Here is a 57,671-nt window from a genome sequence, read left to right as displayed (position 1 = left end):
GGTTCCAGTTCCATGGCGGCCCGCCGGGCGATGATTTTGCGTTCGTTCAATGAAAGCGGGGGCACCTCGCTCAGGGGGACTTTTATGCTGCCTGAAAAAGCCGGGTTGTAATACAGGCCTTCGGTCTGCCAGTGGTGTTCTGCTTTGGCGGCTATCACCACATAATCTACCAGTATGCCCGGCACCCTTACTTCTTTGGGGTGCAATGAGCCGGCTTGGGCTAAATATTCAGCCTGAGCGATCACAATCCCGCCGCTGTTTCTGGTGGCCTGGGCCAGATGCAGAGCGCCGTTTAGCTGTCCCTCTTTGGTTGCTGTCAGGTTCCCTTTCTCATCAGCTACTGTACCTCGAATCAAGGCCATATCAATGGGCAAGCTCTTGAAGAAAAGATATTCCTCGCCTTCGAATTCGATTAATTTGACTATGTCCTCTTGCGTAAGGGAGTTCAGTTTAGCGCCTTCCACTCTTGGATCAACAAAAGTCCCCAATCCCACTTTGGTTATCAGTCCCGGTCTTTTGGCGGCAATCTCGCGCCATAGTTGACATATCACACCCTGGGGCAAGTTGTAGCCTTCTATTTTATTTTCCGCTACCAGCTTGGACATGGTGGGATTTGAACCGATATGAGCACCTATCCATCTTTTTACCAAGCCGACATGGCCAAAGTGAGTGGGGCCTCTATTAATTGTCCAATCACCCATACCACCGTTCTGAAAGAAGGTTATATTCCGGGGATGGCCAGTCTCCAGGAAACGTTTCTCGATGGCCAAAGCCATTTCCTCATTCCACCCTGCCAGTCCCATTCCGCAAACTGCGACGGTGGCGCCGTCTGCAACCAGAAAGGCGAGTTCATCAGCAGTTTTTACCTTGGACACACCAAACAACTCCTTCCAGTGCCATAACATGAGAAAGGCTCATATACAAACGGACTGATCACGTCTGTCAAGCCATGCCGCCCATACCATGGGCGTTTAAGCAATTGCTCAGCAATGGTTTGGGTCATGAATACCGAAGTTCAAGATTGATCAGCGCACATAGTTCACGATGTTCTCTTTTCTTGGCGCGGGTTTAACCGCAGTGCGGGAAGAATTATAGCCCAGTGAAACCGCATGGAAAGGTTTATAGCCTTCCGGAATCCCTAAGGCCTTTTTGATCTCTTCCTTAACCAGGATCAATTCTGCCGAACCTATCCAGCACGAGCTTAATTCCAGCGATTCGGCGGCAATGATCATGTTTTCTGTGGCCGCCGCGCAGTCCATTTCAATTCCCTTGGCATTTTCCACCCCTGAGACTACAATGACCGTGGGCGCATGATAGAAGGTATGATAATTGGGATCGGCAGCCTTCTGCTGATATCTGGCCAGGGCTGAGTTGCTCATAATATCTATCATGCCTTTGACCATCTGCTCTATCATGTGCTGATTTTGCACCACAGTGAAATGCCATAATTGACGGCCTCCGCCATTGGGTGCATATTGGGCGGCATCCAGAATAATCCGCAGTTTCTCCTCTTCTATCTGTTCAGGTTTAAAGGTTCTGATACTTCTTCGGCCCATGATAAGGCTTATGGTTTCATTTACCACCAGGAATCCCTCCTTTTGTCCGCTTGGTTCAACACGCATTGAAAACAGCTAAGCAGTCCGTTTCGGGGAGGTTAATTTGTTGTTATTGATTCGCCGCAATAATCTCCCGCAACCCGCCCCATTTCTCCCGAAAGATCTCTACCGGCATGGTTTTCAGGTTAGAAGATACTCTGGGCCTGAATGCCATCTGCTGCATAACATCTTGTTCCACATCTACTCCGGGGGCTATCTCGACCAAGGTAAGCAAGCCATCCGCTATGGTAAAAACCGCCCGCTCGGTGACATATACCACGGCCTGCCGAACTTGGCCCGCGAATTGACCGCTAAAAGAAATATGCTCCACATTCTTGATGAATTTCTTATAACCACCCTCTTGAACAATTCGCAATTGTCCCTCCTCAGCCTTGACTCTCAGCCCCCCGGCGGTGAGAGATCCACAGAAAACCACCTTTTTGGAGTTTTGGCTGACATTGATAAAACCGCCGCAGCCCATGAGTTTGGCGCCAAATTGAGTGACATTTACGTTTCCGTGTCTGTCGGCCTGCCCCAAGCCGAGAAAAGCTATATCAATGCCACCGCCATCGTAAAAATCAAACTGGGAAGGCATCTCGATCATGGCTTCGGCATTATAGGATTGGCCGAAATGAGGCAGACCGGCGGGAACGCCCCCGATGCCGCCCGCCTCTGTAGTCAGAACTATGCTCTCGCTGGCGCCCTCTTCGGCAGCGATATTGGCCACATCGGTTGGCATGCCCACACCCAGATTTACGACGGCATCCGGCTTTAATTCCATGGCCGCCCGCCGGGCGATGATCTTGCGTTCATCCAGAGGCAAAGGAGGCAGCTCTTTTAAGGGAACCTTAACATTGCCCGAAAATGCCGGGTTATAATAAACCCCTTCGGTTTGGAAGTGATTATCGTTGGATGCCGCCACCACTACATAGTCGACCAGTATGCCGGGTACTTTTACCTCTTTGGGATGCAAGGAGTTGGCTTTTGCTATGTATTCCACCTGGGCGATCACCATGCCGCCGCTGTTTCTGGCCGCTTGCGCCAGGTGTAAGGCGCCGCTCAGCATCCCCTCTTTGGTCATGGTCACATTGCCGTTTTCATCGGCGACCGTACCGCGAATCAGGGCCACATCGATGGGAAAGCCCTGATAGAACAAGTATTCTTCGCCTTCCAGCTCAACTACCTTGACAATATCTTCTTTAGTACGCGTAAGCCGATTCAATTTTCCGCCTTCCAGTCGGGGATCGACATAGGTATGTAAGCCCACTCTGGTTACAATACCGGGCCTTTGCGCAGCCACCTCCCGCCAGAGTTGAGTCAACACCCCCTGCGGCAGGTTGTAAGCCTCTATTTTATTCTCCTCTACCAGCTTGACCAGATTGGGACTGGCACCGATATGCGCCCCGATCCATCTTTTTACCAATCCGGCATGGCCGAAATGAGTCGTGCCCCTCTTGGTGGTCCAATCCCCCAGCGAACAGGCCTGTAATAGGGTAATACCTTGAGGGTGACCGCTTTCCAGGAAACGCTGCTCAATGGCTAGGGCCATTTCCTCGTTCCATCCTGCCAGCCCCATTCCCGAGGCTGCAACAGTCGCACCGTCTTTAATCAACAAAGCGATTTCAGCAGGCGTCTTTACTTTAGACATTAGGCTCACCACCTTCAGCATGGCCCGGTTGAATGATGCTCCCCAGGCATGACAGCCGATAATTCGTCAGATTAAACCACTTGATAAGTCAATCGGGACTTGTCGGGGGACTATAGGTTGACCAGGTATTTATTAATAATGTTGAATGCTTTTCGCGGCTCGCTTTGTGCCAGCAGCCCCACGGCAAACAGTATGTATTTCCCATCCAGCATCATCAGGGGATTTTTAGGCTTGAGCAAGGCCGGGCTCTCCTTATGAAACAGTGCGCCCTGCAGCACCCGTCGCGGGTCGGACGAAAAAGCAACCGGTCCTCCAGCTCCGATCACTAACTTGACTTGAGTGAGATCCTTGCCCCTTTGCACCATATAATCGCCATTATGCGTAACTATGACATCTATTCTCCCCGCATGTCTTTCCACCGCAGTCTTAACCGCCAACCGAGAAAGGGTTACATGACATTCAGCCTCCTCCTCACAGCTGGGAAGTCTGCCCATCTGACGAAATTCAGTTACTTTTTCATCAAAAAAGGGATCATCCAGGGCACCGGCGCATTCCCGCTTAGCGATATCAGCCAATGTGTCGAGATTGTGAAACAAGCCCAAATCACCTTCTACAGTACGCTTGGCGTAAGGCTGAGGAAGCCCCAACATGCTCACCCCAGGCTGAGTGGGGCTGCCCTGGGCTACTGAATAAACATCTGTAGTCGCGCCCCCCACGTCAACCAGGAGCAATTCCCCCCGGCCCGGGCAGCCCGGAACGCCGTCGGCTATTAATTTTGCGGCTTCCATGACCGCTGAAGGAGTGGGCATGATTACATCTTTGACCATGGTTTTTACCCGTGCGATTCCTTTGGCTTCAGTTATTCTATTTATAAACAGTTCCCTGATTTTCTGATTGGTCGAGTCCACATCGATAACACCGATTTCCGACATCACATTTTTGGTAAAAATAATGTTCATATCGGTTTTGCCCAAGATACCGGCAATGTCATCGTAGGCCGACTTATTTCCGGCTACGATGATGTTCTTCACTCCCCGCTTCAAGTTGGCGAGCATGCGAGCATTGTAAATTATTACTTTCTTGTTTCCCCCATCAGTACCTCCGGTAAGCAAAACTATATCAGGAGAAATGGCTTCAATCTCTGCGACCTCCGAATTGGATAATTCATAGGAATAGGTCCCCACGATCTTGGCGCCCGCTCCCAGGGCAGCCATGCGGGCGGCTTCAGTAGTAAAATCAGGCACCAGGCCGCAGCAGACAACCCGCAATCCCCCTGCCGCGCTGCTTGATGCCAGGGCTTCTTTTATCTCCGCTTCACCGAATTCAACCTGTTCAGCGAGCAGGGCCAAAGCCTTTTCCAGGCCGACGGTGACATCCGTGTCTACGGTTGAAGGCGACTGTACCCGCGCTATGAGCTCCTCTTTATCCAGGTCGAAAGCGACCGCTTTGGTAAATGTACTGCCAAAATCTATAAAGATCCTAATGTTATTCATCATTTCGCACTCCACTTTGGGTATTTCAGTTTGATGCCGGGCTGCTCCGGAGTGTATATGCCTTTTACGCATATACACTTCCGGAACCTGCTCTGCATACGGTGGTTCAATCATTACAATCTGAGGTGCTTTCCTTAGTCGGCAACCATGCCTTTGGTTTCCTTGCCCAACCAGGCTATCAACAACACGCTCAATACATTACAGGCCACGATAAGGTAGAAGACTCCGTCATATCCACCGGCACCGACAATATACCCGACGATGATGGCGCCCAGGATACCGCCGAGGCGGCCGCATACCTGAAACCATCCCATTCCGGTGCCGCGGATGCGCGTAGGCAGCAACTCCGGCCAATAGGTAGAGCAGCACATGTTATAACCGTACTGGCAAAACTGATAGATGAACCCGGCGATGATGATCGCAGTGAAGGTGTTCATACTGCCATAGACATATGCGGTTCCTGCCGCCAAAATGGACATAGCACAGCAAGCGAACTTCCTTCCGAATTTGTTTAACAACCACACCATCCCAAAGTAAGCCGGTATGCCGCCCAGGGCGAAGATGGCTATCATTCTGGTGGACTTGACCACTGAGTATCCTTTGGATACCAGCAAGGCGGTCAGCCAGGTGGCCAGGGCGAAATAACCCAGCATCTGCAGAAAAGGCCAGAATGTGCCCAAGAAGGAGTGCTTGATCTGCCCGCTCTTCCACAGGTCGGTCCATTTGGGTTTGTCCATTTCTTTCATCTTTTTTTCCCTGGCCGCCTCGGCTTCATAAAGGCCCTGAATCTCTTCAGCGTTAAACTGATAGATGGGCTTTCCGCTTGATTCGGCCACCCGCGCTTCAACAGCTTCTACAATTTCATCCGCTTCTTTGTAACGGCCTTTGGTTTCCAGCCAACGGGCCGATTCTGGCAGAGCATAATATACCACGATCACCCATAAGGCCAACAAGGAAATGACTACGAACATTACCCGCCAGCTTGAAACCGATAGAATAGCCGTCGCCACTGTGGCCCCAAAGACTACCGCCACAGGGGACGCCAACAGGGAGAGGACCACATACTTGGCCCGGCTTGCCGCAGGAGACATCTCGGCCAGCAGTGCCAAACTAGTCGGGATCTGAGCACCAGCACCAATGCCGAATATTATACGTCCTGCGAACAGTGTCTCAACATTGGGAGCGAAGGCGAAGATCAGACCGCCCAAGCCCCAGGTTACCATGCATATCATAAAGAGTTTTTTACGGCCCCATTTATCTGCCAATAGAGAACAGAAGGCCGCACCGATCATCATTCCAATGTTGCTGGCCGACCCCATATAACCCATGAGCTGCGCGGAAAGCCCAAATTGCTTTTGGACGATAGGTAGAATAAATCCGAAACTATTGATTTCCACCGCTTCGGCAAACATGGCTATAGACACAATTACTGCTTGCCACATCAGAAATTTGCAGTCGTGGAAACGTTCAATCCTAGCTCCTACGGGCACACGAAGTGTTTCACTAATAACACTCATTGATAAGCCTCCTTTGATTTATGTTCCGTCGCCTTTAACCAGGTTCAGGTGAATTCTTGATTATGAATCCACGACTACGAGTCCGACCAGTGCGGTAACGTCCTTAACCATATCAAGCTCTTGGATCAATTTGACCAATTGAGCGGCATTGGCATCAGGGATAGGTTTGACAGAATGCTTGATACAATCGCGGAACTTGATTTCACAATCGGCGAAAGTCAACGGGTTGGTTGGAGTTCCCAGAGGCAGATCAACCTGTTCCGTATAAACACTGCCATCCTTCATAGTGATGCTTACCCGGCCTGGCTCAAGTTCGGCTCCCTCGAAGCTGGGATCGACTTCCACCGGCCCGATCTTGCCGGCCATTTCCAGAAGGTCGCGGCTCTGTATGGCGGCAGGGGTAAATTCATCCAGCCCGGCGCGGCCTCTGGCTATCACTGCAGCTACACCCCAGGGGGCGCTGAATTGACTGTCAACGAAATTGCGCGGCCTGGTTTTAATTTCAATCGGCGCGCAGAGCAGATTTAAGGTGCCCGGTCCGCACCACAGCTTGATTTTATCAACATTTTCAGCGGCGACCCGATGTTCCTTTACTATTTTCAAAGTTGCATCAACGAAGGGATGAATTCCTCTGCAGCATGGATAAGGCTTAATGGTGACATCTTTGCCTTCAAACCTGGTGCCGAGTTCTCCCACCAGTGCCTCCCGGGAATACTTATTGTCATGGTATACTTTGTAGAAACCGGCATCGCCTTCCAGTACGTTCCTGGCCCCGGTGATGCCCTTCTGGGCCATTAAAGCCGAAGTTATCCCGGCCTTTACCGCGAAGCCCGGCCCCAATCTTTTGGTAAGAGCTCCGTCCTTGACGCATTGGGCGTTTCCGGCCGATTGATGATAGGCAATGCCGATGGCATTGACGATTTCTTCTTCGCTTAAGCCCAAGAGCCTCCCCGCCACAGCAGCCGCGGTGATATATCCATAAAGACTGGTCTGATGCCATCCGTAGGGAATAATACTCTCCCCGGGTCTGGTGGCAAGCCCCAACCGGCATATGAAATCAGTTCCCAGGGCTACAGCGGTGATGAACTCTTTGCCGCTGATTCCGCCCAGATACTCGGCCAGGGTAAGGGCGGTGGGAATGGCGACTACGCCGGGGTGCATGATCGCAGTCTCATGCACATCGTCAAAATCCAGGGTGTGCGCGATGGTGGCATTAATTTGAGCCGCATTGGGAACCGGAAGCTTATGGCCATAAACCAGTATATGGCTTTGAGGAGCCCCGCCCCAATCAACTGCCAGCTCCACCAGTTCTTTAACCCCGGCCTGACTGGTTCCGCCCAGCGCAACTGCAAAGTAATCCAAAACCTGCAGTTTGGTTATTTCAACAACATTTGCCGATAGATCTTCAAATTGAATATTTTTGAAGTTTTGGGCAAATAAATAAGTTGCGTCCATTTGATTAACACATCCCTTTTGCTTATTTGACTTCAGTCAACAATCACATCTTGCCTTTGGCTTTTAGATCCGTTTTCAGGTCTTCCAGCGCAGACTCGATATCAGCTTCCGGGGGATATACTCTGTCGAAGCCCAATTTCTTGAACTTCTCTTCGTCCTCTTTCCAGTCGTGTTTCATGACTCCCAAAATGCCCCCGATGTAGAATAGCACATCGTTTAAACCGGCCTCGGTCACTTTTTCCTTGAAGCCCTGCAAATCCATTTCCGCCATGCCGTAGATGGAGCTCATAAAGACGGCGTCAGCATCGGTTTCCTGAGCAACTTTTATGAACTCTTCGGCTGGTGTTTGTGCGCCTAATGCCACTACATTGAATCCCTTTTCACGCAAAAACCGTGATATGATCTTGGTTCCTATAACATGGGAGTCTACTCCCACTGTTCCCGTGATGATGGTTATTTTCTCTTTCATAGGTGTAACGCTCCTTTTATCCAAAATAATCGCTGCCTATTTGGACGGCTTGCCGATAAGTTGTCCTTTGCTAATCGCCCAGAAGTCTTCCAAAGAGACATAATAGTTCATTTCCCGTCTTTCAGCCGCGGCGCGCTGGGCAACCTTGGCCCGATGGAAATCCTTTATATCCTCACTGAAGGGCAGATTACCAAACTCGAGGTAACGGCAGGCTCCGTTCAGATCCCTGATACCGACCACCTCATCTTTGGCATGCATGTTGATTGGGAAAGGAGAATCTATCACACCGGTTTCCATGGCTTTTACCGCCCCGGCACATATGTCGCCATCGCCCATTTCCAATACTTTGTCCAGAATCTGCGATACTTCGTTGAAAGTCAAATTCTCTTCCTGCTGGATAACATCATTGTCAATGGGGAAATTCTGCTGTCTTACTACATTGAAGATCCAATTGGTTGCCTTGTAGGTCTGTTCATGAGCCTCCAGGCTAGGTACCCCCAGCGCTTCATCTATAGTCTTTACAAAGGCGATAGGACATTTGCCGAGGGCAGCCACCATAGCGGTATAACAGCTGTAGCCGAAAGCGCTGCCTACATCCTGCGGATAAGGGAATAGAGGAACCTGGCTGCCTACAATACCGGGAATAATGATGTCGTTATAGCCTAATTTTTCAAGATATTTCTTGAATAGCCTTGGCGCAGCCCGGAGGTCTCCCAGATCCTGAGCCAGACACCCTTGCAGGTTTACCTGGGGCATGACGCATTTGGCGCCCTGAGTGATGACATTCAAGGCACATATGATCTGCGTGGCTATATTGATGCTTCCGGGGTATACACTGTTGGGCAAAAACCCATGGCAGTCGGCGTTGATAATGACTCCGCGTTCGGCATAGTAACCCATCAACCGGCCCATATATTGAGCGGTGGTAAGCAGCTCTGCAACGGTGGCCTTCTTATCGTAGCCGCTGAACCAGGCAAAGAAACTGCATGGCATACCGTTCATTCCGGAGGCAAAAGCCATCTCTGCCACCTGGCTGTTGGCTATGGCGGAGCACCTGGGGTCTAAACAGCCGTCTACCGACTCAACCAGTTTGCGGTTGTTTTTTAAGCCATGGTTGACTATGGGGTATCCGTTCAATTTCGGTTTACCGGTTTTTATGCTCTCTTCCAGGCCCTGTTGGGCCTTTTCAAACATCCCGTTTCTGGTGTAACTGTCTGTGGTGAGAGGTGTACAGGTAACGCCCAGAGCATTGATGCTGCGGACCAACTCGATTTCATCCTCCAATATGGGGGTGCCTGCCCGGGGGAAATTAACCGTTCTATGTTCGGCGCCCATCCTTTGGAGTTCTTTGTAAAAAACCTTGCTGTCCGGCAGGCTTTTTTGATAGGCTACTGCTTCTTCAAGATCGATTTCCTTTAGTGTTGGCCATGCGGCAATTACCTCTTTGCGCATCTCCATAAACTTATCTTCATCGATTTTCTGTTGACTGACTTTAATCATTGTCCTGCTCCCTTCGGAATAGTTTTCGGCAACGTTATTCGTAATGCCGCTATTTTCGAATCTCACAGTCAAAACCGTAAGATTCAAATATATTTTGGGCTCTGTTTAAGCTTTCATCGGAGGGGCGTTCCGTATCTCCCATTTCATAGTCCCGGTCCAAGGTCTTGTACTTGCCCATGCCGTAACGATGATAGGGCAGCAGGTGGATCTGCGCCGTTCTCGCTATTTCGGACATTTTTCCGGCTATGGCTGCCACATCATCGTCCGAGTCATTAATCCCAGGAATAAACGGAATACGAATAACCACCGGGGTTCCACTGTTAACAACCAATTCGAGATTATGCAAAATCAATGCATTGGACTGTCCGGTATACTTGGCATGAACTGCGGGATCAAGGTGTTTTACGTCGTAATACACCAAATCGGTATGCTGGAGTATTTTCTCCAAGCCAAGCGTGTTCCCATATCCGGATGTATCCAGGCAGGTGCCGATGCCCGCTTCATGACACATTGCAAACAAGGCTTCAACAAATTCGGGCTGCATCAAGGCTTCTCCTCCTGAAACAGTCACCCCTCCGCCTGAATTCCGATAATAATGAATGTCTTTCTTGATGACGCGAAAAACCTCATCTACGCTCATTGCCTCACCCTGGAACTGCAATGCGGTCGAGGGACACACTTCAACACATGCGCCACAATCAGTGCATAGCTCCCGATCGATATAAATCCCACTTTCATCAACCGATATAGCCTTTAGTTCACATACTTCCATACAGCTCAGGCATTTTTCACAGAAGGTATCCCTATGTGTTACCTCCGGCCAGGGATGCTGCGACTCCGGATTAGAACACCAGGTGCATCTCAAGGGACAGCCCTTCAAGAAAACCGTGCACCGGGTGCCTGGTCCATCATCAAGGGTATATCGTTGAATGTTAAAAACAATGCCTTTTGGTTCAGTCATAGCTGCGTTCTCACCTCTGCTTTCTTTTCCAGCCGGACGTAACCTAGTCCTCGACAGGTAATTCGTGGTTGGGGAGGAGTTGTCGATATGACAACTCCTCCCCCCAATCAGGCCTTACATGGCATGCATGGTACGTTCTACAATTTCATCCTGCAAATCACGGGGCAGGTCGACAAAATAGGCACTGTAGCCACCGACACGGACCAACAGGTTCTTGTACTTCATTGGGTCTTTCTGAGCTTCCTTCAGTTCTTCCGCAGAATGGATATTGAACTGAATGTGCCATCCGCCTCTCTGGAAATAGATCTTAATCAGATTGGCCAGATTCTTTATTTTTTCAGGGGTATCCAGCAACTGTTTGGAGAATTTCATGTTGTGGGTGAAACCACAGGAAGCACTGGCCAGGCTGAAATCTCTGGTGGCAGAGTTGATCAGAGCCGTGGGTCCGTTGACGTCCATACCCGGCATTGCTGAGGTGGCGGCATCATTTACCGGAGTCCACTGATATCTGCCATTGGGTAGAGCTCCAACCGATTTGCCCTGAGTGGTGTGTCCGCTGGCAGCTCCCTTGAACAGCATGGGTTTTTCTCCAGTGAAGGGATCCGGGCGGCTCTGCATGATTTCCTGGGTTCCTAACATGATTTTGGTGAAGAATTCATCGGGCATATCTTCATCGTTGCCGTACTTGGGAGTATTCAGGCACATCAGGCGCAGCTTTTCATGCCCTTCCCAATTGGCCTTCATAGCTTCTAATAGTTCAGCCATGGCAACTTTCTTGGTATCAAACACCAGGCGCTGAATCGCAGCCAGGCAGTCTGCAATATCGGTGATACCACGGTCGCCTATCCAAGAAGCCCGGCATATGGGATAGCGAGCGCCGCCTTCGCGGGAATTCATGCCGGCCGGGATGCAGTCTTCATAAAGCATGGCGCATCTCAATCCGCTCATAGGGCTGTGCTGCTGTTCAACCGACCACCATATGAAGTAATGTTTGCGCAGTATTTCACAGAAATAATCTTCCTGTTTGAAGAAGGCTTCGATGATCTCATCCACGCTCTTCATTTTGGTGACGTCGCCGGTCTTCAGGCCCAGCTGCTTGCCGGTTCTGTTGTCAAAGCCGTTCCATAAAGTCAACTCGAATATCTTGGCCTGGTTAAGGCTGTAGAACCCGCCCTGATGCTCGGCGATATCCAGGTGATAGCCCAGACAGCCGCTGGCATTCCAATTGACCGCATCCCAAATCGGAACGCCGCGATCCAGGTATCTCTGAGTGCCCAATTTGTCACCCAGGAAAGCCGGGTTGCCGCCGCCGAAGTCTTTATTGCATTCCAATGCAAATACCATAAAATCTTCATCGATATTTTCGTGATAACGGATATAGATGGCAGGTTCGGAGAGCAGGGTCTGGCGCATTACTTCCAAAGTTAACCAGGAGACTTCATTGATCAGGCAATTGCCATTCACATCGGTACCGCCCAGAGTGACGTCCGGCAGCAGGGTTCCCGGAGCCGCACGGTGTTCTCTCTTAACGGTAACCAGGTTCTCGGTCTCTCTAATCTTCAACCATAACGCACCGATCATTTCGGCTGCATCCTGGCGGGTAATGTCGCCCTTGAGCATATCTTTTTCATAATAGGGATACAGAATCTGGTCGATGCGGCCTACGCCGACCTCAGGCCGTTCGGAGCTTTCTATCCAGGGTGCCAGGTGCAGGAAACGCAGGCTCTGCACCGCTTCCCAGAAGTTGCGCGGCGGATTGGCAGGAACATTTTCACAGACTTCAGCTATTTTGAGCAGTTCAGCCTTTCTAGCCATATCGGGGCAAGATACAGCCTGCTCTCTGGCCAAATCGGCATACCGTTTGGCATTAGCGATAACGGCTTTGCAGGAAATAATGCAGGCCTGCAGCAGGTGGTATTTACGCAGGGCATTTTCCGGCAGTCCAGGCTGCTGGAAACCCAGTGCCATACACTTTTCGATTTCATTCTCGGCTAGCTTGATAATGTAATTCAGACCATTGTCGATGGCCGGTTTGGTGGGCATGCAGTTGCCGCCGCCGAATGCACCCCAGTTCTCGAATATGCCTCTGTCCACGACCTCTCTGACCGCTCTGCCCTCGAATACCATACCCCGGTCAAACATGAGATCGAAGTGATCTTCGCCCATCTCAGCCGAAATGGCATCACGCACAAAGTTTCTCTGCGGCATATTTTCTACCCAGTATTTAGCGTCTTCGGTAAGCTTGCGCAGGTCTTCGGGATCGATATAGGTAGCATCGATGTCACTGCTCTTGCGGTCAAAGCGGCCAGTTTCACACATGGCCAGGATTTCCCGGGGCTTCATGGCGCACAGGGTGCCATTGCCGCGGATGAATTTGGTCAGCGAACCGACTATCAGTTCGTCTTCTCTGATGGTAACGGGGCCTTCCAACATTCTCTTTTCAAAGGCTTTTGCCCAGCGCACGTCTAAAGGCAGGCCTTCGGTTTCTTTCCATGATTCGGTAAACAACAGGGTGCCATCAACATATACCTGTGGAGGGGCATCTTCCCATTCTTTTTTAAGCTTCTGCAACCTGGGAGTCATGACGTTTACTTTTCTGATTGCGTCGCCGTCAACTTTTGGCATGTTATAACACCATCCTTTTCTCTAAATCTCCTGACTTGTGATTCATCCTGGCACTGTTTAACTCCATTTATTACCTCCTTTTAGTCTCAACTGCTTAAGTTTTAAGGCTGTGCTTCAGCGCCCGACCTCACATTTCAAACCTGCGAGGTGGTCAGGCGCCTTAATAAACAACACCGTTGCCGCGTTGCGATTACCTGCCACAGCTATTATTAAGGGATATTGCAAACTTCAACATAATAAGGAGCAATTTCTATGCCATTTAAAATGGTTAATAACGAACAATTCCTAAATAAGATAAAGGAGCCCCAACCTACCCGAAATGAGTGAATTGGAGCTCTCATAAATGATCGATTTTGATTATTCTATTTTTTTGGCATCAGTCGCAGCATTACTACATCTGGTTGTAACTGGACAGATACATTGTATCTATTATGCTACCTGGCAATTCTGCAAAGGGGTTTTATCTAAAGTCAGGGTTTACCGAAAAAACATCTCGGCAAACATATATATGTTGGTTTTTTCCAATCAGGCTGTTATTTGAACTGGGCACTTGCAGCCTCTCTTGCAGATGCTTTGATTTCCTCTGCCTGCTGATGTATTTCAAACATCTTGGTGTCTGTAAGGGGGAAAAAGTAAAAGGCGATAATACCCAGAGCCATAATAACAGCAGGCAGTAAAGACATTATTATCCGCAGACCCATCACGATTCCTTCCGTAACACCGGCCTTAGGATCAAAGCCAATTGCTGCTAAGCCTAGGCCCAGGACAAGACCGGAAATGGCGGTACCGATTTTTCCAGGCATAGAACTCAGGGAAAAGAGAAACGCGCTGACATCTTTTCCCTTGGCAACAGTCGTGAATTCTACTACATTACCATATATAGCCATCTCAACCGCCATACAAATACCCATACCTACCTGAGCCGCGGATAAAAGCAAGGCAAACCCTAAGGGGTTCTTTCCGAAAAAGAAGGACAATAGGAGTGCGATACCAAAAACAGCGAGACCAACAATATATGTTTTTTTGCTGCCCAAAAATTTGTTAATAAAAGGAGAGATAAAAGAACCGCCAAAAGTAAATAAGGTACTGAAAGTTAGATAAGTAGCTAACATGCCCTTATCACCAGCGACATAAGCAAAATAATAAGCTGCCAATCCCATAACCGTATACTGGCCTAGTCTTAAACAACTGGCTGCAGCGATTAAAAGCATCATAGGTTTAGTGAAGAAATTCTTAATCATATCCCAAAGGGATGTTTTTTGGACTATGGATTGCCGGCCGGATGGGACATATATTTCCTTGCCCCGCAGCATAGCTATTACATTGAAATAAGCCAGTGTGATAAGAACTGATATCACAACTGCCATCATGGTATATCCTTTGCTATCACTGCCTAACAATGACGCAAAAAATCCAATAATAACTACATTAGTCACACTGAATGCAATTTTACCTAATGAATTACATTGAGAACGTACTGCCGATAGGCTTACTTTTTGGACAGGATCGTTTGAAAGGACGTTTATGGCTCCATTATAAGCTGTAAAACCAATATTATATGTAAATAGAGCCAGAAAATAAAATACTGAGTAGAAAATAAAGGCTGACTTGCCGCGCAACCCTAGATCCGTAAAATGCAAAATATATATGGGCAATGTTATCAATGCGCTAAATATAATCCAAAAAGCAAAACGACCCATCTTAGGATTGCTTTTCTGCATAATTATACCGATAACAAACAATGATAAGAGATCCAAGCTTCTTGCGCTGGTTAAAACGCCTGCTAATGCAATATTGGGAACTCCAATAATGGTGGTCAGGAAGAAGGCAAAATACGTATTCTGCAGATAGGGAGAAAGGTTAGTAAAGAAATTCGTTATTCCGTAGCGAACCGATATTTCATTATAAATCGATGCACCAGCCTTTGTCTCCAATTTGTAAATCCTCCTCTAATTCCAATGAATGATAATTTTCATTTGGATCCCCTTACGGACGTTTGATGCTGAGATTAAAGACTAGGGCAACGATGGAGAATATCAAAAGCATTACAAAGGTCGATACAAAAGAACCGGTTTTAGTTACAAAAGAGCCCGCCAGGGTTGCTACAAAAGAGGTTGGAATCAAGAATGTGTTGGCAATACTGAAATTAAGGGAGAAGTTTTTGGGGCCATAGAACGAACTGATAACCGCTGATGTTATAGTTGGAGCACACCCATAAGAAAGGCCGCACAGACTAAGTCCAACGACACAAAGCGGTATGCTGTTGAAAAGAACAGCCATCAGAGTAACCGCCGGCGCTGCGATCGTGATCGCATTGGCTGTCAACATGGTTACGCGCCGTCCAAATGCGTCAAACAATGCCCCGGATAGAATTCGTCCCAGACCATTGCATATCGAAAGAACTCCCACCAAAGTCGTTGCCAGGGCGGCAGCCGCTCCAACAGAGAGCGATATATCCTTGGCGGCACTTATGACGGTATTGCCTATCGCTGCTGAAAGGATGCAGTAGAGAAAGAATCTCCAGAATGTTGACCGCCTGGTCATCTCTGCGGCAGTATAATCACGCGGTTCAAAATCTTCGCCCCGCTTAGCCTTGGTCTTGGTTGGCCCGGGGAACTGGGCATCCGCAGGCGCCAGCTTGATAATGAGCCCGGTGACCACAAGAATTGCTCCGATAGCTACAGCAAGTACCACATAGGTGTTTCTCCAACCAATAGATTGAATCAGACTGCTGGCCACAGTACCCAGAACCAGCGTACTGGCTCCAAATCCCATCATCAGAGCCCCGGAACAAGTGCCGGCCTTATCCGGGAACCACGACATTGTTCCAGAAATCACGGCATTATAAGCCATTCCTACTCCGCAGCCCGTCAAAACACCATAACTCAAATATAAGACCGTGGTGCTGGCGCCACTCATACGTGAAGTGAGAAAAAAGCCGAGAAATGTCAAGATGCCGCCGGTGATAATCGGGGCCTTGACGCCCATTCCTCTGGTCATAATACCGGATAGGACCCCGCCGACACAGAAGAAACACATCATGATGGTGAAATTAAGCGCCAGAGCAGCCGGAGTCCAGTGGAATTCGGCGGCCAGGGGGGCTTTTAAAATCGACCACGCGTATATGATCCCAGCAAATAGCATACTGATTACACCGACTACTAGATAGGGCCATCTGGTTACCGTTTTGGTTGCATCCATTTTTCTTTCCTCCCGATTTTACATTAAATACAGTTTTACGAAGTGATATAGCGGCGCTTTTTCAGCAAGCCACCCGCAGTTACAAGGCTTGCTTCCGGGAACCTAATGCCTCTGTTGCTCCTTTGAGAAAAAGCGTATTAATCAGGCCACTGCTCCAGCAGCAGGTTTGAATTCCAAAAGGGTTTTAAACATTCGTATAATCACTTCATTATGCCAGAGGCTTTGTTTTTTAATAATCCTATCAACCTCCTTCTGTAACCCGTTTTTATTTGAAGATTGCGGCTGTTCAAATTCTCATAATGCCTAACCGGGCAATAACTGGGCGGCTTAAAATATTTAACGCAAACTTCATGCCAAATGGGTGTGCGACTTATGCAAGAAACACTTGGCTATAAAAATAGGCCCAATTCACTAATTGTGAGTGAATCCGGCCATTTTCTTTTGTCGTACCGGTCAACATTCCGCCAAAAGTCGCAGAGATGCTACAGCAGATGTTGCAAAACCGGTACATTGTATCAATTTTGCAGCCATTTCTGTTCTAGTAATTGATTGGTTTGGTTCCAGGGGCAATTCCCAGGCAGAATATAACCAGGGCAATAAGACAGCAAATCATGGCACCCCAGTAAACCAGATAGTAATTGTAGGCGGCGGCAATTACCCCAAAAATTACCGACCCCAGACCATAACCGATATCGATTGAGGCAAAGAAGGCGGCAGAGGCAGTGCCTCTTCTCTGTGCAGAGCAGCGATTAAACATCATGGTATTGATAAGGGGTCCCACCGCCCCCTGAGCCAAGCCAAAGGGGAAAGCGATTGCAAGCAGATATAGCGGCGCGTTTACTAGCGGTAGCAGGGCAAAACATAGCGCAAGGCTTATTATGCCGGGAATGATAATTATATTGGCACCCCGCTTATCGGCCACCCTCCCCAGGAACAGCCTGGACAAAAATGTGCCTGCAGCGTTAAAGGTAAAAAAGAGACCTATATTGCCGAGACTCCTATCCATGGCAAAAAGAAAAATAAATGAAGTCACACTGCTTAAGGCGACATATAGCAACACAGTCACCAGTGCCGGAAGAAATACGGCGTATTCAAAGCCCAATAAGGTTTTGGGCAGTTTACTCTTCATCGGATCTTCCCCATGGCTTAAATCCTGGGTATCATTCTTATTCTTGTTTTCACAGCTTATAAAGCAGTCGAAAATCATACTCATGAGTGCGACCACTGCGGCCAGGGTAAAGAGCAATCTGAAGTTTGCTGCGGCCCCATCCCCGATTATAGAGAGTGCAATTCCCGGGGCCAGGGCCACCGCAATAGTACTGAAAACCGCGATATAGCTTATTGCTTCAGCCCTGCGGGTTGAGGGAATTATATCAACCGCCAAGGCGCTGCCTAGAGTGGAATGCATCCCAAATCCGATGCCTTGCAGAACCCGCAGCAATGCCAAAACTATAAACACCTCGGCAAAGTTGTACAGCCCACAGGCTATAGTGCATAAGGCCGCCCCCAATATCAATAACTTGGTGCGCCCGATTTTATCGGAAAGAAAACCTGAAAAGGGACGGATGGCAAAGGCGCCAAGAGTATAAATGGTGGTCATGAGTCCGGCATAAGCAACCGTGCCGGTCAGTTTTTGCGCATAGATGGGCAAAGTTGCATAAAAAAAATAATTGCAGAAGTTTATCCCCAGGGTGGCAAATAATATGAGAATATAATCTTTACTCCACAAGTTTTCTGGTTTGTTGGTGATCATTATTGTTCCTCCCCCGCTCGGCGCCAGGTATAAATCTCACCGTTTAATCAATGTTGCAGCCGGTTAATGATGCGGCAGACCATCCGGCCTGCATTTTTTGACAATTCCTGAACAGTAGACTATAAGAGCCGCCACAGAGCAGACCATGGCCCCCCAATAGAGGCAGGAATAACTGTATGCGGCGATTATTCCAAAAATGATAGAACCGATACCCAGTCCGATATCGACTGAAGCAAAGAAAGCTGCGGAGGCAGTGCCTCTTCTCTGCGGTGAACAACGCTCGAACATCATGGTATTCATGACAGGTACTACAGCGCCCTGAGCCAGCCCTGACAAAAATGCGATCAAAAGCAGCTGCGGGGACGTATTTACTAATGGTATCAGGGCAAAGCTGATAGCCAGGCCAAGAATTCCCGGAATCACAATGACGTCGGCCCCTCGCCTATCCGCCACTTTCCCCAGCGACAATCTTGATAAGACGGTACCTATTGCATTGAAGGTAAAGAAGAAACCGACATTGCCTAGACCCCGGTCCAGCGCAAAAAGAAAAATAAACGAAGTCACACTGCTTAAGGCGACATAGAGCAGGATATTTACCAGTACAGGCAGAAATACGGCATACTCAAAACCCAGGAAGGTTTTGGGCAGGTTATTATCACCCTCCGCAGGCTTTTCTGTCCGGGTCATACCCTTGAACCCTTTCTTATTGTGGTTTTTTTCATAGGTAATAAGGCAATCCAGAATCATACTTGCAAAAGAGACTATAACGGCGAGAATAAACAATAATCTGAACCGGTCCAGGGCGCCGTCCCCTATAATGAAAAGCGCGATGCCCGGGGCTATGGCAGCAGCAACCGCACCATAAAGCCCAAAATAACCTATCCCTTCCGCCATTCGGGATTTGGGGATCACATCAGCCGCAACCGCGCCGCCCAGGGTGGAATGCATACCAAAGCCGATGCCATGCAAGACCCGTATCAGCATCAGCACCATTAAGCCATCTGCATAATTGTACAGAAAGCAGGCTGCACAGCATATAGCCGCTCCTAACACCAATAGTCTGGATCGCCCGTATTTATCGGAAAGGATGCCGCTCAAAGGGCGCACCGCCAAAGCGGCATAAACATATATGGTAGTCACAAGGCCGGCATAAACAGTGGTCCCGGTCAGTTTTTGGGCGTAAATCGGCAAGGTGGAAAAGAAAAAATAATTACAGAAACTGATGCCTAGAGAGGCCATCACTACGATAATATAGTCTCTGCTCCAGATTTTTTCAGACTGAGCGGCCATATCTCACTTTTATCCGTCTGTCCTTATTTATAGGCCAGAATCTGCTTTCTAAAGAAATTAGAACGTGATTTAGCTTAGGGGTACTTTACTTTTATAAAGCAAAGTTCATGCCAATCCGTTTAATATAATCAAAAAAGCCGAGGACCCAATCCATCCAGGCGATGAATTGGGTCCTCAGAAGGTCTAGACCAGAATATGAACCATGCAAATAGTAGCAGAGGAAATTATTTATTGATTTTTTCCCTAATCTTGCGGTATAACAGAGTACGGTGAATTCCCAATCTTTTGGCAGCTTCAGATACACGTCCATTGCTTTCCGCCAATACGGTCTCTATATATTCCGCTTCGACTCTATCCATGAAATTTTTCAAAGTCTCCCGGGAGGTTATTTCCGGCAGATACTTAACCGGCTCTGCAACCCTGTCGCCATTCGTGGATAGACCTACTTCGAAATGCAGTTCGTCGTCGACTGATGTTATGGCCAGTCTTTCAATCACATTCCTCAATTCCCGGACATTTCCGGGCCAATCATATTCATAAAATGCTTCTATGGTTTCTCTGGTCAGCTTCTTGCTGAAATTATATTTGGCGTTTATTCCGTTTAAGAACTTTTTGGACAGCGCCAGAATATCTTCCGGCCTCTCTCTGAGCGATGGAACTGTGATAGGTATAACACTGAGACGGTAATATACGTCAGCCCTGAACTGCTTGTTGGCTATCATCTCCCGCAAGTTTTTGTTGGTGGCAGAAATCAATCGCACATCGGTGTGCTTGATGGTCGTGCCGCCTACATGTTTTATCTCGCCGCTCTCCAATACCCTCAAGAGCTTGGACTGCATAGATAAAGGCAAATCCGCAATTTCGTCCAGAAATAAAGTGCCTTTGTCGGCCATTTCAAATAATCCTGGTTTTCCTTTGGGATTCGCACCGGTAAAAGCGCCTTTTTCATAGCCAAAAAACTCGGCCTCCAGTAAGTCATGAGGAATCGCCGCACAATTCACCGGGATGAAGGGCTCATTGGCCCTGCTGCTGTGGCGATGTATATAGCGGGCTAACACCTCTTTGCCTGTCCCGGATTCTCCTGTAATCATAACCGCGCTATCGGTTTTGGCTATGGTGTTGCACATTTTGACTATTTTTTTCATTACCGGGCTTTCCGCAATCGGCACATGAGCGAAAGTATCGCCAGAGCTCAAATATTCCATGGAAGCCTTAAATCTGGCATTAGCAGGTTTCTCCGGCTTAATGCTGGAAAAATATTTGTCAATAAGCTTTTTATCCAAAGCTACGTCAACGACTAAGGCAATCTCGCCATTTTCGTCCATAAGAGGGGTGGCGATAACAGTCTGTTCTTCGCCGTACCGGGATTTAACTGTTCCCACCAATCCTTCCTTAGTTTCAATTACTTTTAAACAGGGGGACCACTGGTATATTCCGCCCACCTCGTTCATTTCCTTGATATTAAAGCCCACAAAATTTCCGACTTCGACTCCCACAAAAGTCATAAGCACATTGCCTTCATTATCCATAATAGAAATGGAATTAGTCTGCTCTTTGACTATCCGTTCTATGTCCGATGCGGCAAGTTCATCCAGCGTCAAATCTTCGTAGCCGTTTTTCTGTGCAGCAACCATCTTTTTACCTCCCACTCTGTTTCACCGAAAGGTTTCGCTTTCATGTTGAAGCACATCGTCACATTAAAACCGCTGGTATTATAAAATTGGGAATTGTGGCATCGCAGCCATTATATTGTGAATACTATTACTATCACCTATATCATTCTATCATGACAAATTCTTTGATAATAAGATTTATTTTTTGGTTTTATTACTATAGATTATCTTTTTATTTCCTTATTTTAGTAATTATTGCGCTAAACATGGCGGCATTATATTGGTACCGCCGGGCTTACAGCGACCAAGCCGCCCCATCCCTGAATAAGATGGGGACGGCTGCAGCCGCCTCTGCCCGCATAACGAAAGGCAGCTATTCAGCGATAATGGTTTTGGCATCCCGCATCTTTTTAATATATTCCTCACCATAGCCCAGTTCTTTAAGGATTGCGGCGGTATCCTGACCCAAGCGGGGGGCTTTGTTGACCGGGGGCAGCCCGGCTTCCTGGAATTGCACAGGTGGTCTGACCAGGGTTCTGGTTCCGCTTTCATATTCCAGTTCCGTGAAGTAATCATTTGCCCATGCCTGAGGATCCTGCAATACTTCACTCCAAACCTGTGCCAGAGCATAGGGCTGGTCGGTTTCAGTCATTATGGCGGCTACTTCAGCAGAGGTCAACTCCGCGAACCGGGCTGCGATGGCATCACACAGCTCCCCCATGTAGGGACCCTTTTTGAGGTTTTCAACATTGCTGAAGCGTTCGTCATTGAGCCACTCGGGATTCATGGCTTTAGCAAACGGGGTCCATTGCAGATCGTAATTGGGCATACTGATCTCTACCCAACGCCCATCTTTGGTCTGGTACGAACCGATCAAAGGATTGGGGTTTTCGCGACGTGAAATCGGGTAAGTGATCAAGCCGTACTGAGCGGTCTGCATCATGGTGGCTTGCAGGAAAATCGCAGCGCCCAAGAGGCTTACGCTTACTTTATCGCCTTTACCGGTTTTAGCCGCACGATATAGAGCAGCCATGACGCCGGCAGCCATGCACATGCCTACCACGCGGTCGCCCATACTGGGGATCAAGTTCATGGGAGATCCATCCTTGTCATACAGACTGCCTAATAATCCGGACCTAGTCCAGAAGGCAGTGAAATCATAGCCGGGAAGATCCTTATCAGGCCCTTTTTCTCCATAACCGGTAGCTGCACCATAAACCAGTTTGGGGAACTTTTCCTTCAGGGTTTCATAATCCAATCCCAGCCTTTTCAGGGCTTGGGGACGCCAATTGGTGATGAAAATATCAGCTTGAGCCAGAAGTTCCATAAGAACGTGATAACAATCCGGATTCTTCAGGTTCATTGACAGGCCTCTTTTGTTGCCGTTTTCAATTTCGAAAGTGAGATTCTCACCGGGCAAATCGGTGGGACGTCCTTCCGTTAAACCTGCTCCCGGAAATCTGGTGCCATCACCACGAAGATCTTCTATCTTTATCACTTCGGCGCCCTGATCCGCCAAAAACCTACCACAGCTGGCAGCCGTGATAAAAATCGCCAGTTCAACCACTTTTACTCCAGCTAATGGTCTGTTATTCTCCATACTCATTCTCCTTTTTCGAATAGTTGATAGAAAACTACTTGCTTCCGTTGAGATTTAACCGGGACGGATAGTGCAAGTTTCCTGGGAACTCCTGACTAAATCCCAACGGAGCAATTATATAGAAAGGGGTTAGATAGCCATGCTATGCCCGGCTCTCCCGTTCCGGCGCATTGGCTCAGGATACATATTTATTGGCTGAACTTATTGCTCCGGCCACTTCCTGCCTCAAGGCTATGGTATTCTTCGGCGTATACTGCAATAAAGTGCCGAGATCGCTGTACAGTTCGGCCAGTCGTTCACCGTCAGCAATCGCAGCCATTATCTCTTTAGCCCGATTAAAAACATCGTTTATATTCGAATAAATAAAGATATTGGCCATGTTTATTTTCAGCTGGGCACTGTCCTGGCAGTCTCGAGCCAACGCCTTCCGGGCGCGCAAGAGGGCGCTTTCCATTACAAATGCGGACATGATGATATCGGCTAGTTTGCCGACAATCTCTTCATGCTGTGCAATTTTCTTACCGTACTTTTCCAGTAGCGCCCCCAGTGTGAATAGGGCTATATCCTTGCAGGCCTGAACTAAATCGCTGGCATCGTTACGGACGGAAATGCCTGCAGCCATTTGAGCCTGCAGATTGGCAATGGCTTCTTTAAGAGGAATCTGCCCGCTTAGGCCCCGGCGTATCAATGTATTGGTGATAACCGTGCGGTTGATTTCATTGGTGCCTTCAAAAATCCGGTATACCCGGCTATCCCGATACAACCTCTCAATTGGATATTCAGAAATATAACCATAACCTCCGTGGATCTGCACGCCTTCATCAGTCACCTGTCCCAGGCATTCGGTCGTAAAGACTTTATTAAGTGAGCATTCCACTGCATACTCATCGAAACATGCGGCAACAACCCGTCCTCCGTCTGGGCCGGAGACATCCATACTCTGCACTTTGTTTTCCAAAAGGCCTGCGGTGCGGTAGACTGTGGATTCCATGGCATAAATCTTGGCAGCCATATCGGCCAGCTTTTCTTTTATCAGACCAAACTCTGCGATGGGCTGGTTAAACTGCCGGCGCTCATTGGCATATTCCACCGAAACATCCAGGGCATATTTGGCAAATCCAATGGTATTGGCAGCCATTTTAAAGCGTCCATTATTAAGGGCGTTAAAAGCCACCAAATGGCCCTTGCCGATTTCGCCCAATACGTTTTCCAGCGGAACCTTTACGTCGTCGAAATATACGGAACGGGTGGATGAGCCTTTTATTCCCATCTTGTGTTCTTCCGGGCTGGTAGAGACCCCCTCGGCATGCGCATCCACAATAAAGGCAGTGAATTTATCTCCATCAATTTTGGCAAAGGTGATAAATACGTCCGCTATACCTGCATTGGTGATAAATTGTTTAGCTCCATTCAAGACATAATGTTTGCCATCCTCACTTAAGACGGCCTTGGTTTTGGCGCTCAATGCATCCGATCCTGCTCCCGGTTCAGTCAACGCATAAGCCGTCACCAGTTCTCCAGTTACGAACTCGGGCAAGTATTGGAGCTTTTGTTCATGGGTTCCGAAAAAGACCAGCGGAACAATGCCAATACTGGTCTGTCCGCCATGGGTCTGGATAAAGGAGCCGCCTTTGCCAATGCACTCGGCAATAATGCATGAGCTGACTTTATCCAAATCATATCCGCCGTATTCTTCCGGAACATCCGCACCCAGGAGTCCCAGCTCTCCCGATGCCAGGAGAAGCTCTTTATTGAGACCTTCTTTTTTGGCTTCCAGGTCGTTCATAACCGGCAACACTTTGTCATTGACAAAACCTATAGCGGTCCGGTAAATCATGTGATGCTCTTGGCTAAAGTCTTCCACGGTAAAGATGCTGCTTGGATCAGTTTGTTCCAGAAGAAAATCTCCACCTTTAGGCAGATTGTTCAATTTATTTCACCTCACATTACTTTTTCGATTGACCAAACCTATTTACCATTAGTGCAAAGCCTTCAACCAGCTTTATCAACCTTGAAAATGTTCAGGCAAGTCAATCTATAAATCCGTTTCCTTGAAAACGATTTCATGTTGCTGCTTAAAAGCCACAGTCCTCCCTTCTCTCGCTCCATCATGGCTTGCATTTATTATTAATAGAGCAAAAAACATGCCAAAGAAGTGGCTCACAAAATTTAAATAATAATAGCCTGTATCGAAACAACATCTATACGATACAGGCTTAAGGCAATACAATCATTTGCATTCTTATATATTTCTACATATTTCTGCAATGTAGCTGGTTCGCTACGCGCTTTGTATCATTAATAGTAACTTGTAGCCGGTTTGCTACATCCCCAATTCCGGGTTTTCGGAATTTAAAGGGGATATGTTTCACGCCGCCGCTATTGGCCTGGTCTTGCACCACCTGGCATATCCCGGGAAAGGTTTGAACGTTTAAGAAAAAACCGGTTCTGATTATCAGAGCCGGCATGGGGAGGGAATAAAGCATTATCTTGAAAAATCGGCCGGTCCCGGGCAGGGGGGTGGGGGGGACCTCTTCCCGGGCCGTGCCTATTAAACGGAATACCGTATATATAATCATAATTGCAATTTCCGTACCAATTTCTTATTCAGTTTCCGAGTGTGAAGATTTGGCCTTATCTCAGGACTGCCGTCTATCTATACCCGATGAATTCACAGTACCATTAAGCAAAATATGAGGGGCGCGCCACGGCAGGGAGAACTTCTGGTTCGCAACGGGGAGGGTCGTGGGTTCCAGAAGCCCTCTCCAGCCGTCTTAATTGCTCTGAAAACATCGCAGCCTTCCAGGATGTCATTAAGGACTTACGGCGGATAGCCGGGAAACGAAGATTTAGGCTATATGGCATTAAATAAACCGTGAATGGAATATCTATATTGAAAGGGGTCTTGTTATAGATAAGTTTTAAGCGGTGGAGGGTTGATATTGGATATCGTATCTGTTTTTCAGTTAGCCGCCGGGGTATTCTGGTCCGCGACTTATGTGCTGATAATCTTCAAGGGATTCCGCGACAAAACCCCGGGTATGCCTATGATAGCGATGTGCGCTAATCTGTGCTGGGAATTCATCTTCTCCTTTATTTATCCCCACGGGGGGCTGCAGGGCAGGTTGGATATGATCTGGCTGGCCCTGGATATGGTGCTACTGATGCAGTATGTCAAGTATGGCCGGGATGAATTCTCCCGATCGCTGCCGGTTGAATATTTCTATCCTACCTTGCTGTTGGCTTTAGCGCTGAGCTTTGCCATAATATCTGCCTCAGTGCCGGAATTAAATGATCCCCTTGGCAAATACGCGGCCTTTGCTCAGAACCTCATGATGTCGATACTGTTCATCTCCATGCTGAGGAGACGCGGCAGCACCAGGGGGCAGTCCGTCTACATCGCCCTGTTTAAAATGATCGGCAGCCTCATTCCCGCGGTCGGCTTCTACCTCTATTTGAGATCGGACCTGGTAACCGCACTTACCGCCGCAACCCTGCTGTTCGATCTGATTTATTTCTGGATGATATTCAAACAACAACGGATGGAGATGCGCCAGCCCAAAAGCGTTACCATATCCGGGTGAGGAAACGAGCCTGGGCGCGATAATAATTCGCATCAGATGCTGCGAAGAGAAAGGTCAGATTGAAGCCCCTGCGCCGGTACAGACGATTAAGGTCCCAAATTGCACTGGTCTGTAGCCACTATCTCGAACAGTTCTTCATCACTGATTACCTTAAAGCTTTCCCGGTTTACGGACTGCTTCGCCGTCACCCTGAGGCTGAGGCCCGGAGTTTCCCATATGCTTTGCGCCAGGTTACCTGACTCCGTAAATCTGAAACGGGCTGGATTGGCCAGACGCGCCCGGCTTAATCCCTGCAGAGTATCGGCCAGGCAAGTCGAACCGCTGACTTGCAGGAACACCTGGGGCAGGGTTATTTGTCCCAGATATTCATCGGCGATCAAAGCCATGCGCACCGCCATGTACAGGTCGTCACACTCCTCCTGATGATGGGTCAGAGCTTGTTTTAAAAATATATCGCGGCGCATCGAGAGCTCATAAGGCCGAATATACGGCGTTGCCGGAGAGAAAACAATGTCCTGTTCGTAATAGGGTTTGATATCCAGAACCGGAGTGCCATCGATAGCATCCAGGTTGGTGACTTTTAACACATTGCCATCAACCGCTTGCAGACGAACCAGACTCAACCCTATGGGGTTGGGTCGATTGGGCGAGCGCAGGCTAAATACCCCGTATTGAGGCAGATAAGGATTGACCCGGGCCGGCACCGAAACCAGACTTTCCCGGTTTGACAGGTGAAACCAGCTTAGAATCCACAGGTGTGAATTGGTTTCTATTCTGCATAGAGCCTGGCTGTACCGGGGGTCCACTACTATCTCGGCCGGCTTGCCCGGTATGGGGACATCACTGGTATCCTTGGTTGGGGAGCGCACGATCCCGATAGGCTGAAGATTTATACCTGTCTCACACACAGCATCCACATCCCTTCCACTTTATAAGTCCGGATATTCATATCTAATCGTTGCCGCGCCGCCGAGTCCCGGGGATCGGTCGTGAAGGGCGCAATAATTCATGGGTTTTAACCTCGAAAATCCCATCCCTGGTGAGACGGATAGCAGGCAGATGGGTGGATGACAGGAACTGCAAAGTATAGAAAAGATCATGATGGGGATAGCCTGCTGCCACTAATACTTTCTCAATCTGTTCGGCGGCCTCGATAACATGACCCATGGGCCTCGAACTCATACTGCCGCCCAGGGGCAGGGCAATTTCGGCGGCAATTCCCCGTGCCTGAACAACCACTATACCGCCACCCAACTCCAGGGCGCGGTGCAAGGCCTGCAACATAGCAGGAGGGTCTTGCCCTAAAACCAGTATATCGAAGGAGGTAGTGTAGGTGGTGGCCATACCATCCAATTTATTTGCAAATCCTTTAACAATACCGTGAGTGACCAGACGATAATCGCGGCTGATCAACGCAGCATAACACAGCCCCCGGCCTTTTTCGATATGCAATTTGTCACCCAACGGTTTTATCTCTTCTCCCAGCACATAGTCACAACGCATGGTTATGACCGGGTCGATTAATTGTATGACGGGAAAAGCGGTCTCACCGTTGAATTTCGGTTGAAATTCGATACTATTTAAATCTACCGAAGGTTCCTCCAGGATCCTGATCCCCAGGCCATTCCAATCCAGTCGTACAGTGTCATGATACCTGATCAATGTTGATCCCTTCCTTTCCACCGCCAGCTTACCATCGGCAAAGACCATGCCGGGAGTAGGATCATCAAGACTTTCCAACACCAGGATATCCGCTATGCGGCCCGGGGCCAGGCCGCCGGTTTCATCATCAAGGCCCAGATATACAGCGGGATTTCTGGTCATCATCTGATAAGCCGTGATTGGGGGCACACCATTTTCTATAGCAATTCTAATCAGGTGATCGTTGAAGCCATGCCTCAGGAAGGTGGTTTTGGGTGCATCCGTAGTCATCATCATTCTTTCCCAGGCCAGGTTTTCGTACTTCAACAGCCCCTTTAATATATCCGGGAGGTCAGGCCGGAGTGAGGAATTTCGCAGCGAGGCATACATTCCCATGCGCAAGCGCAGCATTGCATCCTCTGCGGTTATGGATTCATGGCAAGCGGTTACCCCCGCCGCCGCCAGGGGGTTTAAAGTCCTTTCCGATGCTCCGGGCGCATGGCCTTCAGCCTTTTTCCCCAGTGAAACGGCATCCAGCAGCCACTGCTGCATCTTGTCGCTGCCCCCGATCAAGGCGGGCCAATCGGTTAACTCCCCTACCTGTACGAAGCTCTGGTGTTGAATCAAGCGGCTTACTGCTTCCGGAGTAAATTGCGCCGCTTCCTGTTCATCGAAAGTTTGTGAATCCAGCCGCGCGCTCCACAGCATTTTATGGGGATGCCGACAAATAGCCTCCACCATTTCTATGATATTATCGGAGGATATAAGATTCATAAAAAATAGATTGTCGTTAACCGAACATGTGGTTCCCCAGCAGAGCACTTCATCAGCAAAGGCCACCGGGTGGTGCAATGTAAAAGGATGGGCGTGCGGTTCTATGTAACCCGGCGCCAGCACCCGGCCCTCAAGGTCGATGACAGAGGTGGAATCTCCCCTCATGCAGTCTGAGGAACCCAGGTAAGCGATCCTCTGCCCTTTTACAGCCAGGTTGGCTTCAACCAGCCGGCCATTATATACGTCCAGGATCTGCCCTCCGGCAAATAAATAATCGGCCGGTTCCAGTCCTCTGGAGACCGCAATCAGACTCCTCATTATGTCAAGATTCCAAGGTCTTAGTTTTCCTCTGGTCATTATTATAAGTCTCCGCTGGTATGTCTGGTAGAATTTGTGATTAACTCAGGCTATGAATAATTTTAACATAAACTCTATCGCTCAGGGCCACGGCTGTTATACCATCATGATGGGTTATACTAGGGTCAAGGAAGTGATAATAGTGGCGCAGAGTTTTACCGCAATCGTTAAAAAGCATGAGGGCATTAACGGCGCATACGTGGAAATACCGTTTGATGTGGAAGAAGTGTTTGGAGCCAAAAGGGTAAAAGTTAAAGCCAGATTCGACGGCGTTGAATACAGGGGGTCAATTGTGAGAATGGGAGGCTGCTACTGGATAGGACTGACCCAGGAGCTGCGAAAAACCATCGCCAAAAACCCGGGCGATTCTGTCCAGGTAGAAATCGAAAAAGACGAAGACGAGAGGGTGGTAGAGCTGCCCCCGGATTTTGCGAAGGTTTTAGAAAAAAGCCAGCCAGCCAGGAGTTTCTTTGAGCAGCTTTCCTACACTCACCAGAAAGACTACGTACAGTGGATAAACAGCGCCAAACGGCCTGCAACCAGGACCGCCCGCATTGAAAAAGCCTTGTCTATGCTGCAGGCCGGAAAGAAATCAAGATAGACCATTTAGATTAATAACCGGCTTCTTTTATGCTATTCAAATACACGAGCCTCCACCGCATTGGGGCATTGGTCGGCGGGGTGCAGAATATTAAAAGCCGGTCCTTCAACAACCTCGCCTGTATAATTGAATCTGGAACCGTGACAGGGACAATCCCAGGTCTGTTCAGCATCGTTCCAGTTCAGCTCGCAGCCTAAATGCGTACAGGTGATATCGACAATATGAAGCTCGCCATTATCATCCCGGAAAGCACCATACTTTTCCCCGTCGATTTGAATGGCCCTGCCTTCCCCATTGGAAAGCTCAACCCCTTCAGGGAGCCGGCTTATCTTCCCTGCTGCCAGGTTCTTGCCTATATTAAGGTTCAACCCCACAAAGGTTTTCGCCGCGGTCAGGTTGAACCGGGAGGGATTGTAGACCTGTGCCCAGGGACTGTCCCCTCTCGTAATCAAATCACTTAAAACCATGGCAGATGCGGTACCATTGGAGATGCCCCACTTGCCGAAACCGGTCGCAACGTAAATATGGGGGCTTTTAGAGGTGAGATGGCCCACATAAGGAATGCCGTCCAGGGTTCTATAATCCTGAGTCGACCAGCGGTACAACACTTCCTTGACCTCAAAGTTCCCATGCGCGAAATCCAGCAGATTTTGATAATGAGCGTTCATATTCCGACCCGAGCCGGCTTGATGACTTTCCCCGGCCACCAGGATCAGTTCCCCCTCCTCATAGGGTTGGGACCGAAGTGAACGGGAGGGGCTTTCCGCGTTGATAAACATCCCTTCCGGCAGCTTCTCCTGGGCTTTTATGGCGACTATATAGGCCCGGGTCGGGTTAAGCTTGGTGAAGTACAGGCCCCCTCCATCGAAAAAGGGGAAGTGTGAAGCGATTATAATCTTGGCGGCCGTAACCTTTTGCCCCTGGCGGGTAATTACCGCCAAGGGATTCTCGTCAATACCTACTGCGGTAGTTCTTTCAAAAATGCAACTACCCTGGCCGGGTATCTGCCGGGCCAGGCTTTTCAGATATTTCAGGGGGTGGAATTGGGCCTGATTATCAAACCGCAAAGCTGCCCGGACAGAAAAGGGCAAAGGGCTGTGATCCATACAGCTCGCCTTGATGCCCAGACTGCAGGCTGCCTGAGCCTCATCCTCCAGATCCTTCATATACTTATCGGATTGGGCAAATACATAGGCCGGCCGCCAGGAAAAATCACAATCGATATTGTTTTCGGCAGCAGTGCTGGCGATGAGATGAATAGCGCTCTCATTGGCATCAGCGTATTGCTGCGCCATTTCCTGCCCTATTTGTTGTTTCAGCCTGGCGTATATGAGGGAATGCTGTGAGGTTATCTTGGCGGTGGTATGTCCGGTGGTACCCTGTAAAATCCGATCAGCTTCGATGATCGCCACTTTCATGCCCTGTTTTTTCAACAGATACGCGGTTGTGATACCAACGATGCCGCCGCCGACTATTGCCGTATCCACCTGAAGATCTTGCTGTATTTCCGGATAATCGGTACCTGGAGTTGAAGCCATCCAGAATGAACTGGGGGCATCCTGCATAAATAACACCTCTTGCCTAGTTATTGATGCTATTAGCTTGCTGCAATTAAGGGCATTTATACCAGCAATTTCTTCTGGAAGGATGAGTCACGGGGACGGCAGACTGTGGAGGGAGTCACGGGGACTCCTCCGTGACTCCTTTGAGATTAAAAAGAGGCCATCCCTTAACGGGATGGCCCCCTGGCTCGCTTGAAATTATTCGGCAGTCATTGCGGCCATAACTTCAGCCATAGTCTTGGCCCCGCTCACATCCGGCACCTCAAATTCTACACCATAATCATAAATCTGATAGACGGCCTGTTGTTTCGATTTGATTTGCATCGAAGTGGCCGGAGTGCCGCTTTCTTCATTAGCAGGTATGTCCAAAGTCATGTTCATATCCATATCCATATCCATGGAAACCATGAGATAGGTTTCATAGTCGAAAACCATGTCATAGCTCATATCAGCTTTGAAGTTCTTCAAAACCTGGTCCAGGATTGCCTGAAGCTCGGTGTCATTCGCTTCTGCGTCGCTCGCCTTGAACAACCCGGTTTGCTCGATAACGGAGTTGAGGTATTTACCCAGGGCTTCTTCGCTCATGGCAACATGAATGACTCCATAGTTTTTGCCCTCAACCACCTTATCAGCCTCGTAGTTGACAACCGCGCCGAACTCTTTCATCTGCAGGACTGATTGAACCGGATCCTGGCTGCCGTACTGCTCCATCAGCCGGTTAAGATCCAGACCCTCCATTTCCATCTTGACCCAGCCCTCGTATCCGGGCATGGTCATAAACATACCTTCATCGTTCAGCACCACTTCACTGACCAGTGCTTCCGGGGGAACCGCTTCATCTGTGCCGGTAATATTGTCAACCTTCATACTGGTTGACACATAGCCCAAAAGGGGTTTCTCCTGAACGGAAGCATTGACTTGACCGGACATATCCACGTTTTGAATCTGCCCGTCAGCGGTCATCTCCATCTGCATGGTGGTGTCAGCCTTCATTTTATAGCGGCCTTCACTGGTCATAGCCTGGGTAATTTTGCCCAGCATTTGCTCTGCGGTTAAACCCGCTTTCAGAACTGGCGTGGTGACTGAAATTTCGTTTTTGCCGGCATCCCAGCCGACTTGGGCCCCGAAGCTCTCCAGGACAAAACGCAGGGGCACCATGGTGTCCTGATCAACCAGCTGCGGCGCCAAAGGCATGGCCTTCTCCTGGCCGTTCAATACTGCCGCTTTGCTGCCCAGCTTCATTACCAGCGTTGCATCGTCCAGGCCAATAGTGATGGTCTCGTTTTCAACCGTGGTCTCAACCGGCAGGGCTTCTTCAATAAAAGTCAGCGGCACAGCAGTGCTTCCGTCGTAAACGGTAAATGGACCGTTATAGTCCTGTCCATTCAGTTTAAGCACAAAGCCAGGTTCCGCTGCTGCCGGAACTACCGAAAGCGCGATCAACAACACGGCCATAGCCAGAATTAAGGTTTTACGCATAAAAACACCCTCCTTTAACAAAAAAACACAACTAAAACCCCAGCCAAAAAATAGCCCTATTAATTAGGACGCTAAAAGCCCTGAAAACTTTCCTGATTTACTTGAAAAAGTTCTTTTAGGCTTCGCGAAAAATTGGATCTCCCCGCACAATATTCCATTTGGCCCTCCCCTGTTAGGAAGATTAGACTATAAAGCAGGTTCAGTTACGGATGACACCTGAGATTTGGAGCCTTGATCCATATCATGTTTAAAATAAAAAAAGTCCGGCATGCTGCTGTCCAGTACGGCTAACGCAGCACCTGTACCGCCAATTCAGCAAAATGCGACAGCGGCTCGGGGTAGATGCCGATTAAAAGCGTGCCGGCCAGACAGACCAGAAGGGCCAGCCGTGCCATAACCGGAACCGCCAGGGTTTCGCCGCCGTCATTGCTGCCAATGTACATGACCCGGGATACATTCAAGTAATAATACACTGACACCATGCTCATAATCAGTCCCACAAAAGCCAGCCATATATAACCCGACTGTATTGCACCTGAGAAAAGATAAAATTTACCGGCAAATCCGGCCATCGGGGGGATGCCGGCCAGGGACAGCATGCAAACCGTCATAACAGCGGCCAGCATCGGGGCCCTTTTTGCCAAGCCGCTGAAGGCCTCCATATCCGAACTGCCGCTTTGCGTCTCCACCAGGGTGGTCACGGCGAAAGCCCCTACATTGGAAAACACATAAAGCATGGCATAGAATAAGACCCCTTTGAAGCCATACACATTGGCGGCCGATAGGCCCACCAGGATGTATCCGGCCTGAGCGATACTGGAATAAGCCAAGAGCCGTTTCACATTGCTCTGTGCCAGAGCTATCAGGTTGCCGGCAACTATAGTAACCGCAGCCAGAACAGCCAGGAGCAAGGTCCAGTTAAAATGCTCCACCGGCAAGGCCAGGAGAAGGACGCGCAAGAGGGCGGCAAAAGCTGCTGCCTTGGAGCCGACCGCCAGATAGGCGGTTACCGGAGTGGGTGAGCCCTGATAGATGTCCGGGGCCCACATATGAAAAGGCACCAGGGCGATCTTAAAGCCAAAACCTGCGATCAGCATGATAATTCCAGCAATCAAGACCGGCTGGGTGGTGGGCAGCGGCTGCAAAGCCCTGTAAATCTGGTCGAATACAGTAGAGCCGCTGGAAGCATAAATCAGGCTCATGCCGAAAAGCAGTACCGCTGATGACAGGGCCCCCAGGATCAGGTATTTTAATCCCGCCTCAGCGGAAAGCCCATCGTTCAACAGATAGGCACTCAGAATATAGAAGCTGATGGTCATCAGCTCCAGGCCAACATATAGAGTTATCAGATCCCCGGAGGATGCCATCACCATCATGCCCAGAGTAGCGAAAAGCATAAAGCTGAACCATTCACTCTGCCGCAGGCCGAACAAATCGGTGTATCGGCCCGCCATGGCAAAAATCAGCACAGCCGCACTCAAAAAAAGCACTTTGAAAAAGTTGCTGTAGCTGTCTACCTGATAAACACCCTCAAAAAATACGGCCTCCTGGTTGAACTGCCAGATCACCACTGCCAGTGTTGCCAGGACTCCACAGATGGACAGCAATCCGGCCGCCTTGGGGCCGCGTCCGGGCAGAACCAGACCAGCCATAAGAATCAATATGCCCAGGAGAGCCACCAGGATTTCTGGAGCCAGCAATTGATAAGGCATTATAAGCTCCCTCCCATCTGTGTAAGGTCGATTTGGGCCAGGAGCTGGCCCATGCCGCTGTTAATCAGATCCATGAGCATAAAGGGCAGGATACCCCCCACGATGATGGCTCCACCAAGCACGATTAGAGGCACCATCTCGGTACCTTTCAGATCCTCCAGGTGATCCCACTGCTCTTTGCGGGGGCCGAACAAAACATCCCCCAATGTGCGCAGGATATATACGGCGGTGAGGACGATTCCGGAGACGGCAATTACCGTCAAGATGCGGTACTCTTGAAAGGCGCCTACGAAGATGGTGAACTCCCCGATAAAATTCACCAGCCCGGGGAGTCCCAAGGAGGCCAGCCCGGCCAGCATAAGGCCGGTGGCCAGCCGGGGCATTTGGTGCGCCAACCCGCCGAAATCGGCCACATCCCGGGTATGGCTCTTATGATAGAGGCTGCCGATCATAGCGAAGAACAAGGCCGCCATAACTCCATGAGCGAACATCATCATGACGGCGCCGTTCAAGCTGATCAGGTTGAGGGCGGCAAAGCCGATCAAGACATAACCCATATGGCTTACAGAAGAATAACCCACAATATATTTCAAATCCTTCTGGCTCAGGCAGATAAAGGCGGCATAAACCACATTGCCGATGGCCAGAACCGCTATGATGGGAGCAATAAACTTGGCTCCCAGGGGCAGTATAAAAAGCCCGATGCGGATCAAGCCGTAGCCCCCGATCTTCTTTAAAACCCCGGCATGGATCATGCTGACGGCAGTGGGCGCTCCGGCGTAGCCGTCCGGAGACCAGGCGTGAAACGGGAACATGGACAACAGGGTGCCAAATCCCAACGCCATCAAAGTAAAGGCAAATACCTGGAACCAGACCGGGAAATCCACTGTGGCCAGGGTGCCGATATCCATGGTGGGATAGCCTAGGATGGCCTGGGCTTTAATGAACAAGGCGATCAGGCCCACCAGTAAAAAGGCGCTGCCGATTAAAAGGTATATGGTCAGCTTCATGCCGGCGTATTCCTTGGTGACCCGTTTGGAAGAACCAAACATGATTACCAGAAGATATATAGGTATTACGACCACCTCATAAAAGAGGAAGAAAATGAACAGGTCGGTCGCTATAAAAGTACCCATAACCCCGGTTATAAGCAAAAGCAACAGGGCGAAGAATTCCTTGACCCGCTCCTCCACCTGCCAGCTGGCATAAACCGCACTGAAACCGATCAATGTGGTCAGAAGAAGCATGGGGATGCTGATGCCGTCTACCCCCAGGGCATAAGATACTCCCAGGTCGCGTACCCAGGGAATGCTTTCCACGAACTGCATGCCCGCCTGGCCCCGGTCAAAACCGAAAAACACCATTAGGGAAAGCAAGAGGCTGATAAAGGAACTGGCCGCCGCAATGTACTTAATGCTGGTCTTTCTTTCTGCAGGCATCAGCATAATCCCGACAGCCCCAAATACAGGAATCAAAAGAGCCAGGCTCAATATTGGAAATGAATGCATATCATGCTACCTCCTCAAGCCAGGGCCGTATAGACGGCCAACAGGGCGCTGATTAGAACTACTACCACCCCGGCAAACAGGTAGAGCGCATAGGTTTGCACCTGTCCATCCTCGGTGTAGCGGAGGGTCCTCCCGGTCCACCCGGTCAGGTAGGCCAGGCCGTTAACCGCTCCGTTTACAATTCTTAAGTCCACCCACTCCAGGACCCGGGCGGTGCCGTCGATAAAGACCGCGATCAAGCGGGCATAGAGTTCATCGATATAGTATTTGTGGTATAACAACTGATAGATTCCCGCCCAGCGTTGACGTAAGTTTTCATGGGATATGGCCTGTTTCTGGTAGATCATCCAGGCCAGGGCTATACCGGCTATTGCAAGCAGGGAAGAAATCACCATTATACTGATACTCGGCTCATGATGGGCTACCCCTGGGGCCGTGATAAAGTGGCCGAAAACGTTGCCCATCAAAGGAGAACCGACAAATCCGGCTCCAACTGCCAGCACCGCCAGTATTAGCAGTGGAACCGTCATGACCGGCTTTGATTCGTGGGCATGTTCGCCATGGCTTTCAGAACCGAAGAAAGCCACAAAAATAAGCCTGAACATATAGAAGGCGGTCATAAAGGCTACCAGTGATCCCAGGGCGTAAAGCAGCATGTTTCCGCTGGCATAAGCCCCTAAAAGGATTTCGTCCTTGCTCCAGAAGCCTGACAGCGGGGGAATCCCGGCCAAGGCCAGGGCCCCGATGACAAAGGTCCAGGTGGTTACCGGCATTTTATGGGCCAGCTGCCCCATCTTCCAGATATCCTGTTCGCCGTCAAGGGCATGAATCACGCTGCCCGCTCCCAGGAACAACAGGCTTTTGAAAAAAGCATGCGTCATGAGATGGAACATGCCAGCCGTCATGGCGCCGATACCCATGGCCATGACCATATAGCCCAGCTGGCTCAAGGTAGAATAGGCCAGGATCCGCTTAATGTCGTTTTGCACCAGGGCGATGGTGGCGGCAAATAGGGCGGTGAAACCGCCGACGGCCGCTATCAACAGCATGGCTTGCGGAACGGCGCTGAAGATGAAGAAGGCCCTGGCCAGAAGATATACCCCGGCCGCCACCATCGTTGCGGCGTGAATCAACGCGCTGACCGGGGTGGGGCCTTCCATCGCATCAGGCAGCCACACATGCAGGGGAAACTGGGCCGATTTTCCGACCGGGCCCGCGAACAGCAGAAATGCTATGGGGACTAAAATCGCCAGGTTTTGATAACCTGCCAGCCGGTCCGCCAGGGTTCCATAATCCAGATTGCCAAACAACACCGCCAAAAGCAGAATGCCCAGAAGGAAGCCGAAATCGCCAACCCGGTTGGTAATGAAGGCCTTCTTAGCGGCTTCCTTTGCGCTTTCACGCCCGAACCAGAAGCCGATCAGTAAATAGGAACACAACCCTACCAGCTCCCAGAACACGAAAACCTGTCCGAAGTTGCTGGATAAGACCAGGCCCAGCATAGAACCTGCGAAAATGCTCTGGTAGGCGAAATAGCTGGCCAAACCCGGGTCTCCCTCCATATATCCCAGGGAGTAGATCTGCACCAGGAGGGCTACGATAGTCACCACCAAAAGCATCACCGTACTCAGCGGGTCGATGAGAATGCCCATATCCACACGCAGGCCGGGCATATCAAGCCAGCGCACCGACTCCACAAAAACCTGCCCGGGCGGGCTGCTGAAAACCTCTGCGGCTATCAGTATGGAGTACAGAAGTGCAAGTCCGATAGCCAGTATAGAGGTGGCAGCAGCCACTTTAGGCCAGCGGTGCAACAGCAGGCCGATGATCACAAAAGCGAGAAAGGGCAGGACTGGTATGATCCAGGCTCCCTGAAGTAAATCGTTCATATAATGCGCTCCCTCCTCACCATTTCATCAGATTGAAATCACTCAAGTCGACAGACTTTCTATGCCGGTATATGGATATTATCAAGGCCAACCCCACTGAGACCTCAGCGGCGGCCACCACTATGATAAAAATGGCAAATAGCTGTCCCACCGCCTGATCAGGATTTATAAAATGGTTGACCGCTACAAAATTGATATTTACGGCATTTAACATCAATTCGATGGACATCAAGATAGCCACCGCGCTGCGCTTGGATAATACTCCATAAACCCCGATGCCAAAAAGACAGGTGGACAGGATCAAATAATGGGTGAGTCCGATCACTGTTCCTCAACTCCCCTCGCCAGGATAATAGCCCCCACCACTGCCAGGAGCAGGAGCACTGCCGCTGCCTCAAAGGCTATTACATAATTGCCCAGTAATAATCCGGCCAGAAGGCCTACGGCGTCTTCAACCGTCCGGCCTTTAACCTCGGGCAGCTCGCTGAACCAGATGGCTGCAACCAGGCCTATGGTCATTACCGCAGCAATATATCCCCCCCAGAGGTGGGTTCCCAGGCTGGGATTAAAGCGGTTGGTCTTATGGGCCTCGCCATGCATGACCAGCATTATGGCGAATATGATCAATACCGAGATGGCGCCGGCATATACCAGGATCTGCACCAGGCCTAGAAAAGCCGCTCCCAGATTGAAGAACAGGGCGGCCACCCCGATAAAGGTCAGGATCAAGGCCAGGGCACTGTGGACTATGTTGCGGCTTAACACCATGCCCAAAGCGCTCAGCAATGTAATCGAGGCGATTAAGACAAAGACCAGGTCATTGATAATCATTAGGCTCACTTCTCCTCACCTCCGGCCTGAGTCTTGCGCTCTTTGGCAACAAAAGCCTGCGCTACTTTACGGGCTTTTTCCTTATCATCGACGATCAAGGCCGCCATCTTATCCCGTTTCTTTTCATCAGCCTGGAGCAAATTCGCCAGGACGGCGGCATCTTCTTCTGTGTCCACATATTTGGCCAGAACTTTCTGCCCCCCCTTGGATAAGGCGGTTTTCATAGCCTGAAGCTGCTTGAGCCGTTTGGCTTCGGCCTCCGCCTCCCGGTCCGGCTCAAGGGCGTCCTGAGGTATCAGCTCTGCTTGCCCTCCTCCGGCATCCACCTGTGTAAGGGCGGGAGGGATATAAACCTTTTTAATCTCATCGCGCCGGTAGGTGGACAGCTCGAAATCATGCACAAAAAATAGTGTATTGGTGGGGCAGGCCTCCACACACAGGTTGCAGAACATGCAGTACTGCAAATCTATGGTGTAGCTGACCAGGCGTTTCTTCTTAGAACCCTCAATAGGCGCAGTCTCAAAACTGAGCACATTATTAGGGCAGGCTTTGGTGCACATCCCGCAGACAATGCAGTTCTTATAATCGAACTCCAGACAGCCTCGGAAACGTTCCTGCAAATAAGGGCGCTGTTCCGGATACTGAATGGTCTTGGGTTTTTCCACCCCGTGTTTCAGGGTGATCCCTAAACCCTTCAAGAGTCCTTTACCAATCATTTTTCATCACCATCCCATCCCGCGGAAGAACTCTATCCCCAGTCCGGTGATCAGTATATTGGCCAGACTGACCGGGATAAGCACTTTCCAGCTAAAAGACATCAGGTGATCCATGCGAATACGGGGGAAAGTCCATTTCATCCACATGAATACCAGCATAATCAAATAGGTTTTTATAATTATCCATAACCAGGAAGGCAGCCAGGGCCCCTGACCGCCGCCAAAGAACAACGTAGCCGCCAGGGCCGACACCGCCACCAGGTTGGTATATTCCGCCAGGAAAAACAAGGCCCAGCGCATGCCGGTATACTCGGTATAAGCGCCTGCTGTCAATTCCTGCTCAGCTTCGGGCATATCGAAAGGCCCCCGATTCAATTCAGCGGTGGCAGCAATAAAATAGGTCAGGAAGGCCACCGGCTGCAAGAGAATAAACCAGTACCGGTTTTGCGCAGTCACTATTTCGGAAAGATTCAAGGACCCGGCAAGCATAACCACTCCCAGCAGGGAAAAAGCCAGGGGGATTTCATAACTGATCATCTGCGCCACCGAGCGCATGGCCCCCAGCAGTGACCATTTATTGTTCGAGCCCCAGCCTGCCATCAACAGGCAGATGGTGGAAAGAGAGCCCAGCGAAATAAAGTAGAACAGACCTACATTGAGATCCACCACCTCCATGCCTTGTCCCAGAGGCAAAACCGCATAAAGCATGACGGCTATCACAATGAAAAGCATCGGTGCGGTCATAAAAATCCAGCGGTCCGCCTGTGAGGGAATGATATCCTCCTTGGTCAAAAGCTTCATGGCGTCGGCAATGGTCTGAAAGGCGCCAAAAGGCCCCAAACGGTTGGGTCCCAACCTTTCCTGAATAAAACCTGATATCTTACGCTCCAACCACACCAGGACAATGACGTTCAGGGTGACGATCACTACGATGATTGTCCATTGCCCGATAAGCAATATCAAATCAGCCCAAATCGGTGGCAGCCCCAGGCTCACCATCCAGGAGGTCAGAATTTGTGCAATATTGGTAAACAAATGTTCCATGGTATCCAACTCCCCCTTTAGTTAACGGTCTGACTCACCCAAAACCGGATCAAGTGTGGCGATATTGGTGATGACGTCCTGCAGTTTGCCGCCCCGGCAAATCAGCGGCAGAACCATCAGATTAATGAACGATGGGGCGCGCACATGCACACGGTAAGGCTTGTCACTGCCATCGCTGACCAGGTGGAATCCCAATTCGCCTTTGGAGGATTCCACGCGATGGTAAACCTCCCGGCCTTTCTCGGGTTTCAGGATTCTCGGCACCTTGGCCTGGATTTCTCCAGAGGGCATATCCCGCAGGGCTTGTTTGATAATCCGCCCGGATTGTTCCATTTCCTCAATTCTCACCATGAAGCGGTCCCAGGAGTCCCCGTTCTGTCCGGTGGGAACCCTGAATTCAAAGCGGGGATAGATGCCGTAGGGGTCGTCGCGGCGCAGATCATAATCGACCCCGCTGGCCCGCAAATTGGGACCGGTTACCCCATAGGCGACAGCGTCTTGAGCCGAAAGAATGCCCACATCTTTGCAGCGCTCCTGCAGGATTTCGTTGCCGCTGATCAGCCCGTGATATTCCGCTATCATTCCGGGCAGATCGTTGATAAAGCTTTCCACCGCGGGGTAAAAGCTCTCCGGCAGGTCGGCACTGATTCCGCCGAGGCGCATGTAGGAAGCAATCATGCGCTGTCCGCTGCTCATTTCAAACATATCCATTATACGCTCCCGGTCCCGGAAGCAATAAACCATTCCGGTGGTAGCCCCCAGATCGATGGCCAGACTGCCTACGAAAATCATGTGAGAGGCAATCCTGGACAATTCCGATACTATGACCCGGATATATTCCGCCCTTTCCGGCACGATAATGCCTGCCAGCTTCTCCACCGCCTGGACGTATCCCAGAGTGGGCAGATGAGAAGCCAGATAATCCAGCCGTGAGGCATAAGGAACAAATTGCGCATAGGTGCGGCTTTCGGCAATTTTCTCCACCGAGCGGTGCACATAGCCCACGTGGACGATGGCGTCTTTCACTTCCTCGCCGTCCATTATGGCTTCGACATGGAGACCGCCGTGAGTGCTGGGATGCTGCGGGCCGATATTTATAGTATAGGTTTCCGTTTCGATCATGCCTCAAACCCCCTTCCCGAAGTCTTTGCGCAGGGGATGACCGCTGAAGTCATCAGGAAGCAAAACCCTGACCAGGTTGGGATGATCAGTAAACTTAATCCCCATCAGATCATAAGCCTCCCTTTCCTGCCAGTCAGCGGTAGGATATATGGCGATAAGTGAAGGTACACTAGAATTCTGGCGCGGAACCCTCACCTTGACAGCAATCTTTTTATCATGGGCCGGAATCCCGTAGAGGTGGTATACCACTTCAAATTCTTCCCCATAGTCTACGGCATCCAAGTTGCCCAGGTAGTTCATGCCCCAATCATCATAGAGAGACTGCATAACTGCAGGAAGGGCCCCAGGCTCTATCTTGAGATAGGCGAAATACTGGTCATAGTTCACTTCCAAAGGTTTAAACCGCTCATTAAGAGCAGCGGCCAGCTCTGCCATATGGTTGTCCTTAGCAGTATTAGACTCCTCTGCCATATCAGTAATCACCCCGTTCCACTTTCTTTTTTAATTCCAAGAGCCCGTGAAACAAGGCTTCTGGCCGGGGAGGGCACCCGGGCACAAATATATCCACTTTGAACAGAGTATCGGCTCCGGGGAGAATACTGTAGCCATCCCGAAAAGGTCCCCCGCTGGTGGCGCAATTGCCCATAGCCAACACCCATTTGGGTGAAGGCATCTGCTCATAGACCCTTTTTACCACCGGCGCCATTTTTAACGTGATGGGGCCGGCCACTATGAGCAAGTCAGCCTGCCTGGGCGAAGCCCGAAAAACCTCATAACCATAGCGGGCAATATCAAACCGGGCCGCTCCTGAAGCCATCATTTCAATCGGGCAGCAATTGCAGCCATAGGACAGCGGCCAAAAAGATCGGGCCCGACTCCAATTCCAAATCTTCTCCAGAGTGGTAACGATAATATTGTGCTTCTCCAGCTGTTCCACATCACTGCTGCCATCCCGGGTATCAGCCTCGTTTAATACCATTTCAGCGCACCTTCCTTCCAGGCATACCACAGACCTACCAATAAAATGGCGATAAAGATGATCATCTCAATAAACGCAAATAAGCCCAACTGCTGAAACTTTACCGCCCAGGGAAACAGAAAAATGGTTTCAACATCGAAAGCCAGGAATACCAGGGCATATAAGAAATAGTTGACCCGGTAGCGCATCCAGCTGGGTCCTTTGGTGTCTACGCCGCACTCATAGGGCAGCAGCTTCTCCTGAGATGGCCGGGGCTTGGCCCGAAAAAGCCGGGCGGCGACCATAGCCCCTACCGGGAAAGCCAGGGTTAACAACAGGAAAATACCGAGGGTCGCTTGATCAGACATCTGTTTAGGCCTCCTTCAAACTGATTCTGAACCAGTTTAGAATCAGCATTACCAAAAAGTGATTCAGATTTAGTATTAGCAATATTTTAAAATAGTTCTATTGTTTGTTCAGGCCGTTAGCGATTATGCTAAACATTTCACATGCTTTTTCATAACCAGTATGAATACTATATGTAGAGTTTTCATGAGTAAATAAAAGTATCAATACAATTTTAAGCTTATCAGAAAAGCTATAATTTTGGCAAACTATGCCAATCAGGAATGGTTTTGCCCCCTGGAATTGAAATTCTTTTTACCGGATTTTAAGAATCTGAAATGAGCCCACGTAAAACATTATGCAAGCTTTATGCCAAACCAGGGGATGGTATAAAGCTGATCGAGGAGGAATCCCGCACCACATAGCAGAAATAGCCTGACAAATGAGGATTAGCAAGTTAAATGTCTTTGAGGGCAAAGCTGATTAAAACCTTGCCAAAGATAACTGTTCTGGCGATATCCGCTCCCATCAAGGAATAAATCACGAATAATATTGCAGTTCGAGACATTCCGGAGGCATAAAACCGTTCGAAATCGTGACAGTTCTGCGACATTTTTGTAACAGTGTTGATAAAATCATCGGGGCGTTTCGTTTGCTTATCCCCCCGGATAAACAAACGAAACGCCCCCTAGTCTCAGGTAAACAAACGTCCTCGTATCTCTGAGGGCTGTTTTTAAGCAGCCCCCTGGAGCATATTGGCAAAGAATTGATGAAAGCGCAAATCGCCGGTGAGTTCAGGATGAAAAGCAGTAGCCAGGATGTTTTGCTGTTTTACCGCCACAACATGGCCTTCCAGACGCAGCAGGACTTCGACCTCAGGCCCAACTTGTTCGATATACGGGGCTCTGATAAAAACCAGCGGAAAAGGCTCAGGGGACACTTGGTCCACTACCGCCCGGGTCTCGAAACTGTCCAGCTGGCTGCCATAAGCGTTGCGGCGCACGGCTACATCCAGCACATTCAAATAAGTCCAGTCCTGATTCACAATCTGATTGGCTAAAAGTATCATACCCGCGCAGGTGCCCCACACCGGCATACCCTCTTTGATGCGGTCCTGAAGGGGCTGCTTCAAGTCATACTCCATAAGCAGCTTGCCCATGGTGGTGCTCTCACCGCCCGGCATGATTAAAGCATCTACTCTTTCCAGCTGTGCCCTGGTATTAACCGCCAAACCCCGCACATTGCCGAGGCTGTTCAGGCATTCCAGGTGTTCGGCCACCGCTCCCTGTAACGATAGCACTCCAATAGTGGTCATCTTACCATCCCCGCTGTGCATATTGATCTTGCAGTTTATCAATCTCTAGTCCAGCCATGGCTTCGCCTAAGCCGGCCGATACCTCAGCCAATACCGCCGGATCATTATAGTAGGTGGTGGCTTTAACTATAGCCTGGGCTCTGCGGGCAGGATCCTCGGATTTAAAAATGCCGGAGCCGACAAAAATGCCGTCGCAGCCTAACTGCATCATCAAGGCGGCATCCGCCGGAGTTGCGATTCCGCCTGCCGCAAAATTGACTACCGGCAGTTTCTTACGTTCCGCGACATATTCCACCAGGTCAAAAGGAGCGCCGATCTCTTTGGCAAAGGTCATGCGCTCTTCGCTGGGGAGCATTTGCACCTGCCTGATTTCAGCCATGATCTGGCGCATATGGCGCACCGCTTCAACTACGTTTCCGGTTCCGGCTTCACCTTTGGTACGAATCATAGCGGCGCCTTCGCCAATGCGCCGCAGGGCTTCGCCCAGATTTCTGGCTCCGCACACAAAGGGAATCTTAAAGCTCCGTTTGTCGATATGAAACATATCGTCAGCCGGGGTTAAGACTTCGCTCTCATCTATATAGTCAATGCCGATGGCCTCCAGAATCTGCGCTTCCACAAAGTGGCCGATTCTTACCTTGGCCATCACCGGTATGGTTACGGCTGCTTTTATCTGCTTTATCATGGTAGGATCAGACATGCGGGCAACGCCGCCCTGTTTGCGGATATCGGCCGGCACTCTTTCCAGGGCCATAACCGCGACGGCGCCTGCCTTCTCGGCTATCAGTGCCTGTTCTACATTGGTTACGTCCATGATGACTCCGCCTTTAAGCATTTGAGCCAGGTTCTTGTTGAGGCTGTATCTTTCCTCCATTTTGGTTCCTCCCTTGTATGTCTTATATCATATGTTATACTGTATGTATCGATACAATTATCGATTATAGTTTATAACGAATATATTATTGCACACCGTTAATTCAGTGTCAACGAGGTGATTATCCGTGTTTGACCCCTATGTATCGATACAATTACAGCGCGACCATCCCCTGCCATTGTACCAGCAGCTTTACCTGCAGATTAAAAATACCATATTGTCGGGGCAGCTGGAGAACGGCCAAAAACTGCCCCCTATCCGCAGCCTGGCGTCCCGGCTGGGGGTTAATACGGTAACGGTGGTACAGGCCTTTCGCTGTCTGGAAAGAGAAGGACTGGTAATAGCCCGGGTGGGCAAGGGTACTTTTGTTTCTTATCCCGCAGAGGCCGCCCAGACCATTTCTGCATCCCCTGGCACAGCCGTCCCTCCGGAGTTTACCCCTGACGTCCCCGACAACTGGCAGGTGCCGGTACCGCCGGAGGCCGTCAATTTCGCCACCCTTACCCCGGACGCAGAACTGTTTCCGGTTGATGACTTTCAATCCATAATAAATCAGGTGTTGAACCGGGATCGCGGTGAAGCTTTCGGGTATCAGGAAAGTCAGGGCTACTACCCGCTGCGCTGCAGTGTGGCCGCCTATCTGTCTCAAAGAGGCATAAACTACGATGCCGAAGCTATACAGGTCATATCTGGGGCGCAGCAGGGCATCGACATCATCGCCCGCTCCCTGATCGTTCCGGGGGACCGGATATTCACTGAAAGCCCCACCTATACGGGGGCACTGGCTTCTTTCCGTTCCAGGGGCGCTCAGATTCAGGCCATTCCCCTCCAGGCTGACGGCATCGACCTGGAGGCTTTAGAAAAGCAGCTACGTATACATCACCCCAAGCTGATGTATGTTATGACCAACTTCCAGAATCCAACCGGCATCTGTTACAGCCCTCAAAAGCAGGCAGCCCTGTTAGATATTTGCCGCCGCTGGAATGTGGTTTTGATTGAAGACGATTCTTTTACGGAACTATCCTATGACGGGCGGGAACGACGAGCTCTAAAAGAACAGGATGAAGACGACCGGGTGATTTATATTAAGAGCTTCTCAAAAATACTTATGCCCGGATTGCGCCTGGCTTTTATGCTGGCGCCCCGGCATTTGCTGCCGCAGTTGATGGCGGCCAAGCACATCGCGGATATATCCACTTCCGGTTTGTTGCAGCGGGCCTTTGACCTGTATCTGCGTCAGGGCTTGTGGAAAACTCATTTGGACTATATGAAAAAATGCTACCTGGAGCGTTACCGCCATATTTTAGAGTCCATGCGGCGCAGTTTCCCACCCGGAGTTACCTTTCAGGAGCCTGAAGGCGGTCTTTGCATCTGGGTGCAAGGCCGGCCGGGTCTATCCTCTAATCGGCTCTATGAAGCCTGCCTGGCCAATCAGGCGGTGATCGCCCCGGGGAGCCACTTTTACCCCGACAACAGTGACAGCAGCTTCTTCCGGCTCAGTTTTGCGGCTTTATCGGCACAGGATATAAGCCAGGGCATACCCATTATCGCCCGCCAGTTGAAAATGTCACCCAACCCCGGCATTGACCCGCGTCAACGTTACAGCCCGCTGCTGTGAGGTGTTTGGTGAACTTCACTGGGCATCTGGTGAACATATCTGTCTCTTCAGGAATATAATGGATAGAAATAAAATGAAGGATGATGAAGAGATGAGTAGAAAGGTGTTTGATCATGTCAGCCGCAAGCGCCTGGCAGCTATGAAAGCCATCATGCGCCGGCGCATAAGCGCATATGCCCGGGAAAACGGCTATGAAATCCAAACCTGGCACGTTCCCGAGGCGGCTGATTCAGTCTGGCATGTCGTACTGAGAAGCAAAAAAGGAAAGCCGAAATTGGATTTTATGGCCCGGGTGCAACACGACTCCACAGCCCAGCGGCTGACCATCGCCATGATGCGCAAGCCCTGGTTCGTAACCTATGAAAGCGCTTTAGCCCAGTTGCAAAGCGTTTATAAAGCTACCCGTTCCTGATGTATGATCAGGAAGGCCACTTTTATTGATGGTAGCTGGGGTGCCCTTCTGGGACTATCCCCCAGGAGGTGCCATCCCCGCTGCGGCAGATGACTTTATAAATACCGGCGTTTAAAATAATTCTTTTGCACAAGAAGCAGGGGTCCGCGTCCAAGACTTCCCCGCTTTTCACGTCATATCCGGCCAGATAAAGGGTGGCCCCCATGGTCTTCTCCCTTCCCGCATTGATTATGGCGTTCATTTCCGCATGGACACTGCGGCATAGTTCATAGCGCTCCCCCTGGGGGACATTCCGGGCTTCCCGTTCACAAACCCCCAGGTCACAGCAATTGGGTAAACCCCGCGCTGCTCCGCTATACCCGGTAGAAACGATCGCATCGTCTTTGACTATTACCGCTCCGTAATTCCTGCGTAGGCAGGTGCCCCGGGATGCGACATCGAGAGCGATGTTGAGATAGTAATCGGTCTTACTCGGTCTGGGCTTCATTTCAACCCTCCCCCTAGTCGGCTTTATCATGGCCGCCAACTGCCTCTATTGGTATCTTCATTTAATACTTACGCTTTCCCGGCCCCAGTTAGACCCTTTCAAGAACCCTCCCGGAGCCGGCAGCCTTTCATCAAACCGGACAACAAGAACCGCACTTAAGCGGTCAAAACTTCTACCCCGGTTTCCGTAACCCTTACGGTTTGTTCCCATTGTGCAGACAGGGAACCGTCCGCAGTAACTGCAGTCCATCCGTCATCCAGCACCCGACAGCGGTAGTCCCCGGCATTTATCATGGGTTCGACGGTAAAAACCATGTTGGGCACCAACACCATGCCCCGGTTGCGGCCGCCGTAATGAGGCACAAAAGGATCCTCGTGAAATCCCAATCCGATGCCATGGCCGCCATAATCGCGCACTACCGAATAACCGAATTTCTTGGCGTGTTGTTCGATAGCATACCCAATGTCTCCGGTGCGGTTCCAGGGTTTAACCTGCTCTATACCCAGATTAAGGCATTCCCGGGTTACCTCAACCAGCTGGCGCGCTTGCGGGGAAGGCTCCCCGACAAAGTACATACGGCTGATATCACCATAGAAACCATCCACAATAGTGGTGACATCAACATTTACAATGTCCCCCTCTTTTAAAGCGTAATCTTGCGGAATACCATGGCAGACCACCTCGTTCACTGAAGTGCAGCAGCTTCTGGGAAAACCTTTATAATTCAAAGTCGCCGGTACGCCGCCTGCGGTAATGGTTTGATCATGAACGAACCGATCGATTTCTATAGTCAAGACTCCCGGCTTGATCAGCGGCTCCAGCTGATCAAGAATGGTTTTACTGACCTGGCCGGCCCTGCGAATGCCCTCGATCTGTTCTGGTTTCTTTATGATCTCGGGACCGGGTACCGGGATGCCGCGCAACTTCATTTCATATAATTTTTGTTCTTGTTCCATGTGGCATTTCTTGTACTTTTTGCCACTTCCGCACCAGCAGGGATCATTTCTGTTTATACGTCGGAAAAACATCTTATTACCTCCATTGACGCTATCAAGCCTTCCAGCCTCCGTCCAAAGCCAGAACACTTCCATTGACAAAGGAATTCTGGGGGGACAGTAAAAACAGGCAGGCCCGGGCGATGTCTTCAGGCTGCCCCCATCGCCCCACCGGCAGCAATGAAAGCAGGTCGCCCATCTCCCCTTCATCCATATCCCGGCACAGCATGTCAGTTAAGACCGGTCCTGGCGCAATGGCATTCACGGTAATACCCGAAGGCCCCACCTCGGATGCCAGTGACTTGCTTAAGGCGATCAGCCCGCCTTTGGAAGCAGCGTAGGCAGCCTCACATGATGCGCCGCATACGCCTTGCATGGAGGCAATATTGACAATGCGCCCGAAACGTTTGCTTATCATAGCCGGCAAGGCCCGACGCGAGCATAGAAACGGACCGGTCAGGTTAACGGCCATCAGCCGTGCCCAATCCTCATCTCTGGTATCGGTCAGAAGGCCCTTAAAAGCAATGCCGGCATTGTTGACCAGCAGATCAACCGGTCCCAGTCGATCCTCTACCCGTAAGAACATATCCTCAACCAGTCTGCCATTGCTCACGTCTGCTTTTATGGCCATAGCCTGCGCCCCGCCGGCTATCAGTTCGTCTTCAAGGGTCAGCGCGGCCTGTTCAGACTGATGGTAGTTAACCGCTACCGCAGCCCCGGCGCCGGAAACAGCCCTGGCAATAGCCCTGCCAATGCCCCGGGAGGCCCCCGTAATCAGACACACCAAGCCTTTCAGGGTGGCGCTTGTCGTCATCATCGCTTTTCCCCTGTTTTTTCCTCTTTCTTTAGGTTCAAGTCATTACACCTTATATCTGCATTTCATCCAGCAGTTTCTTAACATGATCGATATCCACCCCTCCAGCCATACGGGGCTGTCCATCAATGGCCGTAATCGGGAAACTGTAACCCATTTGCACTACGTGAGATATCAGCGGGAAGGAACTGAGCGGGGTTTGGGCAGTGTCTATGTAGTCAACCTGCACTCTATCTCCATAGGTTCGCTGCAATTCAGCCTTGAGCTTATCTGCTAATTCCGAAACAGTTGGTCCACAACTGTCCCCGGGCGTACAACCCGAGGAACAGCTTCACCCTCCGGAAGGAGCTATGCCCCCGAATACCTCTATCTTTATAACATCCGCGCTCATTTTATATCCTCCTAAAACTTGAATATAATCCAATATGCACTACCTTATATTATACCGATAGACTCCGCTCTTAACCACTAATATTGAAGCTTGCAGCCAGCTTTATCCCTGCAGCTTCAAGATGCATAAGACTATTCCACAATTTTTGTCCATATTTTTTATCCGGCTCACATATATATAGCAATAAAGCCATGATACAAGTCCTTGGGCGGTATAGTTCTTGACAAAACCCTACATGTCCAATAAAATAAAATCACTTATGTATAGAATTCGCACCCATTGCATACAATTAATAGGTTAATCAAGCATAATCACTGTTTAGTATAGGCGTATTGGTGAGACCCGGTTTAGGGTATATACCGTAGCTAAGCATTATATGTTTTCCTCCAACTAAATCCTCGATTTCAGGAAGGAAAGGCAGAGGAGATCACAGAAAAACCGGAAATGCTGTATTCGTCATAGCCAACACAGCAGGGATCACAGCCGAAATACACTATTAATTGCCCAACCTTGACTACCTTTCATGGACAGTACCTTCACGTGGTGTTCGCAGAGAGACAAATGACACCACATTCATCTACTATTCCCTAACCCGGTGAAACTGTTTTGGGCTTCCGGGAGGAAAACCAGTTGTACTCCTTAAGAGCCCATTGGATTTCTGTAACAAGGAGGTGAATCAGCCTAACGGAATCCTGAAAATTAAGAAGAGGAAAAAAAGGAGGAGTTTAGATGTCAGGTAATTCATCTTGGGCAAATCCTGCCCCTGCAGGGTTGGTAGCACTAGCAGTTGCATGTTTTACGTTTTATGCGGTATTGACCGGCAAAGTGTCCGGAACCGCGGCGCCCTTGTTAGGATGTTGGATTATCGGTGGTTTCGTAGTGCAGTTGGTAGTGGGTTTAATTGAATTGGCCGAGGGCGCAACAACCGGCGGTAATATTTTCCTGTTCTTCTCGGCATTCTTCATGCTGGTCGGCGGATTAGAATTCTTCGTCAAGGTTTATTCAGCCAAGCTGACCGGGATTGCGGTTGATACTAGAATCGACGGATGGGCCTGGATGGCTCTATGGTTCGTTTTATGGCTATGGACCCCGGCCTATTTTAGAGCACCCCTGGTTATGACTATACTAGTCCTGGCATTGGACGTTGCAGTACCTCTGGTAGCATTGACTGACGGCATGTGGCTGCCCAAAGCTCAATATTCTCCCATCGCCGGTATCTTCCTGCTGATCTCTGGTATCTGCGGTATCTACATGAGTGCTGCGATAGTATTAAATACAGAATTTAAGAAAGTCGTACTACCTGTAGGTAGTCCGCTTCTCAAACCTGCGGCAGCCAAAATCGAACAATAATCGGTTCAGGCTGTTTTTTCATCCTGAATAAGGAGAAATTAAGCGAATTATCCCAAGGTCTTATTGATTAGATTATCGGGGTACTCGAGTGAAACGATGGTTTTTAAATAAGTGGGTGTAAAAACCCACTTATTTTTTGCCCTTTTTGGCAGGCAGGATAGCCGGTGTTATGTGCCGAAATGAAATTTACTCGGGAAAGGAGGCGAGCCTAATGCGGGTTCTGGCCATATACAACCCCAAAGGCGGCTGCGGCAAGACAACCTCCGTCTTGAATATCGGTTTTGCTTTACACAGTATGGGATACCGGGTAATGCTGGTGGATGCAGATCCTTTGGGTTCTTTGAGTGCCGCCCTGCAGATCTCCGCCGGTGCAAGCGGGACTTATCGGCTGCTCAAAAAGCAGGCCTCCTGGAGTGATCTCAAAGAGGTGCGCGGGGTGGCCGCGATGCCCTCCAGCCGATCCCTGGCGGCATTGGAGGTGGAGATGGCCGGGGCCATAGGGCGGGAAACCTTATTGAAACAGGCTCTTAAAGAGGCGCCTGATTACGGTTTCGTGCTGATTGACTGTCCGCCGGGTTTGGGCCTGCTCAATATCAATGCCCTGGCCGCAGCCGATGAAGTGTTGGTACCGGTTTTGGCCGAGTACCTGGATCTAAAGATATTGTCTCACCTGGCAGATACCGTCGCTGCGGTGAGGAAATATCTCAACCCCCAGCTTTCTCTTCTGGGTCTTTTCATCAACCGCTTCAGCCGCCGCAAGATCAATAAAGAAACCCTGGCCGGGCTAAACCGGCTCTTCCCGGGATTGGTTTTGCAGACCATGGTGCGGGACAGTGTTTCGATCACCGAATCCCCGGCCCGGGGACTGGATGTATTAGCCTACCGGCCCAACAGCAACGGGGCCGTTGATTACCTGCGCCTCAGCAGGGAAATATCTTCAACTTTTCCCCGCCAATAGCTCAGGTCCGGGCTATGTGCCGCAATGCCTCAATGACTTTTTGAACTTCATCCGTAGTATTGAAAAATCCGGGACTTATTCTGCAGGCTCCCAGCTCGGCTGTACCTATGGTCTGATGAGCCAGCGGAGCGCAGTGCATTCCCGAGCGGGTTATGATACCATAATTCTGGTCCAGCAGCAAACTCACTTCTCCGCAATCGATCCCGGCGATGTTGAATGATATCACCGCGGTCATGAGCCGGCTGTCACCCGGACCGTAAATCTTGAGACCGGGTATGTTCCGCAATTCCCTGATTAAAAGATCGGTGAGTTCTTGTTCATGACGGCGAATATTCTCCATCCCGGTCTTAAAAATAAACTCGAGACCAGCTGCCAGACCGGCAATACCGGGTGTATTAGGGGTGCCGGATTCCAAACGGTCAGGCATGATCGTGGGCTGATCCAGAGATTCGGAAGCAGACCCGGTACCGCCCTCTCTGAGCAGACGCAGCTTCACCCGGGGATGCACGTAAATACCCCCGGTGCCCTGAGGCCCCAACAAGCTTTTATGGCCGGTAAAGGTGAGAATGTCGATGTGACTGGCCTCCACATCTATGGGCAATACCCCCGCCGTCTGAGCGCTGTCAACCATAAAAAGAAGTCCATACTGATGAGCAATTTGGCCTACATCCTTTATCGGAAGTATAGTCCCGGTCAGGTTGGAAGCGTGCAGCATGCAAATCATGCGGGTATTGGCCTTGACAGCCGGCGCAATATGGGCGGGATCCAAAGAGCCATCCGGCCTGCAGGGAACTCTGGTCCATTCCACACCCTCTTGGGAAAGCCCATACAGGGGACGGGCCACGGCGTTATGTTCCATGCTGCTGGTGATGATGTGATCACCCGGCCTCAGTACTCCTTTTAGTCCGATGTTGATGGCATCGGTAATATTAGCGGTGAAGGCAATTTGAGCCGCATCAGCTATATTAAACAAGCGAGCCAGCAATTCACGGCATTCCAGCAAGACGGCTCCCGCTTTCAGTGTGGATTGGTGACTCCCCCGCCCCGGACTGCCTCCGAGGTTGCGATTAAAATAATCGACCGCCCGGTATACCGCCTCCGGCTTAGGAAAGCTGGTGGCGGCATTGTCCATATATATCAATTGGAGGTACTCTCCTTTCTTTTATAGGGTGAGGTTCCGGGATGTACTCGTCAAAATCTCCATGGCGGTATACATGTTGGTGACCGCTCCCACTGCCAGCTGTTCTTTGATATTATAATAGTCCAGACAGGTTCCGCAGCTCAGAATGGATATACCTTTTTCCTCCAGAGCCTGTAAATGATCCAGAAGCGGAGACCCGGCAACTGTCAGTAAAACCCCCCGGTTCATAAATATTATATATTTGATCCCCGCGGTTTCGTTGAGGGTATATAAAAAGCTTTTCATCAGGATCTGCCCCAACTCGGCATCGCCATTCCCAAAAAGGTCGCTTTTCACTAAAACCGAAACCTCTTCGGCCGCAGCGGGCGCATTCTGGGGGGCTGCCTTTTTTTTCAGGGTAATATGGAATTCCCCGCCTTTTTCTTCAACAGCCACATCATATCCCTGGCTGATGCCCATTTTGCTGACATTCTCCCGCGCAGCCTGATTGCTTACCATGATCACAATGTGCTCCTCGCCCAGGTCCACCCCTCTCTTGGTGAGTATCACCGGCTCCGGGCAGTTTAATCCTCTGGCATCTATAGTATATGGCAACGATATCATCCTTTCCGATTAACAGACTGTATATAAAACTACTATATCATATTGGCAATTATACTTTAAATAATAAATAGTTATGTTTAGCGGGGCATATACCCGGGGCTGGGAAGGAATGGGAAACAGATCCGGGATCTGTTCCTTTTCCCGGGCCGAACTGACAATTAACCCCGGCAGGAGTTTGAGCCGGGCCATGCCGAATTATATGGGGGTATGTATGACGGGCATAAGCCAATTGCTCCCGGGCATAAGATATATCAATCGGGCGTTGTACAGACGAGAAGGACCGCAGGATGTCCCCACAGTTCTATTGAAAGGATTTTATCCGCTTCCCGCCGAAATAATGCGGGATCAGGATGGGAAGATTTATGGAATATGGTTATTTGCTCATGGCAGAGACAGTAGCCCTGTGCTACCTTATAGGGAGTATACCCAGCGCTTACCTTCTGGGTAACGCCTGCTTTCACCTGGACATTCGCGAGCACGGCTCAGGCAATATGGGCACCATGAATACACGCCTGATTATGGGCTGGCTGCCAGCCCTGGCAGTGTTTATTGTGGATTGCGGAAAAGGAGCAGCCGCAGCCTGGATTGCAGATTGTTTGGGGGTCGATGCCCTGTTGGGGGTGACAGCGGCGGTAAGCGGCCATATCTGGCCGGTTTGGCTGAAGTTTTCCGGAGGCAAAGGTCTGGCTACCAGTTTAGGCGGTCTTCTATGGTCAATTCAACCTGTGGCAATTGCGGTTTTTATTGTTGCCTGGCTCTTGGTTTATGCCCTGTGGCGTCAAGCCGACCCGGCCGCAATGGGCGGCGGATTCGCCATGGCAGTCTGCGCTCTCAGCACCGGCCCATTGATCTGGCTGGCTGCGCTGGGATTAATCATAGCTTTCAAACATTATTTGAGCTATAGCCGCTCGGCCTGACCTCGAATCGAAATCTCTCCCTGCATTAAACAGACTTATTTTAAAAATAGGGCCGGGCTATAGAAGCCGTTACGGTCACTTGATTTGCAGAAGGTATGTAAGGTGATTTACAAAGACAGTTTCAAGCGCTCTATGCGCCGGCACAACCAGTCCCGTATGGGCCGGTAATCCCTTTCGCCCCCCCTGCCGAGATAGTCGGCTTCCGATAGCAACAACAATTCGTCCACATTGACCCTGCCCAGCAAGCGGCGTATGGCTTTATTACTGACCTTTTCTTTTTGCTTATACAACAAAACCGGCTGCATATGCTCTCTGACCAGCTGCTGTACGGTTCTGACCAGATCTGGCGGAGCCTTGAATTCTGTCAAAAAGCTGGCCGCCATCTTGCTGCCGATTACATCATGTCCATAAGAGGTGACCTTGCCCTTATGGTGGCCAATGGTAACCGGTTTACCGATATCGTGCAAAAGCGCGGCCAGCATCAAGGCCTGGGGATTGCCGGAATCTTTCATACGCAGCCTGCATTGGTCTACAACCAGCATGGTATGTTCAAAAACATCGCCTTCAGGGTGATGGCTCTTTTCCTGCCGGCATCCCACCAGGGCATGGAGCAGCGGATGAAGCTGCTCTAAAATACCGCATTTCAGCATATAACGAAACCCCCGGGATGGCCGGACTGATAAGAACAGCAATTTGCTCAGCTCTGTGAAAACGCGCTGCCGGTCTAAACCGCTGTAATCAATAGACCTGATTAATTCAACAGCATCGCTGTTGATAGGGATATCGAAACGGGCTGCCAACAACACCAGGCGATAAGCTCGCCAGGGGTCAGCTTGAAGCCAGCCCGGATCAGTGTGAATTCTATTTATAAGCCTTGACAATATCATGTTCTCGTTTTTCCCTTGCTTGAAATGGTAATATAAAATTGACTTAACAATTGTTTATGAATTCTTGAATGGCACCAAAATAACGCGGCAGGTCGCGGAATATTATGTCATTGTGGCTGGCCCCGGGCATGGTAAGCATTTGCTTATTAGCTGAGCCCAGGGTGTCATATATCAACTTACCCTCGGACCAGGGTACCAGGGTGTCACGGTCCCCGTGCAAAATCAGGGCTGGCAGCTTGATTTGCCCTATCATCTCCAGGCAAGCCTCTTCAATGCTCTTCAAGCGGGGATTGGGGTCCATAATACCAAAATGGGTGATAAGGCGCGTTACGCTGGCAAAGCCGCTCTCAATGATAAAACCCCTCATCTCTTGCGGGTATCCATAGGCCAGGTGCAGTGCAGCGATGCTGCCCATAGAGCGCCCCATAACCCAGCACTCCGACTGATTATAACGCTCTTTGACCTGTCGTTTGATTTCAGCTAAGACCTGTTCGGCATCACTGATCAAAGCGGTCACCGACGGCCTGCCCTGGCTTAATCCGTAACCGCGATAATCCGCCACCACCAGGTTTACCCTGCAGAGATGATAAAGGGGAGCGATTTGGTCATAATCGCCGGCTACTTCACCGTTGCCATGAAAGTAGAGCATCCAGGGCCAGCCTGGATCGGCCACATAAAAGCGGCAGGCCACCCGGACATTGTCTCCGGCCTCCACAAAATAATCGTAGCTGCCGGGAGGATTTTCACTGGCATCTGACCGCGGATAAAAAAGATATTGCAGCACCTGGGGCTGGTCCACATAACTGTATTCGGGCATATCATTCTCCCTTTCCCCATATTTAATACCAAATAGCAGCCTGCTTAAAAACCTGGCAGTCTACAAACAGCTGGCAATCCTGGGGCAAATCAATGCGCCAGCCCCTCATACCCCGATCCACCGCCGTGATAAACCGGTCTTCTAAATAAAAGCCTCTTGACGGCAGCGCAATAGAGTATAATACTAACTGGAAACATCCCTATACAAAAACATATCAAATGACAAAAGGCGGTTTAAGTGATGAAAATATTAGTATTCGGCCTGGGGGCCCTGGGCTCAGTATACTCGTGCCTTTTAAAGCGGGCCGGCCATCGGGTGTCCGGTATCGACATTCCTGCAGTGGCATCCCGTATCGGCCGGCAAGGGGTTCAGATTCAGGGTATTTGGGGCGAGCATCAGGCCTATTTAGATCAGGTGGCGGCTTCCGTAGACCAGTTAGCCGATCGGGATTTTGATTTGATTATAGTTACCGTGAAGGCTTACCAGACTGCCGCGGTATCTCAAGTCTTAAAGTCTTGTATTAAGGATAACACCTATGTGCTTCTGGCGCAAAATGGCTATGGCAATTATGAAGCCGCCTCCGAATACATTGCCGCCGACCGCCTCATCCTGGGGCGGGTGATTTTCGGTGCGGTAACCCTAGAGCCGGGTATATCCCAGGTGACCGTTATAGCTGATGATGTTCTGTTAGGCCATCCTCATCAACTGATAGATGAAGACCGGCTGCAACAACTGGCCGATGTTTTTTGCGAGGCAGGTATTCCCACCCGGGTGTCACCCAATATTATGGAGTTAATATGGGCAAAAATCATTTATAACTCAGCACTGAACCCTCTCGGTGCTATTCTGGAGGTGCCTTACGGCAAACTCGCCGAGATGGAATGGAGCCGTCAGCTGATGGATCAAATCATAAACGAGATTTTTGCGGTCCTGAAAGCCCTGGAACAGCCCACCCCCTGGAAAGACGGCGAGGCCTATCGGAGTTCGTTTTACCGTCAAATGGTTCCTTCTACCGCGGCTCACCGGGCTTCCATGCTGCAGGATATTCAACGGGGCCGAAAAACCGAAATCGAGGCATTGAACGGTGCGGTAGTCAGGCTGGGGGAACGCCTGGGGGTGGAAACACCTGTTAATCGTGTTATAACCTCTCTTTTACAGTGCAAAGAAACCCTGGGGTCTATCAAAGCCGGCTAATGCTTTGCAAAATCGGCCGATATCCTCTGTTGGTGTCGCGGGGAGGGGGTTGTTG

The 57,671-nt window shown here is 50.0% G+C and carries 51 protein-coding genes (1 of these 51 running past the window's edge); 8 read left to right on the top strand and 43 right to left on the bottom strand.

Going from position 1 to position 57,671, the window contains the following annotated elements; all coding sequences use genetic code 11:
* The 17 genes from B2633_RS13855 to B2633_RS13775 form a co-directional block, all read right to left on the bottom strand.
* Positions 1–875, bottom strand: partial view of an acyl CoA:acetate/3-ketoacid CoA transferase gene (locus tag B2633_RS13855; protein ID WP_483171320.1) — the 5' portion only. 703 nt of this gene lie to the left of the window's left edge; the window shows 875 of its 1,578 coding nt (coding positions 1–875); its start codon is at positions 873–875; its stop codon lies off the left edge, out of view.
* Positions 876–1,025: 150 nt separating this feature from the next.
* Complete coding sequence (locus B2633_RS13850) at positions 1,026–1,583, bottom strand: nitroreductase family protein (protein ID WP_483171319.1); 558 nt, start codon at positions 1,581–1,583, stop codon at positions 1,026–1,028.
* Between the two features lie 82 nt (positions 1,584–1,665).
* Positions 1,666–3,243 (bottom strand): acyl CoA:acetate/3-ketoacid CoA transferase, encoded by a 1,578-nt coding sequence (locus tag B2633_RS13845; protein WP_483171317.1) that lies wholly within the window; start codon positions 3,241–3,243, stop codon positions 1,666–1,668.
* A 110-nt stretch (positions 3,244–3,353) separates the two neighbouring features.
* Complete coding sequence (gene glmL / locus B2633_RS13840) at positions 3,354–4,808, bottom strand: methylaspartate mutase accessory protein GlmL (RefSeq protein WP_483171315.1); 1,455 nt, start codon at positions 4,806–4,808, stop codon at positions 3,354–3,356.
* Between the two features lie 62 nt (positions 4,809–4,870).
* Positions 4,871–6,253, bottom strand: a complete 1,383-nt coding sequence (locus B2633_RS13835) for an MFS transporter (RefSeq protein ID WP_483171313.1) — start codon at positions 6,251–6,253, stop codon at positions 4,871–4,873.
* Positions 6,254–6,313: 60 nt separating this feature from the next.
* Positions 6,314–7,708: an MmgE/PrpD family protein gene (locus B2633_RS13830; protein ID WP_483171312.1), complete on the bottom strand. Its 1,395-nt coding sequence runs from the start codon at positions 7,706–7,708 to the stop codon at positions 6,314–6,316.
* A gap of 43 nt (positions 7,709–7,751) precedes the next feature.
* Positions 7,752–8,177, bottom strand: a complete 426-nt coding sequence (gene glmS / locus B2633_RS13825; protein ID WP_483171311.1) for a methylaspartate mutase subunit S — start codon at positions 8,175–8,177, stop codon at positions 7,752–7,754.
* Between the two features lie 36 nt (positions 8,178–8,213).
* Positions 8,214–9,677 carry a hypothetical protein gene (locus B2633_RS13820; RefSeq protein ID WP_483171310.1) on the bottom strand — a complete coding sequence of 488 codons (1,464 nt, stop codon included), beginning with the start codon at positions 9,675–9,677 and terminating at the stop codon, positions 8,214–8,216.
* Between the two features lie 49 nt (positions 9,678–9,726).
* A complete protein-coding gene (locus tag B2633_RS13815; RefSeq protein WP_483171308.1) occupies positions 9,727–10,638 on the bottom strand; it encodes a glycyl-radical enzyme activating protein in 912 nt (303 codons plus the stop codon).
* A 114-nt stretch (positions 10,639–10,752) separates the two neighbouring features.
* Positions 10,753–13,263 (bottom strand): pyruvate formate lyase family protein, encoded by a 2,511-nt coding sequence (locus B2633_RS13810; protein ID WP_483171306.1) that lies wholly within the window; start codon positions 13,261–13,263, stop codon positions 10,753–10,755.
* Positions 13,264–13,796: 533 nt separating this feature from the next.
* Positions 13,797–15,197: an MFS transporter gene (locus B2633_RS13805; RefSeq protein WP_483171304.1), complete on the bottom strand. Its 1,401-nt coding sequence runs from the start codon at positions 15,195–15,197 to the stop codon at positions 13,797–13,799.
* A 52-nt stretch (positions 15,198–15,249) separates the two neighbouring features.
* Complete coding sequence (locus B2633_RS13800; protein ID WP_483171303.1) at positions 15,250–16,464, bottom strand: MFS transporter; 1,215 nt, start codon at positions 16,462–16,464, stop codon at positions 15,250–15,252.
* Between the two features lie 538 nt (positions 16,465–17,002).
* The gene (locus tag B2633_RS13795) at positions 17,003–18,217 is read right to left on the bottom strand and encodes an MFS transporter (RefSeq protein WP_483171302.1); all 1,215 of its coding nucleotides are present in this window, start codon (positions 18,215–18,217) and stop codon (positions 17,003–17,005) included.
* A 63-nt stretch (positions 18,218–18,280) separates the two neighbouring features.
* Positions 18,281–19,507 (bottom strand): MFS transporter, encoded by a 1,227-nt coding sequence (locus B2633_RS13790; protein WP_483171301.1) that lies wholly within the window; start codon positions 19,505–19,507, stop codon positions 18,281–18,283.
* A gap of 224 nt (positions 19,508–19,731) precedes the next feature.
* A complete protein-coding gene (locus B2633_RS13785) occupies positions 19,732–21,141 on the bottom strand; it encodes a sigma-54 interaction domain-containing protein (RefSeq protein ID WP_483171300.1) in 1,410 nt (469 codons plus the stop codon).
* A 352-nt stretch (positions 21,142–21,493) separates the two neighbouring features.
* Positions 21,494–22,720, bottom strand: a complete 1,227-nt coding sequence (locus B2633_RS13780; RefSeq protein ID WP_483171299.1) for a CaiB/BaiF CoA transferase family protein — start codon at positions 22,718–22,720, stop codon at positions 21,494–21,496.
* A 175-nt stretch (positions 22,721–22,895) separates the two neighbouring features.
* Positions 22,896–24,650 (bottom strand): acyl-CoA dehydrogenase family protein, encoded by a 1,755-nt coding sequence (locus B2633_RS13775; RefSeq protein WP_483171298.1) that lies wholly within the window; start codon positions 24,648–24,650, stop codon positions 22,896–22,898.
* A gap of 1,012 nt (positions 24,651–25,662) precedes the next feature.
* Here B2633_RS13775 and B2633_RS13770 point away from each other — a divergent pair.
* Complete coding sequence (locus B2633_RS13770; protein WP_483171296.1) at positions 25,663–26,304, top strand: transmembrane-type terpene cyclase; 642 nt, start codon at positions 25,663–25,665, stop codon at positions 26,302–26,304.
* 86 nt (positions 26,305–26,390) lie between these two features.
* On the opposite strand, the gene tsaA is transcribed toward B2633_RS13770, so the two are convergent.
* Positions 26,391–27,212, bottom strand: a complete 822-nt coding sequence (gene tsaA / locus B2633_RS13765) for a tRNA (N6-threonylcarbamoyladenosine(37)-N6)-methyltransferase TrmO (protein ID WP_483171294.1) — start codon at positions 27,210–27,212, stop codon at positions 26,391–26,393.
* A gap of 43 nt (positions 27,213–27,255) precedes the next feature.
* On the bottom strand, positions 27,256–29,037 hold the full coding sequence (locus B2633_RS13760) for an adenine deaminase C-terminal domain-containing protein (protein ID WP_483171293.1): 1,782 nt from the start codon (positions 29,035–29,037) through the stop codon (positions 27,256–27,258).
* 91 nt (positions 29,038–29,128) lie between these two features.
* Here B2633_RS13760 and B2633_RS13755 point away from each other — a divergent pair, with 91 nt between their 5' ends.
* Complete coding sequence (locus B2633_RS13755) at positions 29,129–29,677, top strand: DUF1905 domain-containing protein (protein WP_483171292.1); 549 nt, start codon at positions 29,129–29,131, stop codon at positions 29,675–29,677.
* A 32-nt stretch (positions 29,678–29,709) separates the two neighbouring features.
* Here the strand turns inward: B2633_RS13755 and B2633_RS13750 are convergent, their stop codons facing one another.
* The 16 genes from B2633_RS13750 to pdxS all read right to left on the bottom strand — a co-directional run bounded on the left by B2633_RS13750 (position 29,710) and on the right by pdxS (position 45,032).
* A complete protein-coding gene (locus B2633_RS13750) occupies positions 29,710–31,242 on the bottom strand; it encodes an FAD-dependent oxidoreductase (RefSeq protein WP_483171291.1) in 1,533 nt (510 codons plus the stop codon).
* A gap of 195 nt (positions 31,243–31,437) precedes the next feature.
* Positions 31,438–32,718, bottom strand: a complete 1,281-nt coding sequence (locus B2633_RS13745; RefSeq protein WP_483171289.1) for a DUF6612 family protein — start codon at positions 32,716–32,718, stop codon at positions 31,438–31,440.
* Positions 32,719–33,005: 287 nt separating this feature from the next.
* Entirely contained in the window at positions 33,006–34,430 is a 1,425-nt protein-coding gene (locus B2633_RS13740) for an NADH-quinone oxidoreductase subunit N (RefSeq protein WP_481037707.1), read from the bottom strand.
* Positions 34,430–35,938, bottom strand: a complete 1,509-nt coding sequence (locus B2633_RS13735) for a complex I subunit 4 family protein (protein ID WP_483171287.1) — start codon at positions 35,936–35,938, stop codon at positions 34,430–34,432. The genes B2633_RS13740 and B2633_RS13735 overlap by 1 nt, the downstream gene beginning before the upstream one ends.
* A 14-nt stretch (positions 35,939–35,952) precedes the next feature.
* Complete coding sequence (gene nuoL, locus B2633_RS13730) at positions 35,953–37,827, bottom strand: NADH-quinone oxidoreductase subunit L (RefSeq protein WP_483171285.1); 1,875 nt, start codon at positions 37,825–37,827, stop codon at positions 35,953–35,955.
* A 16-nt stretch (positions 37,828–37,843) separates the two neighbouring features.
* Positions 37,844–38,152, bottom strand: a complete 309-nt coding sequence (gene nuoK / locus B2633_RS13725; protein ID WP_481037704.1) for an NADH-quinone oxidoreductase subunit NuoK — start codon at positions 38,150–38,152, stop codon at positions 37,844–37,846.
* Entirely contained in the window at positions 38,149–38,658 is a 510-nt protein-coding gene (locus tag B2633_RS13720; RefSeq protein WP_481037703.1) for an NADH-quinone oxidoreductase subunit J family protein, read from the bottom strand. Before B2633_RS13720 ends, nuoK begins: the two co-directional genes overlap by 4 nt.
* Before the next feature lie 5 nt (positions 38,659–38,663).
* On the bottom strand, positions 38,664–39,374 hold the full coding sequence (locus B2633_RS13715; protein WP_483171283.1) for a 4Fe-4S binding protein: 711 nt from the start codon (positions 39,372–39,374) through the stop codon (positions 38,664–38,666).
* Between the two features lie 6 nt (positions 39,375–39,380).
* Positions 39,381–40,418 (bottom strand): NADH-quinone oxidoreductase subunit NuoH, encoded by a 1,038-nt coding sequence (gene nuoH, locus B2633_RS13710; RefSeq protein ID WP_483171282.1) that lies wholly within the window; start codon positions 40,416–40,418, stop codon positions 39,381–39,383.
* Positions 40,419–40,439: 21 nt separating this feature from the next.
* Positions 40,440–41,540 (bottom strand): NADH-quinone oxidoreductase subunit D, encoded by a 1,101-nt coding sequence (locus B2633_RS13705; protein ID WP_483171281.1) that lies wholly within the window; start codon positions 41,538–41,540, stop codon positions 40,440–40,442.
* A 3-nt stretch (positions 41,541–41,543) separates the two neighbouring features.
* A complete protein-coding gene (locus B2633_RS13700; RefSeq protein WP_483171280.1) occupies positions 41,544–42,011 on the bottom strand; it encodes an NADH-quinone oxidoreductase subunit C in 468 nt (155 codons plus the stop codon).
* A gap of 1 nt (position 42,012) precedes the next feature.
* Entirely contained in the window at positions 42,013–42,519 is a 507-nt protein-coding gene (locus tag B2633_RS13695; RefSeq protein WP_483171279.1) for an NADH-quinone oxidoreductase subunit B, read from the bottom strand.
* Entirely contained in the window at positions 42,510–42,866 is a 357-nt protein-coding gene (locus B2633_RS13690) for an NADH-quinone oxidoreductase subunit A (RefSeq protein WP_483171278.1), read from the bottom strand. Before B2633_RS13690 ends, B2633_RS13695 begins: the two co-directional genes overlap by 10 nt.
* 434 nt (positions 42,867–43,300) lie before the next feature.
* A complete protein-coding gene (locus B2633_RS13685; RefSeq protein WP_483171276.1) occupies positions 43,301–43,519 on the bottom strand; it encodes a hypothetical protein in 219 nt (72 codons plus the stop codon).
* Positions 43,520–43,576: 57 nt separating this feature from the next.
* Positions 43,577–44,200 (bottom strand): pyridoxal 5'-phosphate synthase glutaminase subunit PdxT, encoded by a 624-nt coding sequence (pdxT, locus tag B2633_RS13680; RefSeq protein WP_483171275.1) that lies wholly within the window; start codon positions 44,198–44,200, stop codon positions 43,577–43,579.
* Entirely contained in the window at positions 44,160–45,032 is an 873-nt protein-coding gene (gene pdxS / locus B2633_RS13675; RefSeq protein ID WP_483171274.1) for a pyridoxal 5'-phosphate synthase lyase subunit PdxS, read from the bottom strand. The genes pdxT and pdxS overlap by 41 nt, the downstream gene beginning before the upstream one ends.
* Positions 45,033–45,159: 127 nt before the next feature.
* On the opposite strand from pdxS, the gene pdxR reads away from it, so the two are divergent.
* Complete coding sequence (gene pdxR, locus B2633_RS13670; RefSeq protein ID WP_483171273.1) at positions 45,160–46,650, top strand: MocR-like pyridoxine biosynthesis transcription factor PdxR; 1,491 nt, start codon at positions 45,160–45,162, stop codon at positions 46,648–46,650.
* A 58-nt stretch (positions 46,651–46,708) separates the two neighbouring features.
* The gene (locus tag B2633_RS13665) at positions 46,709–47,062 is read left to right on the top strand and encodes a hypothetical protein (protein WP_483171271.1); all 354 of its coding nucleotides are present in this window, start codon (positions 46,709–46,711) and stop codon (positions 47,060–47,062) included.
* Positions 47,063–47,084: 22 nt separating this feature from the next.
* Here the strand turns inward: B2633_RS13665 and B2633_RS13660 are convergent, their stop codons facing one another.
* The 4 genes from B2633_RS13660 to B2633_RS13645 form a co-directional block, all read right to left on the bottom strand.
* The gene (locus B2633_RS13660; protein WP_481037692.1) at positions 47,085–47,549 is read right to left on the bottom strand and encodes a deoxycytidylate deaminase; all 465 of its coding nucleotides are present in this window, start codon (positions 47,547–47,549) and stop codon (positions 47,085–47,087) included.
* A 155-nt stretch (positions 47,550–47,704) separates the two neighbouring features.
* Positions 47,705–48,577 (bottom strand): type I methionyl aminopeptidase, encoded by an 873-nt coding sequence (gene map / locus B2633_RS13655; RefSeq protein WP_483171270.1) that lies wholly within the window; start codon positions 48,575–48,577, stop codon positions 47,705–47,707.
* 22 nt (positions 48,578–48,599) lie between these two features.
* The gene (gene fabG, locus B2633_RS13650; RefSeq protein ID WP_483171268.1) at positions 48,600–49,361 is read right to left on the bottom strand and encodes a 3-oxoacyl-ACP reductase FabG; all 762 of its coding nucleotides are present in this window, start codon (positions 49,359–49,361) and stop codon (positions 48,600–48,602) included.
* Positions 49,362–49,410: 49 nt separating this feature from the next.
* Complete coding sequence (locus B2633_RS13645; protein WP_483171267.1) at positions 49,411–49,611, bottom strand: hypothetical protein; 201 nt, start codon at positions 49,609–49,611, stop codon at positions 49,411–49,413.
* Between the two features lie 867 nt (positions 49,612–50,478).
* On the opposite strand from B2633_RS13645, the gene B2633_RS13640 reads away from it, so the two are divergent.
* Together B2633_RS13640 and B2633_RS13635 are read left to right on the top strand one after the other, a co-directional pair.
* Complete coding sequence (locus tag B2633_RS13640) at positions 50,479–51,099, top strand: acetate uptake transporter family protein (protein WP_483171266.1); 621 nt, start codon at positions 50,479–50,481, stop codon at positions 51,097–51,099.
* Between the two features lie 211 nt (positions 51,100–51,310).
* Positions 51,311–52,057 (top strand): ParA family protein, encoded by a 747-nt coding sequence (locus B2633_RS13635; RefSeq protein ID WP_483171265.1) that lies wholly within the window; start codon positions 51,311–51,313, stop codon positions 52,055–52,057.
* A gap of 1 nt (position 52,058) precedes the next feature.
* Here the strand turns inward: B2633_RS13635 and B2633_RS13630 are convergent, their stop codons facing one another.
* Positions 52,059–53,198 carry an aminotransferase class V-fold PLP-dependent enzyme gene (locus B2633_RS13630; RefSeq protein ID WP_483171264.1) on the bottom strand — a complete coding sequence of 380 codons (1,140 nt, stop codon included), beginning with the start codon at positions 53,196–53,198 and terminating at the stop codon, positions 52,059–52,061.
* 21 nt (positions 53,199–53,219) lie between these two features.
* Complete coding sequence (gene yedF, locus B2633_RS13625; protein ID WP_483171263.1) at positions 53,220–53,792, bottom strand: sulfurtransferase-like selenium metabolism protein YedF; 573 nt, start codon at positions 53,790–53,792, stop codon at positions 53,220–53,222.
* A gap of 371 nt (positions 53,793–54,163) precedes the next feature.
* On the opposite strand from yedF, the gene B2633_RS13620 reads away from it, so the two are divergent.
* Complete coding sequence (locus B2633_RS13620; protein ID WP_483171262.1) at positions 54,164–54,718, top strand: glycerol-3-phosphate acyltransferase; 555 nt, start codon at positions 54,164–54,166, stop codon at positions 54,716–54,718.
* A 107-nt stretch (positions 54,719–54,825) separates the two neighbouring features.
* Here B2633_RS13620 and B2633_RS13615 read toward each other — a convergent pair whose 3' ends face one another.
* Together B2633_RS13615 and B2633_RS13610 are read right to left on the bottom strand one after the other, a co-directional pair.
* The gene (locus B2633_RS13615) at positions 54,826–55,599 is read right to left on the bottom strand and encodes an HD domain-containing protein (RefSeq protein ID WP_483171260.1); all 774 of its coding nucleotides are present in this window, start codon (positions 55,597–55,599) and stop codon (positions 54,826–54,828) included.
* A gap of 49 nt (positions 55,600–55,648) precedes the next feature.
* Positions 55,649–56,422, bottom strand: a complete 774-nt coding sequence (locus B2633_RS13610) for an alpha/beta hydrolase (RefSeq protein ID WP_483171258.1) — start codon at positions 56,420–56,422, stop codon at positions 55,649–55,651.
* Between the two features lie 240 nt (positions 56,423–56,662).
* Between B2633_RS13610 and B2633_RS13605 the strand changes: the two genes are divergently transcribed.
* Entirely contained in the window at positions 56,663–57,616 is a 954-nt protein-coding gene (locus B2633_RS13605) for a ketopantoate reductase family protein (protein WP_483171256.1), read from the top strand.
* The last annotated feature ends 55 nt before the right edge of the window (positions 57,617–57,671 follow it).

Origin of the sequence: Syntrophomonas sp. UBA1041, from assembly GCF_002316705.1 — a bacterium.
Classification (GTDB): Bacteria; Bacillota; Syntrophomonadia; order Syntrophomonadales; family Syntrophomonadaceae; genus DTU019.
Note: the sequence above shows the minus strand (reverse complement) of the source record. Positions and strands in the feature narration are given on the sequence as shown.

Bases quoted from the DNA above. Each gene is read 5' to 3' on its own strand.
- B2633_RS13845 (WP_483171317.1), bottom strand. From the start codon at position 3,243: ATGTCTAAAGTAAAGACGCCTGCTGAAATCGCTTTGTTGATTAAAGAC.
- glmL (WP_483171315.1), bottom strand. From the start codon at position 4,808: ATGCGTAAAAGGCATATACACTCCGGAGCAGCCCGGCATCAAACTGAA.
- B2633_RS13835 (WP_483171313.1), bottom strand. From the start codon at position 6,253: ATGAGTGTTATTAGTGAAACACTTCGTGTGCCCGTAGGAGCTAGGATT.
- B2633_RS13830 (WP_483171312.1), bottom strand. From the start codon at position 7,708: ATGGACGCAACTTATTTATTTGCCCAAAACTTCAAAAATATTCAATTT.
- glmS (WP_483171311.1), bottom strand. From the start codon at position 8,177: ATGAAAGAGAAAATAACCATCATCACGGGAACAGTGGGAGTAGACTCC.
- B2633_RS13820 (WP_483171310.1), bottom strand. From the start codon at position 9,677: ATGATTAAAGTCAGTCAACAGAAAATCGATGAAGATAAGTTTATGGAG.
- B2633_RS13815 (WP_483171308.1), bottom strand. From the start codon at position 10,638: ATGACTGAACCAAAAGGCATTGTTTTTAACATTCAACGATATACCCTT.
- B2633_RS13810 (WP_483171306.1), bottom strand. From the start codon at position 13,263: ATGCCAAAAGTTGACGGCGACGCAATCAGAAAAGTAAACGTCATGACT.
- B2633_RS13800 (WP_483171303.1), bottom strand. From the start codon at position 16,464: ATGGATGCAACCAAAACGGTAACCAGATGGCCCTATCTAGTAGTCGGT.
- B2633_RS13795 (WP_483171302.1), bottom strand. From the start codon at position 18,217: ATGATCACCAACAAACCAGAAAACTTGTGGAGTAAAGATTATATTCTC.
- B2633_RS13790 (WP_483171301.1), bottom strand. From the start codon at position 19,507: ATGGCCGCTCAGTCTGAAAAAATCTGGAGCAGAGACTATATTATCGTA.
- B2633_RS13785 (WP_483171300.1), bottom strand. From the start codon at position 21,141: ATGGTTGCTGCACAGAAAAACGGCTACGAAGATTTGACGCTGGATGAA.
- B2633_RS13780 (WP_483171299.1), bottom strand. From the start codon at position 22,720: ATGGAGAATAACAGACCATTAGCTGGAGTAAAAGTGGTTGAACTGGCG.
- B2633_RS13760 (WP_483171293.1), bottom strand. From the start codon at position 29,037: ATGAGGAGTCTGATTGCGGTCTCCAGAGGACTGGAACCGGCCGATTAT.
- B2633_RS13755 (WP_483171292.1), top strand. From the start codon at position 29,129: ATGAATAATTTTAACATAAACTCTATCGCTCAGGGCCACGGCTGTTAT.
- B2633_RS13750 (WP_483171291.1), bottom strand. From the start codon at position 31,242: ATGCAGGATGCCCCCAGTTCATTCTGGATGGCTTCAACTCCAGGTACC.
- B2633_RS13745 (WP_483171289.1), bottom strand. From the start codon at position 32,718: ATGCGTAAAACCTTAATTCTGGCTATGGCCGTGTTGTTGATCGCGCTT.
- B2633_RS13740 (WP_481037707.1), bottom strand. From the start codon at position 34,430: ATGCCTTATCAATTGCTGGCTCCAGAAATCCTGGTGGCTCTCCTGGGC.
- B2633_RS13735 (WP_483171287.1), bottom strand. From the start codon at position 35,938: ATGCATTCATTTCCAATATTGAGCCTGGCTCTTTTGATTCCTGTATTT.
- nuoL (WP_483171285.1), bottom strand. From the start codon at position 37,827: ATGAACGATTTACTTCAGGGAGCCTGGATCATACCAGTCCTGCCCTTT.
- B2633_RS13720 (WP_481037703.1), bottom strand. From the start codon at position 38,658: ATGATTATCAATGACCTGGTCTTTGTCTTAATCGCCTCGATTACATTG.
- B2633_RS13715 (WP_483171283.1), bottom strand. From the start codon at position 39,374: ATGATTGGTAAAGGACTCTTGAAGGGTTTAGGGATCACCCTGAAACAC.
- nuoH (WP_483171282.1), bottom strand. From the start codon at position 40,418: ATGGAACATTTGTTTACCAATATTGCACAAATTCTGACCTCCTGGATG.
- B2633_RS13705 (WP_483171281.1), bottom strand. From the start codon at position 41,540: ATGATCGAAACGGAAACCTATACTATAAATATCGGCCCGCAGCATCCC.
- B2633_RS13700 (WP_483171280.1), bottom strand. From the start codon at position 42,011: ATGGCAGAGGAGTCTAATACTGCTAAGGACAACCATATGGCAGAGCTG.
- B2633_RS13695 (WP_483171279.1), bottom strand. From the start codon at position 42,519: ATGGTATTAAACGAGGCTGATACCCGGGATGGCAGCAGTGATGTGGAA.
- B2633_RS13690 (WP_483171278.1), bottom strand. From the start codon at position 42,866: ATGTCTGATCAAGCGACCCTCGGTATTTTCCTGTTGTTAACCCTGGCT.
- pdxS (WP_483171274.1), bottom strand. From the start codon at position 45,032: ATGGAGGAAAGATACAGCCTCAACAAGAACCTGGCTCAAATGCTTAAA.
- B2633_RS13665 (WP_483171271.1), top strand. From the start codon at position 46,709: ATGGATAGAAATAAAATGAAGGATGATGAAGAGATGAGTAGAAAGGTG.
- B2633_RS13660 (WP_481037692.1), bottom strand. From the start codon at position 47,549: ATGAAGCCCAGACCGAGTAAGACCGATTACTATCTCAACATCGCTCTC.
- map (WP_483171270.1), bottom strand. From the start codon at position 48,577: ATGTTTTTCCGACGTATAAACAGAAATGATCCCTGCTGGTGCGGAAGT.
- fabG (WP_483171268.1), bottom strand. From the start codon at position 49,361: ATGATGACGACAAGCGCCACCCTGAAAGGCTTGGTGTGTCTGATTACG.
- B2633_RS13640 (WP_483171266.1), top strand. From the start codon at position 50,479: ATGTCAGGTAATTCATCTTGGGCAAATCCTGCCCCTGCAGGGTTGGTA.
- B2633_RS13635 (WP_483171265.1), top strand. From the start codon at position 51,311: ATGCGGGTTCTGGCCATATACAACCCCAAAGGCGGCTGCGGCAAGACA.
- B2633_RS13620 (WP_483171262.1), top strand. From the start codon at position 54,164: ATGGAATATGGTTATTTGCTCATGGCAGAGACAGTAGCCCTGTGCTAC.
- B2633_RS13610 (WP_483171258.1), bottom strand. From the start codon at position 56,422: ATGCCCGAATACAGTTATGTGGACCAGCCCCAGGTGCTGCAATATCTT.
- B2633_RS13605 (WP_483171256.1), top strand. From the start codon at position 56,663: ATGAAAATATTAGTATTCGGCCTGGGGGCCCTGGGCTCAGTATACTCG.